Origin of the sequence: Curtobacterium sp. VKM Ac-1395, from assembly GCF_015350975.1 — a bacterium.
In the GTDB taxonomy this organism is placed as follows: domain Bacteria; phylum Actinomycetota; class Actinomycetes; order Actinomycetales; family Microbacteriaceae; genus Curtobacterium.
The window spans coordinates 877298-934096 of the sequence record NZ_JADKRX010000001.1; the positions used below are offsets into that span (position 1 = coordinate 877298).

At 72.2% G+C, this 56799-nt stretch carries 53 protein-coding genes (1 of these 53 running past the window's edge); 26 read left to right on the top strand and 27 right to left on the bottom strand.

Annotation, left to right across the window (positions count from 1 at the left end; translation table 11 throughout):
- The 4 genes in view from ITJ68_RS04380 to purS are tightly spaced (at most 35 nt apart) and all read right to left on the bottom strand, a layout consistent with a single transcriptional unit that may run on beyond the window.
- A protein-coding gene (locus tag ITJ68_RS04380) for a 2-hydroxyacid dehydrogenase (protein WP_194660073.1) crosses the window boundary here: on the bottom strand, positions 1–391 show its start. 530 nt of this gene lie to the left of the window's left edge; the window shows 391 of its 921 coding nt (coding positions 1–391); it begins with the start codon at positions 389–391; the stop codon falls past the left edge of the window.
- 13 nt (positions 392–404) lie between these two features.
- Entirely contained in the window at positions 405–2786 is a 2382-nt protein-coding gene (purL, locus tag ITJ68_RS04385; RefSeq protein WP_268096343.1) for a phosphoribosylformylglycinamidine synthase subunit PurL, read from the bottom strand.
- 35 nt (positions 2787–2821) lie between these two features.
- Positions 2822–3517, bottom strand: a complete 696-nt coding sequence (gene purQ, locus ITJ68_RS04390) for a phosphoribosylformylglycinamidine synthase subunit PurQ (protein WP_194660198.1) — start codon at positions 3515–3517, stop codon at positions 2822–2824.
- Positions 3518–3522: 5 nt separating this feature from the next.
- Complete coding sequence (gene purS / locus ITJ68_RS04395; RefSeq protein ID WP_194660074.1) at positions 3523–3792, bottom strand: phosphoribosylformylglycinamidine synthase subunit PurS; 270 nt, start codon at positions 3790–3792, stop codon at positions 3523–3525.
- 146 nt (positions 3793–3938) lie between these two features.
- Here purS and ITJ68_RS04400 point away from each other — a divergent pair, with 146 nt between their 5' ends.
- Together ITJ68_RS04400 and ITJ68_RS04405 are read left to right on the top strand one after the other, a co-directional pair.
- On the top strand, positions 3939–4559 hold the full coding sequence (locus tag ITJ68_RS04400) for a PadR family transcriptional regulator (RefSeq protein ID WP_194660075.1): 621 nt from the start codon (positions 3939–3941) through the stop codon (positions 4557–4559).
- Positions 4556–6151, top strand: coding sequence for a DHA2 family efflux MFS transporter permease subunit (locus tag ITJ68_RS04405; protein ID WP_194660076.1), 1596 nt, complete (start codon positions 4556–4558; stop codon positions 6149–6151). Before ITJ68_RS04400 ends, ITJ68_RS04405 begins: the two co-directional genes overlap by 4 nt.
- A 172-nt stretch (positions 6152–6323) precedes the next feature.
- Here the strand turns inward: ITJ68_RS04405 and ITJ68_RS04410 are convergent, their stop codons facing one another.
- Complete coding sequence (locus ITJ68_RS04410) at positions 6324–7217, bottom strand: cytochrome c oxidase assembly protein (protein ID WP_323743219.1); 894 nt, start codon at positions 7215–7217, stop codon at positions 6324–6326.
- Positions 7218–7428: 211 nt separating this feature from the next.
- On the opposite strand from ITJ68_RS04410, the gene ITJ68_RS04415 reads away from it, so the two are divergent.
- Positions 7429–7878 carry a Fur family transcriptional regulator gene (locus ITJ68_RS04415; protein ID WP_194660078.1) on the top strand — a complete coding sequence of 150 codons (450 nt, stop codon included), beginning with the start codon at positions 7429–7431 and terminating at the stop codon, positions 7876–7878.
- Between the two features lie 79 nt (positions 7879–7957).
- Positions 7958–9487: a catalase gene (locus ITJ68_RS04420; RefSeq protein ID WP_194660079.1), complete on the top strand. Its 1530-nt coding sequence runs from the start codon at positions 7958–7960 to the stop codon at positions 9485–9487.
- Between the two features lie 74 nt (positions 9488–9561).
- Here ITJ68_RS04420 and ITJ68_RS04425 read toward each other — a convergent pair whose 3' ends face one another.
- Positions 9562–10128, bottom strand: a complete 567-nt coding sequence (locus tag ITJ68_RS04425) for a GNAT family N-acetyltransferase (RefSeq protein ID WP_194660080.1) — start codon at positions 10126–10128, stop codon at positions 9562–9564.
- A gap of 106 nt (positions 10129–10234) precedes the next feature.
- On the opposite strand from ITJ68_RS04425, the gene ITJ68_RS04430 reads away from it, so the two are divergent.
- Genes ITJ68_RS04430 through ITJ68_RS04450 form a run of 5 tightly spaced genes read left to right on the top strand, consistent with a single transcriptional unit; the run spans position 10235 to position 13906 of the window.
- A complete protein-coding gene (locus tag ITJ68_RS04430) occupies positions 10235–10513 on the top strand; it encodes a hypothetical protein (RefSeq protein ID WP_194660081.1) in 279 nt (92 codons plus the stop codon).
- Complete coding sequence (locus tag ITJ68_RS04435) at positions 10514–11140, top strand: hypothetical protein (RefSeq protein ID WP_194660082.1); 627 nt, start codon at positions 10514–10516, stop codon at positions 11138–11140.
- Positions 11137–12210, top strand: coding sequence for a peptidoglycan-binding domain-containing protein (locus tag ITJ68_RS04440; protein ID WP_194660083.1), 1074 nt, complete (start codon positions 11137–11139; stop codon positions 12208–12210). The genes ITJ68_RS04435 and ITJ68_RS04440 overlap by 4 nt, the downstream gene beginning before the upstream one ends.
- Positions 12201–12803: an ABC transporter ATP-binding protein gene (locus tag ITJ68_RS04445; protein WP_194660084.1), complete on the top strand. Its 603-nt coding sequence runs from the start codon at positions 12201–12203 to the stop codon at positions 12801–12803. Before ITJ68_RS04440 ends, ITJ68_RS04445 begins: the two co-directional genes overlap by 10 nt.
- Before the next feature lie 29 nt (positions 12804–12832).
- The gene (locus ITJ68_RS04450) at positions 12833–13906 is read left to right on the top strand and encodes a hypothetical protein (protein WP_194660085.1); all 1074 of its coding nucleotides are present in this window, start codon (positions 12833–12835) and stop codon (positions 13904–13906) included.
- 175 nt (positions 13907–14081) lie between these two features.
- On the opposite strand, the gene ITJ68_RS04455 is transcribed toward ITJ68_RS04450, so the two are convergent.
- Positions 14082–14951, bottom strand: coding sequence for a VOC family protein (locus ITJ68_RS04455; RefSeq protein ID WP_194660086.1), 870 nt, complete (start codon positions 14949–14951; stop codon positions 14082–14084).
- A 219-nt stretch (positions 14952–15170) separates the two neighbouring features.
- On the opposite strand from ITJ68_RS04455, the gene ITJ68_RS04460 reads away from it, so the two are divergent.
- Positions 15171–16040 (top strand): helix-turn-helix transcriptional regulator, encoded by an 870-nt coding sequence (locus ITJ68_RS04460; protein WP_194660087.1) that lies wholly within the window; start codon positions 15171–15173, stop codon positions 16038–16040.
- A gap of 20 nt (positions 16041–16060) precedes the next feature.
- Here the strand turns inward: ITJ68_RS04460 and ITJ68_RS04465 are convergent, their stop codons facing one another.
- The gene (locus ITJ68_RS04465) at positions 16061–16381 is read right to left on the bottom strand and encodes a hypothetical protein (RefSeq protein WP_194660088.1); all 321 of its coding nucleotides are present in this window, start codon (positions 16379–16381) and stop codon (positions 16061–16063) included.
- A 107-nt stretch (positions 16382–16488) separates the two neighbouring features.
- On the opposite strand from ITJ68_RS04465, the gene ITJ68_RS04470 reads away from it, so the two are divergent.
- The gene (locus ITJ68_RS04470) at positions 16489–17691 is read left to right on the top strand and encodes a PP2C family protein-serine/threonine phosphatase (protein WP_194660089.1); all 1203 of its coding nucleotides are present in this window, start codon (positions 16489–16491) and stop codon (positions 17689–17691) included.
- 517 nt (positions 17692–18208) lie between these two features.
- Here the strand turns inward: ITJ68_RS04470 and ITJ68_RS04475 are convergent.
- Positions 18209–19087, bottom strand: a complete 879-nt coding sequence (locus ITJ68_RS04475) for a phosphoribosylaminoimidazolesuccinocarboxamide synthase (RefSeq protein WP_194660090.1) — start codon at positions 19085–19087, stop codon at positions 18209–18211.
- Positions 19084–20352: a phosphoribosylamine--glycine ligase gene (purD, locus tag ITJ68_RS04480; protein ID WP_194660091.1), complete on the bottom strand. Its 1269-nt coding sequence runs from the start codon at positions 20350–20352 to the stop codon at positions 19084–19086. Before purD ends, ITJ68_RS04475 begins: the two co-directional genes overlap by 4 nt.
- A 57-nt stretch (positions 20353–20409) precedes the next feature.
- Here purD and ITJ68_RS04485 point away from each other — a divergent pair, with 57 nt between their 5' ends.
- Entirely contained in the window at positions 20410–20787 is a 378-nt protein-coding gene (locus tag ITJ68_RS04485) for a sterol carrier family protein (RefSeq protein WP_194660092.1), read from the top strand.
- Positions 20788–21075: 288 nt separating this feature from the next.
- Here the strand turns inward: ITJ68_RS04485 and ITJ68_RS04490 are convergent, their stop codons facing one another.
- Positions 21076–23640: a helix-turn-helix transcriptional regulator gene (locus ITJ68_RS04490; RefSeq protein WP_194660093.1), complete on the bottom strand. Its 2565-nt coding sequence runs from the start codon at positions 23638–23640 to the stop codon at positions 21076–21078.
- Positions 23641–23761: 121 nt separating this feature from the next.
- On the opposite strand from ITJ68_RS04490, the gene ITJ68_RS04495 reads away from it, so the two are divergent.
- Positions 23762–24157: a hypothetical protein gene (locus ITJ68_RS04495; RefSeq protein WP_194660094.1), complete on the top strand. Its 396-nt coding sequence runs from the start codon at positions 23762–23764 to the stop codon at positions 24155–24157.
- 103 nt (positions 24158–24260) lie between these two features.
- Here ITJ68_RS04495 and purF read toward each other — a convergent pair whose 3' ends face one another.
- The gene (gene purF / locus ITJ68_RS04500; RefSeq protein WP_194660095.1) at positions 24261–25718 is read right to left on the bottom strand and encodes an amidophosphoribosyltransferase; all 1458 of its coding nucleotides are present in this window, start codon (positions 25716–25718) and stop codon (positions 24261–24263) included.
- A 71-nt stretch (positions 25719–25789) separates the two neighbouring features.
- Between purF and purM the strand changes: the two genes are divergently transcribed.
- A complete protein-coding gene (purM, locus tag ITJ68_RS04505) occupies positions 25790–26884 on the top strand; it encodes a phosphoribosylformylglycinamidine cyclo-ligase (protein WP_194660096.1) in 1095 nt (364 codons plus the stop codon).
- 185 nt (positions 26885–27069) lie between these two features.
- Here purM and ITJ68_RS04510 read toward each other — a convergent pair whose 3' ends face one another.
- The gene (locus ITJ68_RS04510; RefSeq protein ID WP_194660097.1) at positions 27070–27288 is read right to left on the bottom strand and encodes a DUF3073 domain-containing protein; all 219 of its coding nucleotides are present in this window, start codon (positions 27286–27288) and stop codon (positions 27070–27072) included.
- Between the two features lie 162 nt (positions 27289–27450).
- Between ITJ68_RS04510 and ITJ68_RS04515 the strand changes: the two genes are divergently transcribed.
- The gene (locus ITJ68_RS04515) at positions 27451–28563 is read left to right on the top strand and encodes an NAD(P)-binding domain-containing protein (RefSeq protein WP_194660098.1); all 1113 of its coding nucleotides are present in this window, start codon (positions 27451–27453) and stop codon (positions 28561–28563) included.
- Between the two features lie 111 nt (positions 28564–28674).
- Here the strand turns inward: ITJ68_RS04515 and ITJ68_RS04520 are convergent, their stop codons facing one another.
- From ITJ68_RS04520 to ITJ68_RS04550, 7 genes are all read right to left on the bottom strand, one after another.
- Positions 28675–29115 (bottom strand): DoxX family protein, encoded by a 441-nt coding sequence (locus tag ITJ68_RS04520; RefSeq protein ID WP_194660099.1) that lies wholly within the window; start codon positions 29113–29115, stop codon positions 28675–28677.
- 165 nt (positions 29116–29280) lie between these two features.
- The gene (locus ITJ68_RS04525) at positions 29281–29592 is read right to left on the bottom strand and encodes a DUF3072 domain-containing protein (RefSeq protein ID WP_194660100.1); all 312 of its coding nucleotides are present in this window, start codon (positions 29590–29592) and stop codon (positions 29281–29283) included.
- Between the two features lie 56 nt (positions 29593–29648).
- Positions 29649–30425 carry a hypothetical protein gene (locus tag ITJ68_RS04530; protein ID WP_194660101.1) on the bottom strand — a complete coding sequence of 259 codons (777 nt, stop codon included), beginning with the start codon at positions 30423–30425 and terminating at the stop codon, positions 29649–29651.
- A 30-nt stretch (positions 30426–30455) separates the two neighbouring features.
- Positions 30456–32669 carry an APC family permease gene (locus tag ITJ68_RS04535; RefSeq protein ID WP_194660102.1) on the bottom strand — a complete coding sequence of 738 codons (2214 nt, stop codon included), beginning with the start codon at positions 32667–32669 and terminating at the stop codon, positions 30456–30458.
- 139 nt (positions 32670–32808) lie between these two features.
- Complete coding sequence (locus ITJ68_RS04540) at positions 32809–33381, bottom strand: PadR family transcriptional regulator (protein ID WP_194627648.1); 573 nt, start codon at positions 33379–33381, stop codon at positions 32809–32811.
- On the bottom strand, positions 33378–34358 hold the full coding sequence (locus ITJ68_RS04545) for a DUF4097 family beta strand repeat-containing protein (RefSeq protein ID WP_194660103.1): 981 nt from the start codon (positions 34356–34358) through the stop codon (positions 33378–33380). Before ITJ68_RS04545 ends, ITJ68_RS04540 begins: the two co-directional genes overlap by 4 nt.
- 115 nt (positions 34359–34473) lie before the next feature.
- Positions 34474–35148, bottom strand: a complete 675-nt coding sequence (locus ITJ68_RS04550) for a YczE/YyaS/YitT family protein (RefSeq protein WP_228504464.1) — start codon at positions 35146–35148, stop codon at positions 34474–34476.
- A gap of 61 nt (positions 35149–35209) precedes the next feature.
- Between ITJ68_RS04550 and ITJ68_RS04555 the strand changes: the two genes are divergently transcribed.
- The 3 genes from ITJ68_RS04555 (at position 35210) to ITJ68_RS04565 (ending at position 40607) form a co-directional block, all read left to right on the top strand.
- Complete coding sequence (locus tag ITJ68_RS04555; protein WP_194660104.1) at positions 35210–36652, top strand: PLP-dependent aminotransferase family protein; 1443 nt, start codon at positions 35210–35212, stop codon at positions 36650–36652.
- 83 nt (positions 36653–36735) lie between these two features.
- Entirely contained in the window at positions 36736–37383 is a 648-nt protein-coding gene (locus ITJ68_RS04560; RefSeq protein ID WP_194660105.1) for a DUF6518 family protein, read from the top strand.
- 86 nt (positions 37384–37469) lie between these two features.
- A complete protein-coding gene (locus ITJ68_RS04565; protein ID WP_194660106.1) occupies positions 37470–40607 on the top strand; it encodes an efflux RND transporter permease subunit in 3138 nt (1045 codons plus the stop codon).
- Here the strand turns inward: ITJ68_RS04565 and ITJ68_RS04570 are convergent.
- A complete protein-coding gene (locus tag ITJ68_RS04570) occupies positions 40604–40855 on the bottom strand; it encodes a hypothetical protein (protein ID WP_194660107.1) in 252 nt (83 codons plus the stop codon). The genes ITJ68_RS04565 and ITJ68_RS04570 overlap by 4 nt on opposite strands.
- Positions 40856–40959: 104 nt before the next feature.
- A complete protein-coding gene (locus tag ITJ68_RS04575) occupies positions 40960–42057 on the bottom strand; it encodes an alpha/beta hydrolase (protein WP_194660108.1) in 1098 nt (365 codons plus the stop codon).
- Between the two features lie 100 nt (positions 42058–42157).
- On the opposite strand from ITJ68_RS04575, the gene ITJ68_RS04580 reads away from it, so the two are divergent.
- Together ITJ68_RS04580 and ITJ68_RS04585 are read left to right on the top strand one after the other, a co-directional pair.
- Positions 42158–43012, top strand: coding sequence for a polyphosphate kinase 2 family protein (locus ITJ68_RS04580; protein ID WP_194660109.1), 855 nt, complete (start codon positions 42158–42160; stop codon positions 43010–43012).
- A gap of 262 nt (positions 43013–43274) precedes the next feature.
- Positions 43275–45476 (top strand): DEAD/DEAH box helicase, encoded by a 2202-nt coding sequence (locus ITJ68_RS04585; RefSeq protein WP_194660110.1) that lies wholly within the window; start codon positions 43275–43277, stop codon positions 45474–45476.
- Between the two features lie 62 nt (positions 45477–45538).
- Here ITJ68_RS04585 and ITJ68_RS04590 read toward each other — a convergent pair whose 3' ends face one another.
- Together ITJ68_RS04590 and ITJ68_RS04595 are read right to left on the bottom strand one after the other, a co-directional pair.
- Positions 45539–46048 (bottom strand): mycothiol transferase, encoded by a 510-nt coding sequence (locus tag ITJ68_RS04590; protein WP_194660111.1) that lies wholly within the window; start codon positions 46046–46048, stop codon positions 45539–45541.
- A 41-nt stretch (positions 46049–46089) separates the two neighbouring features.
- Positions 46090–46578 carry a MarR family winged helix-turn-helix transcriptional regulator gene (locus ITJ68_RS04595; RefSeq protein ID WP_194660112.1) on the bottom strand — a complete coding sequence of 163 codons (489 nt, stop codon included), beginning with the start codon at positions 46576–46578 and terminating at the stop codon, positions 46090–46092.
- A 204-nt stretch (positions 46579–46782) separates the two neighbouring features.
- On the opposite strand from ITJ68_RS04595, the gene ITJ68_RS04600 reads away from it, so the two are divergent.
- From ITJ68_RS04600 to ITJ68_RS04615, 4 genes are all read left to right on the top strand, one after another.
- Complete coding sequence (locus ITJ68_RS04600) at positions 46783–47382, top strand: hypothetical protein (RefSeq protein WP_194660113.1); 600 nt, start codon at positions 46783–46785, stop codon at positions 47380–47382.
- Positions 47383–47507: 125 nt separating this feature from the next.
- Positions 47508–48737, top strand: coding sequence for a S26 family signal peptidase (locus tag ITJ68_RS04605; RefSeq protein WP_194660114.1), 1230 nt, complete (start codon positions 47508–47510; stop codon positions 48735–48737).
- A gap of 66 nt (positions 48738–48803) precedes the next feature.
- Complete coding sequence (locus tag ITJ68_RS04610; RefSeq protein ID WP_194660115.1) at positions 48804–49973, top strand: exonuclease SbcCD subunit D; 1170 nt, start codon at positions 48804–48806, stop codon at positions 49971–49973.
- Positions 49973–52951: an AAA family ATPase gene (locus ITJ68_RS04615; protein ID WP_194660116.1), complete on the top strand. Its 2979-nt coding sequence runs from the start codon at positions 49973–49975 to the stop codon at positions 52949–52951. Before ITJ68_RS04610 ends, ITJ68_RS04615 begins: the two co-directional genes overlap by 1 nt.
- A 26-nt stretch (positions 52952–52977) precedes the next feature.
- Here the strand turns inward: ITJ68_RS04615 and ITJ68_RS04620 are convergent, their stop codons facing one another.
- Positions 52978–53160 (bottom strand): hypothetical protein, encoded by a 183-nt coding sequence (locus tag ITJ68_RS04620; RefSeq protein ID WP_228504792.1) that lies wholly within the window; start codon positions 53158–53160, stop codon positions 52978–52980.
- Positions 53157–53966, bottom strand: a complete 810-nt coding sequence (locus ITJ68_RS04625; RefSeq protein WP_268096384.1) for a class E sortase — start codon at positions 53964–53966, stop codon at positions 53157–53159. The genes ITJ68_RS04620 and ITJ68_RS04625 overlap by 4 nt, the downstream gene beginning before the upstream one ends.
- A 109-nt stretch (positions 53967–54075) precedes the next feature.
- Here ITJ68_RS04625 and ITJ68_RS04630 point away from each other — a divergent pair, with 109 nt between their 5' ends.
- Positions 54076–54579: a GNAT family N-acetyltransferase gene (locus ITJ68_RS04630; protein WP_194660117.1), complete on the top strand. Its 504-nt coding sequence runs from the start codon at positions 54076–54078 to the stop codon at positions 54577–54579.
- 20 nt (positions 54580–54599) lie between these two features.
- Here ITJ68_RS04630 and ITJ68_RS04635 read toward each other — a convergent pair whose 3' ends face one another.
- Positions 54600–55514, bottom strand: a complete 915-nt coding sequence (locus tag ITJ68_RS04635) for an EamA family transporter (RefSeq protein WP_194660118.1) — start codon at positions 55512–55514, stop codon at positions 54600–54602.
- Between the two features lie 35 nt (positions 55515–55549).
- Between ITJ68_RS04635 and ITJ68_RS19490 the strand changes: the two genes are divergently transcribed.
- Entirely contained in the window at positions 55550–56698 is a 1149-nt protein-coding gene (locus tag ITJ68_RS19490) for a CPBP family intramembrane glutamic endopeptidase (RefSeq protein ID WP_194660119.1), read from the top strand.
- Positions 56699–56799 lie beyond the last annotated feature (101 nt).

Consider the following 56799-nt stretch of genomic DNA (forward strand, 5'->3'; position numbering starts at 1 on the left):
AGCGGGTCTCGCGGGCGTCCCAGATGCCGGCCGCGCGGTCGAACTGGAAGGCGCCGATCTCGCGGAGCACCGTCAGCGTCAGGCCGAGGGCGAGCTCGGCGGTCTCGTCGTCGTGGATGCCACGGCCGTTCGCCAGGGCCGCGTGCTCCGGGACGTGCGGCAGCGCGTGCTCGTAGCCGGCGCTCGGCAGCTGCAGCAGCTGGAGGTTCGGCAGGTCGTGCACGTACTGCCAGCGGTGCTGCCCACCGAAGTAGAACGGCAGGAACGCGATGGCGACGTCGTCCGGGCGCCCGTAGGGGGCCTCGACGTCCCACACGTCGAGCTCGATCCCGTCCGGCACGGGGCCGAACCGGTCGACGAGCTCGGCGAAGGGCAGGGTGACGATCGACATCGCGTTCCGCCGCTCAGCTGTCGGTGCGGGGGGAGAAGGTGCCGTCCGAGGCGAGCGGGCCGCGGCCCAGGACGCCCTCGGTCACGGTCTCCTGGATGACGTCGCCGAAGCGGGTCGGCATCGTCGAGCCGTGCGTGGTGCGCAGCTCGTCGATGCTGGCGGTGAACGCCCCCTGGACCTCGAGCGCCTGCGAGTGGCCGTCCGTCACGCCGATGCGCAGGACCGGGAAGGCCCGGCCGTTGCACAGGCCCTGGAAGCGGACGTCGTCCTCACGGCGGACGGACACGACGACGCGGCCGGTCGACTCGGAGAACAGCGCGGTCGCGAGGTCGACCCCGTCCCGCTCCTGCAGCTCGTCGAGCACGACGCGTGCGCCGACGCCGAAGCGCAGGACGCCCTCGGCGAGCGTCTGGCCGAGGCCACCGTCCGCCAGGTCGTGGGCGCTCGTGAGCAGCTGCTCGTCGGTCGCTGCACGGAGCAGTTCGCCGAGGGCCTTCTCGCGGGCGAGGTCGACCGCCGGCGGACGCCCGCCGAGGTGCCCGTGCACGGTGCCCGCCCACGCGGAGCCATCGAGCTCGAGGCTCGTCGTGCCGAGCAGGTAGAGGTTGTGGCCGTCGTCCTGCCAGCCCGATGGGATGCGCTTGGCGACGTCGTCGATCACGCCGAGGACACCGACGACCGGCGTCGGGTGGATCGGCGTCGAACCGGTCTGGTTGTAGAACGACACGTTGCCGCCGGTGACCGGGATCCCGAGTTCCATGCAGCCGTCCGCCAGGCCCTCGACGGCCTGCGAGAACTGCCACATCACCTCGGGGTTCTCCGGCGACCCGAAGTTCAGGCAGTCGGTGACGGCCGCGGGGACCGCGCCGGTGACGGCGACGTTCCGGTAGGCCTCGGCGAGGGCCAGACGGGCACCCTGCTTCGGGTCGAGCTGGCAGTAGCGGCCGTTGGCGTCGGTCGCGATCGCGATGCCGAGCCCGGTCTCCTCGTCGACGCGGATCATGCCGCCGTCGTCGGGGAAGGACAGCGCGGTGTTGCCGAGCACGTAGGTGTCGTACTGGTTGGTGATCCAGCGCTTGTCCGACAGGTTCGGCGACCCGAGGAGCTGCAGGAACTGGGCCTTCAGCGCCGGGCCCGTCTCCGGGCGGTCGAGCGACTCGGCGCCGTCGGCCTGGAGCGCGTCGATCCAGGTCGGGTAGGCGACGGGGCGGTCGTACACGGGGCCGTCGACGGCGACCGTGCGCGGGTCGACGTTGACGATCTCCTGGCCCTGCCAGTCGATGACGAGCCGGCCGGTGCCGGTGACCTCGCCGAGCACGCTGGTCTCGACCTCCCACTTGCCGACGACCTCGAGGAAGGCGTCGAGCTTGTCGGGACGGACGACCGCCATCATCCGCTCCTGGCTCTCCGACATGAGGATCTCCTCGGCGGTGAGCGTGGGGTCGCGGAGCAGGACGTCGTCGAGCGAGATGTGCATGCCGCCGTCGCCGTTGCTGGCGAGCTCGGACGTGGCGCACGAGATGCCCGCGGCGCCGAGGTCCTGGATGCCCTCGACGAGGTCGTCTCGGAACAGCTCGAGGCAGCACTCGATGAGGACCTTCTCGGCGAAGGGGTCACCGACCTGGACTGCCGGACGCTTGGTCGGGCCGCCCTCGGTGAAGGTGTCGGACGCCAGGATCGACGCGCCGCCGATGCCGTCGCCACCGGTCCGGGCGCCGAAGAGCACGATCTTGTTGCCGGTGCCGGAGGCGTTCGCCAGGTGGAGGTCCTCGTGGCGGAGGACGCCGACGGCGAGGGCGTTCACGAGCGGGTTGCCCTGGTACACCGGGTCGAAGTAGGTCTCGCCGCCGATGTTCGGCAGGCCGAGGCAGTTGCCGTAGAACGAGATGCCGCCGACGACCCCGTGCACGACGCGCGCGGTGTCCTCGTGGTCGATCGCGCCGAAGCGGAGCTGGTCCATCACGGCGACCGGGCGGGCGCCCATCGAGATGATGTCGCGGACGATGCCGCCGACGCCGGTGGCAGCGCCCTGGTACGGCTCGATGTAGGACGGGTGGTTGTGCGACTCGACCTTGAAGGTCACCGCCCAGCCGTTGCCCACGTCGACGACACCGGCGTTCTCGCCCATGCCGACCATCAGGTCCTTCTGCATCTCCGGCGTGACCTTCTGGCCGAACTGCCGGAGGTAGTTCTTGCTCGACTTGTACGAGCAGTGCTCCGACCACATCACGGAGTACATCGCGAGCTCACCCGAGGTGGGGCGGCGGCCCAGGATCTCGCGGATCTTCGCGTACTCGTCCGCCTTGAGCCCGAGCGCCTCGTAGGGCTGCTCCTTGTCGGGCGTCTCGGCGGCGTCCTGCACGGTGTCGGGCTTCGGGCGCACGTGGGTCGTCACGGTGGTGTTGTTCCCTGTCACTGGCGTCGGCGTCGTCACTTGACGAGCGTCGACTCGATCACGGAGGTGAAGAAGGTGAGGCCGTCCGTACCGGAGGCCATCGCCGCGGGGGTGTCCGGGCCGAAGCCGGGCTCGGTCGCGTGCTCGGGGTGCGGCATCAGGCCGACGACGTTGCCGCGCTCGTTGGAGACGCCAGCGATGTCGTCGATGGACCCGTTCGGGTTCACGCCGACGTAGCGGAAGACGACCTGGCCGTTGTCCTCGATGCGCTTGATCTCGTCGGCGTCCGCCACGAAGCGGCCGTCGGCGTTCTTCAGCGGGATGGTGATCTCCTGCTGGGCGTCGAACCCGTTCGTCCAGGCGGTGCCGGCGTTCTCGACGCGGAGCTTCTGGTCGCGGCGGATGAACTGCTGGTGGGCGTTCCGCGTGTGCGCTCCGGGGACCAGGCGGGCCTCGGCGAGCATCTGGAAGCCGTTGCAGATGCCGAGCACGGGCATGCCCTTGCCCGCTGCGTCGATGACCTCGGCCATGATCGGGGCCTTCGCGGCGATGGCCCCGGCGCGGAGGTAGTCACCGTAGGAGAACCCGCCGGGCAGCACGATCGCGTCGACGCCCTGCAGGTCGTGGTCGCCGTGCCACAGGGCGACCGGGTCGGCACCAGCGAGACGGACAGCGCGCTGGGCGTCGCGGTCGTCGAGCGAACCGGGGAACGTGATCACACCGATGCGCATGGCGGTCACTTGGCGACGCCGTCCTCGGTGTCGGCGACGCTGACCGAGACGACGTCCTCGATCACGGCGTTGGAGAAGACGTCCACCGCGATCTCGCGGACCTCGGCGAGCTTGGCGTCGTCGACGGGGCCGTCGACGTGCACCTCGAATCGCTTGCCGATGCGGACGTTGGTCAGGTCGTTCTTGCCGAGGCGGGCGAGGGCGTTGCCCACCGCCTTGCCCTGGGGGTCGAGGATCTCGGCCTTCGGCATGACCTCGACGACGATCGTTGGCACGTGTTCACTCCAGCACGGGGGAATCGGGTGGGGACCGCTTCAGTCTAGGTGGCGCACGCGTCGCGGCGGGTGCGGTTGTGGAGAACTGTTCGATCACGTATATTCCAAGTCGAACATTTGGGATCGATGACGGACAGGAGGCTCGGATGGCGACGCTCACGCCGCTCGCGTACGCCGCGCTCGGACTCCTCAACGAGGGGCCGTCGCACCCGTACGAGATGTTCCAGACCATGACCCACCGCCGCGACGCACGGAACGTGAAGGTGCGGCCCGGCACGCTCTACCACCAGGTCGGCCGCCTGGTGGAGCACGGGCACGCGGCCGTCGTCGGCACCGACCGGGCGGGGAACCGTCCCGAGCGCACGACCTACGCGATCACGGACGCCGGCCGGGAAGCCCTGCACGACGGGCTGCTCGAGCTCATCTCCGCCCCGGCCGACGAGTACCCGGTCTTCCACCTGGCGCTCGCGGAGATCGAGAACCTCCCGCAGGACGAGGCCGTCTCCTCCCTCGTCGACCGGATCGCCGCCCTCGGGGCCCAGCGGACCGAACTCGACGAGATCCGTGCCGTCGTCTCGGCCAAGGCGTTGCCCGAGCGCTGGTGGCTGGACGTGTCGTACGTCCATGCGATGCTCACCGCTCAGATCGAGTGGCTCCGCGCCACGGTCGCCCGCATCGAGAGCGGCGACGTCCCCTGGACGGAACCCGGCACCGGCCCGGCCGTCCCTCCCCACACCTCCACGAACAGCAAGGAACCCACTCGATGACCACCGTCACGCCTCCGCGGACGACCGAGAAGAAGCCGTGGCCAGCCCTCTGGGCCCTGGTCGTCGGCTTCTTCATGATCCTCGTCGACTCGACCATCGTGTCCGTCGCCACCCCGACCATCGCCAAGGCCCTCGACGCGGACATCAACGCCGTGATCTGGGTGACCAGCGCCTACCTGCTCGCGTACGCGGTGCCCCTGCTCATCACCGGGCGTCTCGGTGACCGCTTCGGCCCGAAGGTGCTCTACCAGGTCGGCCTCGTCGTCTTCACCCTGGCCAGCCTCTGGTGCGGCCTGGCCGGTTCGATCGAGGTCCTCATCATCGCCCGCGTGGTCCAGGGCCTCGGCGCCGCGATGATGACCCCGCAGACGATGGCCGTCATCACGCGCATCTTCCCGCCGCAGAACCGTGGCGCCGCCATGGGTCTCTGGGGCGCGGTCGCCGGTGTCGCCTCGCTCGTCGGCCCGATCCTCGGCGGCCTGCTCGTCGACGGCTTCGGCTGGGAGTGGATCTTCTTCGTCAACGTCCCCGTCGGCGTGGTCGCCTTCGTGCTCGCGCAGCGCTTCGTCCCGACGTTCGACCGTCACCGACACCGCTTCGACTACCTCGGCATCGTGCTCTCGGCGGTCGGCCTCTTCCTGCTCGTCTTCGGCATCCAGGAGGGCGAGACCTACGACTGGGGCACCATCACCGGCCCGATCTCGGTCTGGTCGCTGATCATCGGCGGCATCGTCGTGCTCATCGCCTTCGTGGTGTGGCAGGGCGTGCAGAAGGGCGAGCCGCTGCTGCCGCTCGGCCTGTTCAAGGACCGCAACTTCACCCTCGCGAACATCGCGATCACGGCCGTCGGCGTCGCCATCTCGTCGTTCGCACTGCCGATCATGCTGTGGGCGCAGGACGTCCTCCGGTTCTCGCCGACCCAGGCGGCGCTGCTGCTCGTGCCGCAGGCCGTGATCTCGGCCGGGCTCGCACCGTTCGTCGGCAAGAAGCTCACCGTGTGGAACCCGCGCTGGGTCGCCGCGTTCGGCCTCGCCTGCTTCTCGGGCGGCCTGTTCTGGTTCGCCGCCCTGCTGAGCGCCAACGCCGACTGGGGATGGGTGCTCCTGCCGAGCGCGCTCCTGGGCCTCGCGAACGCCTGCATGTGGGGTCCGCTGTCGGTCTCGGCGACCCGCAACCTGTCCCCGCGCCTGGCCGGTGCCGGGTCGGGCGTCTACAACACCACGCGGCAGATCGGTGCCGTCCTCGGTTCGGCCGGCATCGCCGCACTGATCGAGGCCCGCATCACGGCCAACTTCCCGTCGGGTGCGGGTGGCTCGTCCGCGGGCGGTGCCGAGCAGCAGATCGGTTCGCTGCCGGGCTTCCTGCTCGACCCGTTCTCGAAGGCGATGGGGCAGTCCCTCATCCTGCCGGCGGTCGTGCTCGTCGCGGCCATCGTCGCCGCGCTGTTCCTCGCGAAGCCGAAGCAGACCGTGGCCTGGGCCCAGACGGGTGCGGTCACGACCCAGCCCGACGCCGAGGCCCCCGCCGCCTCGACTGCGCCCGAACAGGAGCTCGCGGCGACCGACCACCACGGCAAGCACGCCAGCGCCTAGCCGTCCCCGCACGCCCGGAGAGCCCCCGACCACGACCAGTGGCCGGGGGCTCTCCACGTCCGCCGGACAGTCCCGCGCCCCCGAGTCCCGACGCACGCGCGACGACCTCGACGTCCTACGACAGCGACGTCGCCGGCGAGAGCGGTCTGGGACGCGGGCCGGAGGCGCCGCCTCAGTCCCGCCGCGACAGGTGCGCCCGGGTCAGCGCGTCCATCTCCTCGTCGGTGAGGGCGTCGACGTCGCGGGCCTCGCGGCGGTCGGTCCGCTGCCACCGCACGAACAGGGAGATGAGCACGGGGACGTCCGCGACCTCGGCGATGAACCAGAGCAGGTCCCCGGCCAGGTGCTGGTCCCGCAGCGGCGACGGGAACCACGCCGGCCCCGACGCCATCACGGTCGCCCCGTCGAGCACGTGGTTCGTGATCCGCAGCACGATGCCCGGGATCGCGTCGAGCATCAGCTCCACGAAGGCGAGCAGGAACTCGGCGGTCACGAACGTCGACGAGCGCAGCACACCGGGCTCGGACAGGGGCGCGAGCAGAGCGAACCCGAGCATCGGTACGAGGACCGTGATCGCGACCGCGCCGACCGAGGACGTGCGGATCAGGGCCGACAGCGGTGTCAGCAGCAGGCAGAACAGCGCGAGGGCGACGAGCGGGGACACGATCGCCGTCCCGAGCACGCGCACCGGGCGTGACTCCATGACCGCGGAGGTGGCGCGGGCGAGACGAGCCGGGCCTCCCGTCCGGAGCAACGTGACGGGCGCGGCGAACGCGGCGAACGTGGGGACCGCGAAGAAGAGCAGTGCCAGGCGCAGGACGAACGCCCACCGCAGCGTCTGGTCGTACACGCCGACGATGCCGAACTGCAGCACCGCGAACAGGGCCAGCGCCCCGGCGAACGACAGCGACCGCCACCAGGGCCAGGGGCTCCCGGAGCGGTGCGCGCCGACCACGAGCCAGCCGTAGGTCCCCGCCGCGAGGACGAGGAGTGCGACCGCCAGCGGGTCGACGTGCCAGATGCTCCAGAACTCGGACGGTGACGGCGTGGGGTGCCTCCTGCGGATCGCGCTGCAGGATCATCCTGCGACCGCGGAGCCGCGGTGGTCGGTCGAATCCGGTGAGAAGCGGCTCAGGCGCAGGGCGTCCGTGCGACACCGGCGTTCCACGTCGCCGCCTGCGCCCGCCGCCGACACACCTGCTCGATCGGTCAGCCGAACGTCACCGGATGGCGCTACAGTGGTCGTTGTCTTGACCAGCGCAAAAGAAGGGGTCCTCATGGATGACGACGCAGATCTGCTCCGCACCGCCGGACTCCGCGTCACGACCCCGCGTCTCGCCGTCCTCCGGGCGACCGAGACCATGCCGCACGCGACGGCTGACGACCTGGTCACGGCGCTCGCCGCCGAACTGCCGACCACGAGCCACCAGGCGGTCTACGGCGTCCTCGCGGCACTGACCGGCGCCGGACTGGTCCGACGCATCGAGCCAGCCGGCAGCCCCGCGCGGTACGAACGGCGCACCGGCGACAACCACCACCACATCGTGTGCACGATGTGCGGCGCGATCGCGGACGTCGACTGCGCGGTGGGCCATGCGCCCTGCCTGACGCCGTCCGACACCCACGGCTTCGCGGTCACCACAGCCGAGGTCACCTACTGGGGCATCTGCGACGCGTGCGCTGCAGCGGAACGCGTCGACGCTGACGTCGAGCCGGTCCCCGCCTGACCCACCGTCGGCCGCCACGGCCGACCCCATGAGCCACCCGAGCATCCCCGTCCGAACCAGCCCCACCCCAGGAGGAACCGTGTCCGACCAGAACACGCCGACCGGCACCCCGTCCACCACTCCCACCACGACGACCAACAGCGGCGCCCCCGTCTCGAGCGACGAGCACTCGATGGGTGTCGGCGCTGACGGGCCCATCGCCCTGCACGACCACTACCTCGTCGAGAAGCTCGCGCAGTTCAACCGCGAGCGCGTCCCGGAGCGCGTCGTCCACGCGAAGGGCGGCGGCGCGTTCGGCACGTTCACCGTCACGCAGGACGTCAGCCGCTTCACCCGCGCCGCGTTCCTGCAGCCGGGTCAGCAGACCGAGATGCTCGCGCGCTTCTCCAGCGTCGCCGGCGAGCAGGGCTCCCCGGACACCTGGCGCGACCCCCGCGGCTTCGCGCTGAAGTTCTACACGACCGAGGGCAACTACGACCTCGTCGGCAACAACACCCCGGTGTTCTTCATCCGCGACGGCATCAAGTTCCCCGACTTCATCCGCTCGCAGAAGCGCCTGCCGGGTTCGCACCTCCGCGACCACGACATGCAGTGGGACTTCTGGACCCTGTCGCCCGAGTCGGCGCACCAGGTCACGTGGCTGATGGGCGACCGCGGCCTGCCGTCGAGCTGGCGCCACATGGACGGCTTCGGGTCGCACACGTACCAGTGGATCAACGCCGACGGCGAGCGCTTCTGGGTGAAGTACCACTTCAGCACCGAGCAGGGCCACGCGACGCTGACGCAGGAGGACGCCGACCGCATCGCCGGTGAGGACGCCGACTTCCACATCCGCGACCTCCACGAGGCGATCGAGCGTGGCGACAACCCGCGCTGGACCCTCGCGGTGCAGGTCATGCCGTACGAGGACGCTGCCAGCTACCGCTTCAACCCGTTCGACCTGACGAAGGTGTGGCCGCACGCGGACTACCCCCTCATCGAGGTCGGCACGATGGAGCTCAACCGCAACCCGGAGAACTACTTCGCGCAGATCGAGCAGGCGACCTTCGCCCCCTCGAACTTCGTGCCCGGCATCGCGGCCAGCCCCGACAAGATGCTCCTCGCGCGCATCTTCAGCTACGCGGACGCCCACCGCTACCGCGTCGGCACGAACCACGCGCAGCTGCCGGTGAACGCCCCGAAGAACGAGGTGCACTCGTACTCGAAGGACGGCGCCATGCGCTTCGACTTCCAGAAGTCCGAGGTCCCCGTCTACGCGCCGAACTCCCTCGGTGGCGCGCACGCCGACCCGAACGCCACCGACGACGCCCCCGGGTGGGAGTCCGACGGCGCGCTGCAGCGCTCCGCCGCGACGCTCCACCCCGAGGACGACGACTTCGGCCAGGCCGGCACGCTCTACCGTGAGGTCCTCGACGACGCCGCCCGCGAGCGCCTGGTCGGCAACATCGCCGGGCACGTCTCGAAGGTGACGCGCGACGACCTGCGCGAGCGCGTGTTCGCGTTCTGGACCAACGTCGACCCCGACCTGGGTGCGCGCGTGCGCGCCGCGGTCGCGCCGAGCGCGCCGGGATCGAACGAGGACCCGGAGAAGGTCGCGGTCCAGGCGTAAGCCCCAGCCGTTCCACACAGACGGGAGGCACGGTGCCAGCTGGCACCGTGCCTCCCGTCTGTCGTCTGGCTGGATCAGACCTGTTGTCCGTTGAGCCAGATGGGGCCGGTCGGCCAGTCCCCGAGTGCTGCCGTCACCGGGCGCACCATCCAGCCGCCCTGCTCGGTGTTGGTGATGCCGGCGCCCTCGGCGGTGAAGGCGTTGAACGTGCCGACGGCCTCGGGGAACTCGTGCCAGCCGAGGTGGCTGTAGAACGGGATGCGGTCCTCACCCGCGCCGAGGAAGCCGAACGGCACGCGCAGCCCGTCGAGCACGGCGTGCGTGCGCGTCATGAGCTCGCGACCGACACCCGTTCCCTGTAGTCGTGGGGCGACCGCCACGAGGCCCGTGTCGCCGACCAGGACGTCCTCGCCGCCCACCGTGACGAACATCCGCCGGATGCCCACGTGCGCCAGGACCACACCGTCCTCGTCGTGCGCGAGCACGCGACGCTCGGGCTGCATCCCGGACCAGCTGCGGCCGCCCACGTACCAGTGCGACCAGTCCGGGAACGCCTGCCCCAGCATCGCCGCGATCGCCTCGTGGTCGGGGAGTGACAGCGTGCTCTCCTCGACCACCTCCCACCGGATGTCGTCGCTCATCGGTCCATCCTGCACGGTGCTGCTGCGAGGGGTTGCACTGTCATGCTGACCGGTAATACGTTACAGGTCACCACGAGGGGTTCGCGGGACACGGGGAGGAAGAACCATGATCACGAAGTTCGTGCTCGGAGCAGCCATCATCGGCACGGTCGTCAGCGGCGGCATCGCGTTGGACGTCGTGCGGGCGCCGGAGGCGAAGGCGGCGGCGTGCTACGGGTCGGTCAGCATCTGGAAGGGGAAGAACAACACCTGCTCGTCCGCGCGCCACTGGGACGCCATCAAGAACTCCAACGCCAAGTACGGCGCCTGGGTCGGCAAGGGGAAGTGGTCGCAGCAGAATGCCTGCTGGGCGAACGTCGTCTCCTACGGGATGACGGCCAGGTAGATGCGGTTTCGAGAGCACGGCCGCGCCGCGGCGGTCGTCCCGGGCGCGGTCGTGGTCTCGTTGTTGCTGACGGGTTGCTCCGCTGACGAGGCTCCGGGTGCGATCGGGGGCACCGACCACGCCTCGTTGGAGCGTGCGGGGCCTTGGGCCGAGGACTTCCGGGACGCGCTCGCCCACGGTGTCTCTGACTACGAGGCGGGCATCCTCTCCGATGGGCAGGTGACGATTGCCGAGGTCGAGGATGCACACGACCGGATCGGTCGGTGTCTTGAGGACTCCGGCTACACGATCATGTACAGCGCCGATGGCGGTTTCGAGATCGGGAGTCTGCGCGGCGGATCGCCGAGCAACGACATGACCCGGACGAACGCGGTGCTCGAAGCATGCGAGAAGCGGTACGACGAGTACGTGACCATGCTCTTCCAGGAGACACGGCGCAACCCGGAGAAGCAGGACGAGGCGAAGATCACCGTCGCCTGTCTCCGCCGAGCTGGGATCGTCGGCAAGGCCTACACAGAACGGAAGTGGCAGTCCGAGTACGACAGCGGGGTCTTCTCGTTCAACGACTCCGACCCCCGCGCGCAGCAGTGCGACCTCGATCCGCTCGGACTCTGGCGGGACGGATGAGCCGGGGAGAGGGGGCCGTGTCCGGGCCGCTCATCGCTCTCGGCAGCGTGATCGTCGCGGCTGCGACAGCTGTCGGCGTCGTCGTCGCGCTCCCGGTCGGACCACCGGCGGCCCTCGCGACCGCGACACCCGCCGACACCGTCGCGGTGACGGAACGCTCGGACGCCGACGAGCGGCAGGTGCAGCTGGCGCTCGACACCGGTGCGCCCCGGGCGGTCGTCACGACACGCGCGGGGACGGTCACGGCGTCGTCGTGCACGACCGGCGGAGTCCTGCGGAGCGGGCTCGAGATCGCTCGGATCGACGACGTCCCGGTGATCGCGATGGCGACGGGGACACCGCTGTACCGCGACCTCGCCGTGGGCGACCGCGGGGACGACGTCCGCGGGCTCCAGCAGGAGCTCGCTCGACTCGGGGTCCCGGTCACGGTCGACGGGATCGTCGGACAGGCAACGCTCCGGGCCGCCCAGCGCTTCCTCCTGATGCACGGCTCCACGCGCGACGACCTGACGGACGACACGATCGAGCGGTCGGCGTTCGCGTGGATCCCGTCGGCTGAGACCACCGTCCGGACGTGCGCTGCGGTCGTCGGGGCTCCGGTCGGTGCTGACGGCGTGCTGGTGGAACTGCCCGCCGAACTCCGAGGCGCGCGGGTCGAGCAGCTCCCGAGCGACGCCGTGGCAGGCGCTCGCCGAGTCGTCCTCGGACAGGTGCATGCCGATGTCGACGAGCGCGGGGTCGTCGTCGACCCGTCGTCCCTCGCGGCGATCGGCGCACTGCCGGAGTACGCCGCGACGGTGGCGTCGGCCGACGGCGTGCCGAGCCTGTCTGCGTCGTGGTCGTTGCGGGATCCACTCGAGGTCCGGGTCGTCCCACCGACGGCGCTGTGGGACGTGCACGAGGACCACGCCTGCGTCCAACCGGCCGAGGGACAGCCGCTCCTCGTCGAGGTCGTCGGGTCGGAGCTCGGGCAGTCGTTCGTGCGCCTCGACTCGGGCACCGCGCTCGACCCGGGCACTGCACTCGACCGGGTCCGCGCGACGCCGGACCGAGGGCGATCGTGTCGGTGAACCTCCACGCGGTCGGTCACCGCTGGCCCGGCGGCACGGAGCTGTTCCGCGGCGTCGACTGGGCCTTCGAAGACGGGTCGGTGACGGCACTGGTGGGGCCGAGCGGGTCGGGCAAGTCGACGCTGCTCGCGGTCCTCGCCCGGATGCTGGTGCCGACGGCCGGGGCGGTGGAGCTGCCGACCGGTGCCGAGGTGCTGTGGGTCTTCCAGAACCCGCACGGCGTCGCGCGTCGGTCGGCTCTGGACCACGTGTCGCTGCCGTTGCTCGCGCGGGGGCTGACCCGTCGTGCGGCGGATGACCGAGCCATGGAGATCCTCGAGCGCTTCGGTCTCGCGCGACGGGCATCGGCACGGTTCCGGGAGCTCTCCGGTGGCGAGGCGCAGCGACTCATGCTCGCTCGAGGTGTGGCGTCCGCGCCGACGCTGATGCTGGTCGACGAACCGACGGCACAGCTCGACCGTGCGACTGCTGCGGAGGTGAACGACGCCATCGGTGAACTCGGAGCGACGGGGACCACGGTCGTCGTCGCGACCCACGACGACGCCACCCGCGATGCGTGCGGGGACGTGCTCGACCTGGGGCGGTTCCGGTGACCGGTCGGCGGGGTCCAGGTCGCGGACGCTTGCGCACGGCGGAGGTGCTCCGCGAAGCATGGCGGGACCTCGCGACGGGAGCCGGAGGTGCGGTGACGTGCGCGGTCGTCCTCGCGGTGCTCCTCGCCGGGGTGGTCGGACTGCGCACGGCGGCGGCCACGGAGGACGTCCGCGCCGCCGCCCGCTTCATCACGTCCGGTGCGGCGACGCAGGTCTTCACCGCCGAGGGGCGCATCGACGGCGCCGCGTGCGCAGCGCTCGCGGACGACGCGGACGTCCTCGCGTCCGGGGCGGTGCGCCGAGTCGAGGACGGACTGGTCGTCGCTGCGCTGCCGGGCACGTCCGTCCCGACCTACGAGGTCTCCGGTGGGTTCCCGGCCGTGGTCGGCGTCGACGGCGTCGTCGGTGGCGCTGGCGTCGTGGCCTCGGCTGAGGTCGCGGACACGCTCGGTGTCGAGCCCGGCGGGCGCATCGAGCCCGCCCAGGGCGCGGTCCCGGTCGCGGGTGTCTACGCCTGGCCGGACGACGGCCGTGACCCCGACCTGGGGTACGCGGTCCTCGCGCCCGCGATCGACGACGGCACCCCGTTCGATGCCTGCTGGGCGACGATCTGGCCCGCGGACGACACCGCGCTCACCGGCCTCCGTCGGACACTGCTGCCGTCGACCGGCGCCGAGGACGACGCCCGGTCGACTTCGGGTCAGCTCAACCCGCGGTCCGGGACGACCTTCACCCCGGCAGCGACACCGCCGAGCGGGGTCGTCGAGACCGTGGTGCTCGGCATCGGTGTGGCGGTGGGCCTGGGCGCGGTGGTCCGGCGACGACTCTCGATCGCGTCCGACCGGCACGTCGGGGTGACCGTCGGCGCACAGGCGTTGGGCGTCGCGATCCAGCACGGTGCGTGGTCGTTCGTCGGTGCCGCACTGGCCGTGGCCGCGTCAGTCGTCCTGGTGCGCGGGCTCCCGGTCGCCGATGCGGGGCCCATCGTGGTCCGCGCGGTCGTCCTGTGCGCGCTGGGGCTCCTGGGAGCCGTGGCGGGCGGGGTCGCCGGCGTGGCCCTCGTGCGGGAACGGTCGCTGCATCGCTACTTCCGGACCCGGTGAGGTGAGCGTCGTGCCGGGCACGGGCCGAGCCTCCCGTGCGAGGTCGACCACTCCGTGCGCCGCATCAGCGTCGCACCAGGTTGCGGACCTCGCACCAGCCGAGCGGCCGCGCACGGTGCGGGCAGCGAGCAGCGAGCAGCGAGCCGCGCACGGTGCGGGCAGCGCCGCCGCCTCCTCACCCGCGCCCGGGCGCCGTGACCTCGATGCGGTTCGCCCACGGGTCCTCGAACGCGACGGTGCGGCCGTCGTCGGCCGTCTGCACGCCGTGGTCCCGCATCCGGGCGGTCAGTGCGCCGAGGTCGTCGACGCCCGGCACCTCGATGCGCACGAGCCCCAGCCCGAGCGCGAGCTGCCGACGTCCGGCACCGCGGGAGTTCCACGTGTTCATCGCCATGTGGTGGTGGTACCCGCCGGCGCTGACGAACAGGGCCTCGCCCCAGCCCGCGGTCGTCGCGAAGCCGAGCTGGTCGACGTAGAACGCGCGGGCGCTGGCGACGTCCCCGACGGACAGGTGCACGTGCCCCACCCGGGCTGGACGCGCCCCGGCGTCGGATAGCCCGGTCGACGTCAGGTGCTCCTGCAGGAACGCGTTCGGGTCGACGTACTTCGTGTCCATGTCGACCATGCCGTGCGTCCACGACCACTCGGTCCGGTCGCGGTCCCAGTACAGCTCGACGCCGTTGCCCTCGGGGTCGGTGAAGTAGAAGGCGTTGCTGACGAGGTGGTCCGCGCTGCCGGTGAAGGTCTGCGGGTACTTCGTCGCGACGGAGTACAGCGCGGCGGCCAGGTCGGCGCGGGTGTCGAACAGGACCGCGGTGTGGAAGAGGCCGGCCTCGTGCGCTCCGGCATGCGCGAGGACCGGCGCGTGCTCGAGCACCACGACCGGCGTCGTGCCGCGTCCGAGCACGGCGACTCCGCCCGCGTTGGACAGCAGCGTGAGCAGGACGCCGTCGCGGTAGTAGGCGATCATCCGGTCGAGGTCGGCCACGCGGAGGGTGACGGCGCCCATGCCGGTGTCGGCGGCGAGGAGGTCCTGGGTCTGCATGGCTCCAGTCTCCGCCGATTTGGTTGACGCGTCAACTAAATCGTCCCGCGACCAACCGGACTCGTCCTGGGAAGCGGCCCCGAGCCTCCCGGCAGCTGCGACGAACGGACGTCGCGACGTCGCGACGACGAGCCGACGCGACGTCGCGACGACCTGCAGCCGCGACGCGCGGGCGCGAGCCACCAGGGACAGACCCTCACGTCGCGGTACCGTTCTCGCGTGGCGGAGACCGAGGGAGCGGCGGCGGCGCCGTTCGAGTACCGCACGGGCGGGGACGACGACGTCTCCCTGCACCGGATCGGGACGAACGGACCGCAGACCGGCACGATCGGACCCCGTCCCGCCCACGTGCTGTTCTGGCTGTCGGACGGGCACGCCGTCGTGACCGCCGACACCGGTGACCGGTGGGAGGTCGGACCCGGCCGGCCGGTGATGCTCTCGGCCCCGGTCGCGTACGCGTTCGACACCGATGCCACCCGGATGACCCTGCTGCACCTCACGCCGTCGTTCCTCGACGCCGTGGCCGCACGGACCTCCGACGACGGCGCCGCCGGCGATCCGTGGGAGTTCGTCCAGCCCGAGGCCTCGGACATCCGACTCGAGCCGCTGCGAGCGCTGCTGCGCGAGGTGACCGCGCAGATCCTCGACCCCGACCTGCCCGAGTCGGACCGCCAGAGCGTGAACCGCCGGGTGGCCAAGGTCGTGCTCTCGACGTTCACGCGCTCCCGGGCGGACGTGGAGAACCGGCTGCGGCGAGCCGTCCGGTTCGTGCACGACCAGGCGGCGGACGACATCACCGTCGGGGACATCGCCGACGCCGCCGGGCTCAGCGAGCGCGGGGTGCAGGACCTGTTCCGCCGGACACTCGACGTGACGCCGATGCGGTACCTGCGCGAGGTCCGTCTGGACCGCGTGCACCTGGAGCTCCAGGCGCGACCGGCCCGCGTGGTGGTCACCGTGCAGGACGTCGCCAGGCGGTGGCAGTTCATGCACCTCGGCCGGTTCGCGGCGAGCTACCGCGAGCGGTTCGGGGAGAGCCCGCACGAGACGGTCGAGCGAGCCGGCCCAGGCCGAAGTCACCGGGACTGAGGCGAGCAGTTTCTCCGGACTCAGCAGCCGATCGAGGTCAGCGTGACGTCGGTCACCTTGCCGCTCTCGATCATCGCCGTCTGCGTGCAGAGGTCGTTCGCACGGACCGTCACCTTGCCCACGGCGATGCCCGCGAAGCGCAAGGTGTCCCCGGGGAACGCGCGCTGCTGCGCCGCGGTGCGCCCGTTCGGGATGAGGACCTCGACGCGGTACTGGTGCTCGGCCTCGTTCTGCGACACCGTGACGGTGATGCGGCCGGTGGAGTCCTGGGCGCCACAGCCGGACAGCGTCAGCGCCGCCACGAGGGCGACGACGAGCACGGTGGCAGAGCGACGGATCACGTGACAAGCCTACGACGGCGACCCGGCCCGGTTGACCCGCCTACTGGGGCCAGGAGTCCTCTGATGGGGGGACAGGCGATGTCCGGTTGGCGCGCTAGCGTGGAGGCATGACAGTCGGGACCGGAACGAGCGTGCAACCGACGTCTCGTCCGGACGCGGTGAAGCGGGCTGCGCTCCTCGCCGCCCTCGACGTCGCGCAGGGTGGGACCGAGGAACGCTTCGAGCGGATCACCCGCATCGCACGCGAGGCCTTCGGCGTCTCCGGCTCCTTCCTCAACCTCGCGAACGAGGACCACCTCCTCATCAAGTCGCAGCAGAGCGACGAGGTCTTCAGCGGCCCCATCCCGCTGCAGGACACCTTCTGCGGCCGGACCATGGCCGAACCGGGCGCCGTGCTCGTCCCCGACGCCCTCGTCGACGCGCGGTTCCGCGACCTGCCGATGGTGACCGGCGACCCGAACGTGCGCTTCTACGCCGGCGTCCCGCTGCGGCTCGGCTCCGACGCCGTCAAGGTCGGCACCCTGTGCCTCATCGACCAGCAGCCGCGCACGCTCAGCCCCGACGACGTCGCCCTGCTCCACGAACTCGGCACGTGGGCAGAGCGCGAGCTCGCCGCCGGCGCCGACGAGGACCGCCTGCGCTCGGTGCTCACCGGACTCGAGCCGGGCCCCGTCGACGTGCCCGGGTACCTCGTCGACGGCATGTCCGTCCCGCACGGCGTCGTCTCCGGCGACTTCCACGACTGGCACCGGTCCGGCGACGCCCTCGTCGTGACCGTGTCCGACGTGATGGGCAAGGGCATGTCGGCCGGACTCCTGGGCGCCGGCATCCGCGGTGCCGTCCTCGCCCGCGGCGACGAGCAGCCCGCCGCCGCCGTCGCAGCACTCGAACGCCAGGTCGCGCCCGAGCTCAGCCGGGCCGAGTCCTTCGCCACGTTCTTCCACGGGCGCCTCGACCCGGCGACCGGGCACCTCGACTACGTCGACGCCGGACACGGTCTCGTGCTGCAGCTGCACGCCGACGGCACCGAGACCATCCACCGGTCACTGGACCTGCCGCTCGGCCTGCACCCCGTCGGGCTGCCTCGGACCACCGGCTCCCTGGTGCTCGAGCCGGGCGACACCCTCATCGTGGTCAGCGACGGTGCGCTCGAACTGTGGGACTCCACGCTCGCGTCGCTCTCGCGGCTGGGTGGCCTGTACCGCAAGGCCACGGACACCGCGTCCTTCCTGGAGCGCATCCGCGCCCGGGCCCGCACGCACGACCCGGGTGACGACCTGACGGTCGTGGTCATCGCGCGCGAGGGCTGACGCGGCAGGGGCTGCGGTGCTCTGGTGCCGCGTCGGTCGCTCGGTGCGCCGTCAGTGCGGCGCACCGGGTGCGGAACCCCGCACCGGCGGAGACCGCGCGCACGGTGCGACCGTCCTGTGGCTGGCCACCGTCGGACTGGAGGCTGTGCTCACGACGTGCGCCGTGCCTCCAGTCCGGCGCGGTGCCGGCTCAGGGCCGCACTGTCACCCGCCGAGGGGTGGGGTTCCGTCGCTGCGCGACGGCGAGTGGCCGGGTTCCGTCGCTGCGCGACGGCGCCCGGGGTGCCGAGTGGTCGGGTTCCGTCGCTGCGCGACGGCGCCGGGTCGCCGAGCGGTCACGTCCTGTCGCTGCGCGACGGCGAGTGGTCGCCGTCTGTCGCGTGCGGGAGCGTGAACCGACAGGACGTGACCAGTCGGCGGACGTGAGCGGGGCGTCGTGACCACTCGACGCGACCGCGACCGCGACCGCGACCGCGGCGGCGACGGCGACGCCGCCGGTCGCCGCACGGCTCCGGCGTCAGGCGCCGAGGCGCTCGATGAGCTCGCGGTACCGGGCAGCCGTCCGCTCGACGATCTCGTCGGGCAGCACCGGCGGCGTGCCCTGACGGTCCCAGTGCGCGCTGAGCCAGTTCCGCACGATCTGCTTGTCGAACGAGTCCGTGCGGTTGCCGGCCTCGTAGGAGGACGCGTCCCAGTACCGGCTGGAGTCGCTCGTCAGGACCTCGTCCCCGATGCGGATCTGCCCGTGGGTGTCGTGCCCGAACTCGAACTTCGTGTCCGCGATGATGACCCCGCGCTGCAGGGCGATCGCCGCCGCTTCCGAGTACACGTGCAGCGAGAGGTCGCGGAGCGTCGCAGCGACGTCCGCCCCGACGAGTTCCTCGGTGCGCTCGAACGAGATGTTCTCGTCGTGCTCGCCCTGCGGCGCCTTGTACGCGGGCGTGTAGATCGGCTCGGGGAGTCGGTCGCCGTCGGAGAGCCCGGCGGGGAGCGGCACGCCACAGACGCTGCCGGACTCCTGGTACTCGGCCCACCCGCTGCCCGAGAGGTACCCGCGCACGACGCATTCGACCGGGAACATCCGCAGCGGCATCACGTGCATGGACCGGGTGGCGACCTCGTCCGGCACCGGGGTCGTGGTGGCGGAGGGGCGGAGCAGGTGGTTCGGGACGTCACCGAGCTGGGTGAACCAGAAGCGGGACAGGCGCGTCAGGAGCTCGCCCTTGCCCGGGATCGGCGGCTCGAGCGCGAAGTCGTAGGCACTGACGCGGTCCGACGCCACGAGGAGCAGCTCGGTGGCACCGGCGACGTTCGCCGTGGTGGCCGGGACGTAGAGCTCGCGGACCTTGCCGGACGAGACGTGCTTCCAGCCGTCAATCCGGGGTGCGGCGTTCATCGGACGACCTTCGTGGCGATGTCGGTGCGGAACTGGGCACCCGGCAGGGTGATGTCGTGCAGGCCGGCGTAGGCGCGGTCCCTGGCTTCGGTGAAGTCGGACCCGGTCGCGACGACGCTGAGCACGCGGCCGCCCGTCGCGACGAGCTCGCCGTCGAGCAGGCCGGTGGCCGCGTGCAGGACCGACACGCCCTCGCGCGCGTTCGCGGTGTCGACGCCGCTGATCGGGCGACCGGTCTTCGGGTTCTCCGGGTAGCCCTCGCTCGCCAGGACGACGGTCACCGCGACCTGGTCGTGGAACGCCGGCGCGGGGGTGCCGCCGAGCTGCCCGCCGGCTGCCGCGAGCAGGAGTGCGCTGAGCGGGGTGGCCAGGCGGGGGAGCACGACCTGGGTCTCCGGGTCGCCGAAGCGGGCGTTGAACTCGATGACCCGCACGCCCTGCTCGGTCACGATCAGCCCGCAGTAGAGGAGCCCGACGAAGGGGGTGCCCTCGTGCTCCAGGCGGCGGACGGTGGGCAGCGCCACCAGGTCGGTGACCTCGTCGACGAAGGCCTGCTCGGAGCCCCAGCGGTCGGCGAGCCAGGGCAGGGGGGAGTAGGCCCCCATCCCGCCGGTGTTCGGGCCGAGGTCGCCGTCGCCGAGGCGCTTGTAGTCCTGTGCGGGGCTGAGCGCGCGGACGTCGTGGCCATCGCTGAGGAAGAACAGCGAGACCTCTTCGCCGTCGAGGAACTCCTCCACCACGACGGGGCCGTGCTGCAGCCAGTAGGTGGCGTGGTCCACGGCGGCCTGGCGGTCGTCGGTCACGAGGACGCCCTTGCCCGCCGCGAGCCCGTCGGCCTTCACGACGTACGGTGCGCCGAGTTCGTCGATGGCGGCGACCGCTTCGTCCAGCGTGCCGGCGGAGAGGGGACGGCCGGTGGGGACCGAGGCCTCGGCCATGATGCGCTTGGCGAAGGCCTTCGAGCCCTCGAGCGCGGCGGCGGCCTTGCTCGGCCCGAACACCGGGATGCCGCGGGTCCGGAGGGGGTCGGCGACGCCGGCGATCAGCGGCGCTTCGGGCCCGACGACGACGAGTTCGACGCCGTTCTCGAGCGCGTACTCGGCGACGAGCGGACCGTTCGTGGGGTCGAGTGACACGGTCTCGACGTCGGCGGCGATGCCGGCGTTGCCGGGCGCGGCCGTGATGACGTGACCGGCCTGCTCCGCCAGGAGCGCCGTGATGATCGCGTGCTCGCGGGCACCGGAACCGAGGACGAGGATTCGCACCCGATCACCCTACCGAGCCACGGCGTTCCGCTGGGGTGCACCGGCTAGCCTGTGGAGATGCCGGGGAGGACGATCGACGATGCCGAGGGCGCAGCCGCACTGCGCGCCGTCGTCGAGGGTGCGACGGAACGGCCGCTCGTCGCCATGGCCGTGCGGTGGACGCTCCAGCGTCTCGCCGAGGACGTGCCGGGCAACAGCGTCGAGGTCCGCGTGCCGCCGTTCGCCGCCGTGCAGGCCGTGCCCGGACCCCGCCACACCCGTGGGACCCCGCCGAACGTCATCGAGACGGACGCGGCGACGTGGATCGCGCTCGCGACGGGGACGCTCCGCTGGGACGACCCGACCGCCGCCGTGCGCGTCAGCGCCTCTGGTTCCCGAGCGGACCTGGCGTCGTTCCTGCCCGTGCGGACGCACGGCCTCGGCCCCGTCGACTGACGACCGCGCTCCCGGTACCCGGGGGGATCGAATTAGGTAGTGCCTACCGATGTGGCAGGTGCTACCGCAGTCGTACCGTAGAAGTCGCCGGGATTCGGACCCGACCCGAACGGGTCCGAACCCGGCGACATCGCCCACGGTACGCGACAACCGTCGCTCCGTGTCAACCATCCGGCGTGGCGTGCTGCATTCCGCAACCCGATTGCGGATTCTGTCGCGCCCGGTTGTCGATGGAGCGCTCCCGTCCCCGCCCGCGGACCACCAGCCGCCGGTGGGGCGGAGCGGGCCTCAGACCAGGTCGGCGAGCTCCGACCGTGCGTGCAGGTCCCACTTCGCGAAGATCCGGGACATGTGCGCGTCGATCGTCCGGACGGACAGGCCGAGCTGCTCTGCGATGGACCGGTTCGAGAGGCCCTCGGCGGCGAGCTCCGCGACCTCGTACTCGCGACGGCTCAGCGGTGGGCGCGAGCGCTGCGCGGTGACGTACAGGCCCCGCGCGGCGAGTGCCCCCTGTGCGGCGATGGTCCTCGTGCCGTCCCCGGCGAGCACCGCGTCGGCGTACTCCCGCACGGCCGCCGCCATCGGCCCGTCGACACGGTCGACAGCAGCGCGAAGCCGTCCGATCGACGCGGCCGGGTCCCGCCCGTTCATGAGGTCGTTCGCGTACAGCAGGACCTCGCCGAACATCACGCTCGTCCAGGCACCCCCGGCGGTGGCCCGCTCGATGACCTGCTGCGCGTGCTGCACGCCGGCGGGGTTGCCGAGCGCGGTCTCGGCCCAGGCGATCGAGATGGCGATCTGCTCGCCGGTGATCCGCATGGCCCGCGGGGGGACGCTCCGCGCGCGCTCGAGCGCGACGCCGGCCTCCTCGGCACGACCGGCGGACGCCAGCGCCATCGCCAGCCGTGCCCAGGGGTACGCACCGAACCCGCCGTGGTCGGCCACCGCGTAGCGCTCGCACGCCGCCGAGAACGCGGTGACGGCGTCGTCCCACCGTCGCTGCCCGATCGCCAGGTTGCCGACGCCGATGAGTTCGAGGGTGAAGTCGTACTTCAGGAACGGGCTGGACCGCTTGACCGAGATCTGCGTGATGAGGTCGGCGTAGTCGCCCCGCCAGACCTGGACCTGGTGCATGACGGACAGGAGCTCGCCGACGCTCCACGGGGCTTCCTCGACGTGCACGGTCGCGGTCGCGAGGGCCGCCCGCCCGAGGGTCATGGCGTCCTCGAGTCGTCCGCCCGTCGCCAGGGCCATCACGGCGCACGGTGCGACGCAGAGGAACGACATCGGCACGGTGGGGGCGTCGACGATGCCCGAGCGCTCGACCTCGGCGCGGACACCGGTGAAGTCGCCGCCCCAGCCGAGGTGTGCCAGGCGCAGCAGGCGCAGGCGCTCGACGCCCTCCGGCCCGACGAACGCGGTGGCGGTGTCGGTGAGGGCGACGGCGGCCTGCACGTCGTCGTCGTGGAACTGCCGGATGTTGGCCAGGGTCTCGCAGGCCTCGATGACCGCGGCGTCGGGGACCTCGTCGTGGCGGGTCCTGGCGATCTCCCACGCGGCCTCGGCGTCGGCGCGGCCGGCTTCCCGCCCGGCGCTGTACCCGCGGGCCAGGGAGCGCAGGCAGTGCGCGCCGACCCGCTGGGCGGCGCTGAGGTCCGCTCGGAGCGCGGCCGAGCTCAGGGCGACGGCGCTCTCGTGCTCCTGCAGTCGACCGGCCACCTGCGCGGCGTCGAGCAGCTGCGGCACCGGCGGCAGCACTCCGCACTCGATCGCCCAGAGCGCGGCTCGGAGCCGCGCGGCCGGGACGGCACCGGCGGGGTGGTCGGTGCGGAAGGCGTTGGCGCGGGCGAACAGCGTCGTCCGCCGGGCCACGGGCACGAGTGACCGGACGACCTCGCCGACCAGGGGGTGCGACGGCCGCACGATCGGGGCGCCGTCGGCGAGCGAGTCGATCCGCACGAGGCCGAGCGCGACGACCCGGTCGACGTCCCCGCCGCCGACGAGCCCGAGCAGTCGGGACAGCGGGATCGGGTCGGCGAGTGCCACGATGTCGACGACGTCGCGCAGGTCCTCCGGCAGCGCGCCGAGTTCCGTCCGGTACATGTCGGCGAGGCTGTTCGACGCGGTGATGCGTCCGCGCCAGTACCAGCCGGACGCCGTGTGGTCGAGGTCACCGGAGGCCAGCGCGGCCCGCACGACCTCGCGCAGGTAGAGCGGGTTGCCCTCGGTCGCCCGGTGCACGCGTTCCACGGACGCCGACTCGAGCGGTGCCCCGAGGGCGTTGCCGATGAGCGTCGCGGTGTCGTTGAGGTCGAGCGGTCCGAGGTCGATCCGCTCGAGCAGGTCGTCCTGCCATAGCGAGCGCAGCGGCTCGGCGAGGGCTGTGAAGTCCCGGCACGTCAGCACGAGCCGTGCGCCCTGGTTCCGGACGAGCCAGGCGACGTACCTGGCGGAGATCGCGTCGAGGTGGTCGGCGTCGTCGACCCGGAGCAGCAGGTCGCGGTCGACGACGTCCGCGGCCTCGCGGAGTCGCTGCTCGGCACCGGCCTGGTCGGCGAGCAGCTCCGCGGGCAGGTCGCCGAGCTGTTCGGAGACGGCGCTGAACGGCATCGTGGCGCCGCCGGCCACGGCGGTGATCGGCACGACGAGTGTCCGGTCGGCGCTGTCCCGGCGGGCGACGCGGTCGGTCACGCGGGCCGCGGAGGTGCTCTTCCCGAGTCCGGGCGCCCCCACCAGGGCGACGCTCGTGCCGTGCTCGGCGACGACGGCGACGGCCCGGTCCTCTTCACGGCGCTGCATGACGGGCCAGGCGATCCGCGCGGGCACGGCGCTGCGCCGGTGTTCCGGCAGCATCGGTCCGGTCATCCTGCGTCACCCCCACGTTCCGGATACCAAGCGGTACGGAACCATCATCCCCCGGATCCGCCTCCGTCGTGAGGCCCCGACACGTCCCAAGGTGGGGGACAATGGGACCGTGAGCACCACCGACCACCCTGACGACGCTGCCGCGCCCGCACCCGACACCGCTTCGACCTCGGACGAGGTCACCATCCGGCGCGCGCCCAAGTTCGGTGTCTTCATCGTCGGCGGTGCCCTGCTCGGCTTCCTCGTCACGATCATCGTCATCGCGGCGACGATGGACATCGACCGCGGTGACAAGACCGAGACCGTCGGCTTCAGCGGTCTGGTCGGCTACTTCGGCCTCTGGGGCGTCACCATCGGCATGGCGGTCGGCGCCGTCGTCGCCGTGGTCCTGGACCTCGTGCTCGCCCGCCGTGCCGCCCGCCTCACGGCGGAGCGCATCGCCGTCGACCTGCCCCCCGAGACGGTCGAGGGCGAGATCGACGACCGCGGCGACCAGCCGCGCTGACCGCTCCCGGTCACGTCGTGGCCGGCCCTGCACGGACGGGAGGCACGGTGCCAGCTGGCACCGTGCCTCCCGTCCGTCGTCCTGGTCGCGACCAGGACCGCGCTCAGCTGAGCTGGTTGGCCTCGACCCAGGACAGGTACTCGGGGCTGACCGTGCCGGTGACGTACTCGCCGGTGAAGCAGCTCATCTCGAGGTCGGTGACGTCGGAGCCCTCGATGATGGCGTCCCGCATGTCGCCGATCTCCTGGTAGATCAGGTGGTCGCTGCCGAGCACCCGGTTGATCTCCGGGATCTTGCGGTCGTGCGCGATGAGCTCCTGCCGCGTCGGCATGTTGATGCCGTAGACGTGCGGGAACCGGACCGGGGGAGCGGCGGAGGTGAAGGTGACCTCGTTCGCACCGGCGGCCCTGGCCATCTCCACGATCTCCTTGCTCGTCGTGCCGCGCACGATCGAGTCGTCGACGATGAGGATGTTCTTCCCCTTGAACTCCGACGACATCGCGTTGAGCTTCTGGCGCACCGAGCGTTTGCGCTCCGCCTGCCCGGGCATGATGAACGTCCGGCCGACGTAGCGGTTCTTGTAGAAGCCCTCGCGGTACTCGATGCCGAGCTTCTGCGCGACCTGCATCGCTGCGGGGCGTGAGGAGTCCGGGATCGGCATGACGACGTCGATGTCGCCGGTGGGGGCGTACTGCTCGATCGTGTCCGCCAGGCGGTTGCCGAGCCGCAGGCGGGCGTCGTACACGGAGATGCCGTTCATGACGGAGTCCGGACGGGCCAGGTAGACGTACTCGAACGAGCACGGCACCAGGCGCGGGTTCTTGGCGCACTGACGGGCGTGCATCGTGCCGTCCATCTCGATGAAGACGGCCTCGCCCGGGGCGACGTCGCGGACGATGTCGTACCCGCCCGACTCGAGCACGAGCGACTCGGACGCCACGACCCACTCGGAGCCGCCGGCGTCGCTGAAGCGGTGTCCGAGGATGAGCGGGCGGATGCCGAACGGGTCGCGGAAGGCCAGCAGCCCGTGGCCCGCGATCGTGGCGATGGCGGCGTAGGAGCCCTCGACGCGCTCGTGCACGCGCTCGACGGCGTCGAACACCTGCCCGGCGTCGAGCTCGCGGCCGCGCACCTGGCCCTGCAGCTCGTGCGCCAGGACGTTGACGAGCAGCTCGGTGTCCGAGCTGGTGTTGAGGTGCCGACGGTCGATGTCGAACAGCTCGCGCGTCAGTTCCCGCGTGTTCGTCAGGTTGCCGTTGTGCACGAGGACGATGCCGTACGGCGCGTTCACGTAGAACGGCTGGGCTTCTTCCTCGTTGCTCGCGGTGCCCTTGGTGGCGTACCGCACGTGGCCGAGGCCCATCGTGCCGAGCAGGGCCCGCATGTCACGGGTGCGGAAGGCCTCGCGCACGTGACCACGGGTCTTGTGCATGTGGTGGATGTGCCCCTCGACCGTGGCGATGCCCGTCGAGTCCTGTCCCCGGTGTTGCAGGAGGAGCAGTGCGTCGTAGATGGATTGGTTTGCTGGCCCCTGATTGACGAGGCCGACGATGCCGCACATGCGCGGAGTGCTCCAGACCGTAGGATCGGGTGGTACCGAACAAGTCTGCCATGCCCCGCGGAGGACGACGTATGCCCAACCCCTACGCCGAGGCCGGCGTCGACACCGCTGCCGGTGACCTGGCCGTCGAGCTCATGAAGTCCGCCGTCTCGGCGACGCACAACGCGTCCGTGCTCGGCGGTGTCGGCGGGTTCGCCGGGCTCTACGACGTGTCGTTCCTGAAGGACTTCTCACGACCGCTGCTCGCCACGTCCACGGACGGCGTCGGCACGAAGGTCGCGATCGCGCAGGCGATCGACAAGCACGACACCATCGGCCAGGACCTCGTCGGCATGGTCGTCGACGACATCGTCGTGGTCGGTGCGAAGCCGATGTTCATGACGGACTACATCGCCTGCGGCCGCGTCGTGCCCGCACGGATCGCGGACATCGTCGCCGGGATCGCCCGTGGCTGTGCCGACACGGGCACGGCCCTGGTCGGCGGCGAGACGGCCGAGCACCCCGGGCTCCTCGGGCCCGACGACTACGACGTCGCCGGTGCTGCGGTGGGTGCGGTCGAGGCCTCGTCGCAGCTCGGCGCACACCTGGTCAAGGACGGCGACGTCGTCGTGGCGATCGCGTCCTCCGGCCTGCACTCGAACGGGTTCTCGCTCGTGCGCCACATCCTGGGGCAGCGCGGCGTCGGGTACACGGACTCGCTGCCCGAGTTCGGCGGCCTGGTGGGAGAAGCCCTGCTCGAGCCGACGCGCCTCTACACGACGCCGCTCCTGTCGCTGCTCGACGCCTTCCCCGGCGCCGTGCACTCGCTCTCGCACGTGACCGGTGGTGGCATCGCGGCGAACCTGGCGCGCGTGCTGCCCGTCGGCTCCTGGGTCGAGGTCGACCGCGCCACGTGGGAGCCCCTGCCCGTCTTCCGGGTGCTCGCCGAGATGGCCGGCACCCCGATCGAGGACACCGAGGGCACCTGGAACCTCGGCATCGGCATGTTCGCCGTCGTGGCGGCGTCCCGGGCGGACGAGGTCATCGCGTCGCTCGGCGCTGCCGGGATGGCGTCGTGGTCGGTCGGTGCGGTGTCGACGTCCTCGAGGGCGCTCGACGGCTTCGAGCAGGGCGCCAAGGGCGTCGACGGCGGGGCCGTGCGGCTGACCGGGGCGTACGCGGGCTGACGCCCCGGCGCTGCGCGCGGCGCTGCATGGCCGTTGCCGACTCGGAACGACATCGTCGAGGTCGTACGACACCGACGATGTCGTCGTGAGTCGGGGATCGGCGGGTCCGAGCGCGGCGCGGTCGTCCGCGCACACGGAAACGCCGCGCTGCCCAGGGGCTGCGCGGCGTCGTCGTCGAGTCGAACTCAGGCGGACTTGTTCTGGTCCTGCTGGGTCTCGAGCTCGTCGTCGTCGTCCAACGGCTCTGGACCGTACTGGTCCGCCCAGCGGTCCTCGTAGTCCTCGCCGTCGTTCTGCCCAGTGGACAGCTCGCGTTCGAGTGCACCGTAGTTCGTCTCAGGGCTGAAGTACTTCAGCTCCCGAGCGACCTTGGTGTGCTTTGCCTTCTGACGGCCGCGCCCCATGCGTGACCCCCTCGTGTGTCGGCTCGTGTCCGGTCTGTCGGGAGCGGAGTGTCACCCGGTGAATCCGAACGGTTCGTGGTTGGAAATCTGCCGATCACTCTACCATGTAGCCCTATCTGGACCTGCCCCACGGGCGTTGCGCATCCAGCAGAATCGGAAGTGATGACAGACCAGACACCGACCCTCGACGACCAGCACGCCCGGGTGGTGGTGATCGGTGCGGGACAGGCCGGTCTGTCGGTCGCCTGGCACCTGCAGCGACTCGGGCTGACGGCCGGGACGGACTTGGTCGTCCTCGACCGGGCACCGAGCACCGGCGGCGCGTGGCAGTTCCGCTGGGAGGCCCTCCGCCTCGGCGCGGCACACCGCGTGCACGACCTTCCCGGCATGCACGAGATGGGCCTGCGGTTCGACGACGCCGACCGTGCCCGACCCGCGCGTGACGTCGTCGGTGAGTACTACCGCCGCTTCGAGCAGCACCACGACCTGCGGGTGCGGCGTCCGGTGCAGGTGACGAGCGTTGAGCGCGCGGGATCCGGACTGTGCGTGTCGACACGGGGTGCGGACGGACGGGTCGCGCGGATCCTGGCCGACGTCGTGGTCAACGCGTCGGGCACCTGGGGCGCACCCTTCGTCCCCTGGTACCCGGGGCGCGACGTGTTCGGCGGGCGGCAGGTCGACACCACCGAGTACCGGTCGGCGGCCGAGTTCGCCGGGCAGGACGTCGTGGTCGTCGGGGGCGGCACCAGCGCGATCGGGTTCCTGCTCGAGCTCGACGGGGTCGCCCGGTCCACGCGGTGGTTCACCCGGCGCCCGGTCGTCTGGTCCGACGGATCCGCGCTCGACGTCGAGTCCGCGGTGGCGGCGGTCGAGGAACAGGACCGGGCAGCGCGTGCCGGCGAGGTCCTGCCGAGCATCGTCAGCGGCACCGGTGTCCCGGTGTCGCGGCGCATCCGGGCTGGCCTGGACCGTGGGGTGCTCCGGGACGAGCCGGTGTTCGTGCGGTTCGACGAGCACGGCGTGGTGACCGCTGACGGCGAGCACGTGCACGCCGACGCGGTCATCTGGGCCACGGGCTTCCGCGCCGACCTGCGGCACCTGGCACCCCTGCACCTGCGGACGGCGAAGGGCGGCGTGGTCGTGGCCGACGGGCGCTCGGAGGACGAACCCCGGCTCTTCCTCGCCGGGTACGGTCCGCAGGCGTCGACGATCGGGGCGAACCGGGCCGGTCGGCGGATCGCCCGCCAGGTGGTGGCAGCGCTCGACGCGTCCTGACCCCGCACCGTGCGAGGTCCTCCGGCCCGTGCGAGGTCGCACACCCGGTGCGCGCCGACAGCCCCGCACGAGGTGCATGACCTCGCACCGAGCCGCCCCACTTGCGCGGCCCTACGCGGCCAGGGGCTCCTCGACGCCACCGCGGCGGCGACGCGCACGCAGCACGACCGCGTCGAGGGAGAACCGCCCGGGCCCGGTCAACGCGACCGCGAGCGCGCCGGCGGCCAGCACGAGCACGAACTCGAAGCCGCCCTGCTGCGCGAAGAACCCGGCGTCACCGTGTGCCAGCACCCCCGCGACCACCATGTCGACCGCGAGCAGCGCCGCGACGACCCGCGTCGCGACCCCGAGCACCAGGAGCGCACCGCCGACGAGCTCGAGCCCGGCGACCAGCGGCGCTGCGACCTCGGCGAACGGGACGCCCATGCCGGAGAAGCCCGAGGCCACGGCGGGGATGCCCTGCCCGACCTTCTGGGCTCCGTGGGCGATGAAGACCACCCCGAGGACGACGCGGAGGACGATCAGGCCGATGGATGTCGATGTCGTTCGCATGGCCACGACCGTACGAGGTGACGTGTCACGCATCCGAGCTGTCGGGGGTTCTCGCCCGACATGTCCAGGGCATGCCCAGGCGGAACGGGAACGGCCACCCCGAGCGAGCACAGCGGCTCGTACGGGGTGGCCGACGTCGCACGGGGCGACGGGGTCAGCGTCGGGTCAGGACGTGGCGCCGATCGTGCCGGAGTCCGAGGCCTCGCCGTCGGGGGTGCCGCGGCCGGTCTGGTGCTGCAGGCGGTCGATGTGCTCGGACGCCTCGGCCTTGGTCAGGTCGGCGGAGAGCTCCTCGCCGGCCTCACGAGCCAGGGTGTCGAGGTAGCTGCGCTGCGGGCCGGTCATGGGCTCGTCGCCGGTGACCCACTGCTCCGGGTCCTTGCTCGCGGTGGTGGAGGGGTCGGGACGGGCCCCGCCGAGGGTCTCGCCGTCGGTGGAGGACTCGGAAGGGGACGGGGAGGAGGATGCGTCGGTCATGGCACGGACGCTACGCCGCACCCACTGACACCCGACGGTCCGCGGGCCGGAAGGCGCTACGCGGCGCCCGACTCGTCCACCGGCACGCTCGTGTACCGCACCAGGTCCGGGCCGACCTCGTTCGCCGCGAGCGGCACCGACCGCCCGTCCCGCGTGACCCAGAGCGTGTTGCCCGGCTCGTCGAGGCGTTCGACCGGGTGCAGGGAGCCGTCGAGGAGCACCGTCGCACGGACTTCCACCCGACCGGAGGGTGTGCGCGGCGGCAGCCCGGGCACGTCGTCCGCGAATGCCGGGTAGGTGCCGGGCGCCAGCAGCGGGCTGATCGGCGTCGTGACGATCTCGAGGCCGGCGGCCCCGGTCGACGTCGAGGCGTCGGCGGTGACCGTGACCAGCCGGACCACCTGGTCCTTCGGCAGCGGTGCGTCCACGACGCCGGACGCGGCCAGTGCGCGGAAGGCGGGCCGACCGTCGGAGCCGAGGTGGGCCTCCTGGCTGTCGATCCGGACGCGACCGCGTCCGCGGGTGTCGGCGTAGACACCGGGCTCCAGGCCGGAGCGGCGGGCTTCGACGAGGGGCACGACGACCCGGTCGGGCCGGTACCAGTCGCGGAGGGTGGCCGGGTCGACCCAGCCGATGCTCGCGACGCCGCGCGCCAGTTCGGCGTCGTCGTCGACGGCGCGTTCGTCGAGCGCACCGAGCGGGTGCTCGCCGCGGACGGCGACGAGGCCCTCGTACCGGTCGTCGGCGTGGTCGAGGACCTCGACGCGCTTCGACACCTTGCCGCCGTGGCCGTCGAACGTCGCCCAGGTGCGCAGTTCGGGAGCGTTGGTCATGGGGTCACATCGTATTCCGGGAGGCTCGGCTCACTCCGAGGACGTCGGCCTGCGCGCGGCGGACGCCGCCACCAGGGCACGGATCTCGCCGGTGCAGAGGGCCGGGTCGACACCCTCGGCGGGGCCGGCCGGTCGGGTCGCACGGCGCGACTGCAGGCTGTTCCGCTGGGCCGATCGGAGGATGCGGTCCTCCTCTTCACTGCGGAAGACACCGTTCGGCGACCGGCGGAGCGGGGGTCGCACGGGCTCACCGCGGCGGTCCTGCCCGGGGAACGGGCGCGAGCGACGGCCGTAGAGCAGCTCCGAGGAGTCCAGGAGCCACGGCACCAGGGCGACGGTCACCCCGTGCACGAGCAGCAGCTTCCGCCGGATCCGACGGCCGCGGTGGTTGTGCAGCAGGCCCTCCCACCAGTGTCCGACGACGAAGATCGGCGTGTAGACCGTGACGACCTCGGACCCGTGCGCTGCCCGGTGCGCCTTGATGTAGGAGATGAGCGGCATCGAGATGTCGCGGTACGGGCTCGGGACGATCGTCAGCGGGACCTCGATGCCGTGCTCGGCCCACTGCTGGCGGAGGTGTGCGGCGTCGGCGTCGTCGATGGCCACGTGCACGGCCTCGAGCCCGGCGTGCTTCGCCGCGATGGCGTAGTCGAGCGCCTTGAGCACCGGCTTCTGCAGCTTGTTCACCAGGACGATCGCGTGGTCGCCGGTCGCGCCGAACTGGGTCTCGACGTCGGCCTCGACCTCGTGCTTGACGTCACGGTAGTAGCGGTTCACGCCGAGCATCAGCACGTAGAGCACCGGCATGATGAGGAACACCAGCCAGGCGCCGTGCGTGAACTTCGTGATCGTGACGATGACCAGGACGACCAGGGTGAACGTCGCCCCGATCGCGTTGATCGTCCGCGACCGCACGACCTGGCCGCGGTGCACGGGCTCGGACGCGGTGCCGTCCCGGTCGGCGCGGAGCAGCCTGGTCCAGTGCACGACCATGCCCGTCTGGCCGAGCGTGAACGACACGAAGACGCCGATGATGTAGAGCTGGATGAGGCTCGTCACGTTCGCCCGGTAGACCACCAGCAGCGCGGCCGCGACGAGCGCCAGCACGATGACGCCGTTCGAGTAGATGAGCCGGTCGCCGCGCGTCGACAGGGCCTTCGGGGCGTAGGAGTCCCGCGCCAGGATCGAGCCGAGCAGCGGGAACCCGTTGAACGCGGTGTTCGCCGCCAGGAGCAGCACCGCGGCCGTCGTCGCCTGGATCACGAAGAACAGCACGGAGTTGTCCCCGAACGTGGCCGCCGCGATCTGCGCGATCAGGGAGCGCTGTGGCGTCGTCGCGCAGTTCGCGAAGCCCACCAGGTCGCAGGCCCGTTCGGCGTAGTGCACCCGGGACACGAGCGCGAGCGTGATGAGCCCGATGAACAGGACGATCGCGATGCCGCCCATGGCCACCAGGGTCGCCTGGGCGTTCCGCACCTTGGGTCGGCGGAAGGCCTGCACGCCGTTCGCGATCGCCTCGACACCGGTCAGCGCCGAGCAGCCGGACGCGAACGCGCGGAGGAGCAGCAGGATGAACGCCGCCTGCGTGGTGTGCTCGACGTTCTGCACCGTGTACCCGGCCGACTCCGCGACGGGAGGGTGGCCCGCGGCGACCCGGACCAGGCCGGTGACGACCATCACGAAGACGCTGGCCACGAACAGGTAGGTCGGGACGGCGAAGGCCTTGCTCGACTCCCGGACGCCCCGCAGGTTCGCCGCCGCGAGCAGCACGACGAAGACGAGCGCGAGCTCGACGCGGAAGGGGTTCAGCATCGGCAGCGCGGAGATGATGTTGTCCACGCCCGATGCCACCGACACCGCCACGGTCATGACGTAGTCGACGAGCAGGGCGCTGGCCACGACGAGCCCGGCCTTCTCGCCGAGGTTCCGGTGCGCGACCTCGTAGTCACCGCCGCCGGACGGGTACGCCTTGATGAGCTGGCGGTAGGACGCGACCACGACGACGAGCAAGAGCACGACGAGCGCAGCGACCCACGGCGCGAAGGTGAGGAACGCCATCCCGCCGAGCAGCAGGATCATCAGCAGCTCCTGCGGGGCGTACGCCACCGAGGAGAGGGGGTCGCTCGCGAAGATGGGGAGCGCGAGGTGCTTCGGGAGGAGCTGTCCCTCGAGCTTCTCGGAGGGGAGCGGATCCCCGATCAGCCGCGACTTCAGCGACCGGATCTCGTTCGTCACGAGCGGCAAACCTACTCACATCCGCGCGCGAGTCAACACTGTGCGGACGGACAGGGAAGCGATGGTCCGGTCCACGCGCTGATGTGGCGGGCCGGCCGTGCCGGCGGACGGGAGGCCGTGGTCGCTCCCGTCCCGCCGGCGCGAGCGGTCAGAGCGACCGGCGCAGGGCCTCCAGGCCGTCGCGCAGGCGCGTCACGGTGTCGGCGCCGAGCGTGCCGCGGGTGGCGCGACGACGCAGGTCGGCGCGGACCTGCTGCCGGAACGACGACAGGGCCATCTCGAGCTCGCGGAGGACCCGCGCGCTCTCCGAGGGGACGGACGTCGGTTCCTCGGTGCTGGCGCCCTGTGCGGACGCGGCGAGGTCGGCGCGGAGCGAGCGCATCGCGTCACCGACCGAGGCGCGGACGCCGTCGGCCAACGACCGCACGGAGTCGTTCACACCGGACTCGACGTCGGCGATCTCGTCGGCGCGGGCGGTGAGCTCGGCGCGGCCGGCCTCGGTGATCGCGTAGACGGTCTTGCGGCCGTCGACGGTCTTCGAGACCAGGCCCTCGTCCTCGAGCTTGGCCAGGCGCGGGTAGACGGTGCCGGCGCTCGGGACGTACGTGCCGCCGAAGCGCTCGCCGAGGGCCTGGATGACCTCGTACCCGTGCATCGGGTGGTCGGCGAGCAGGACGAGGAGGTACAGGCGCAGCTGGCCGTGGGCGAAGACGGGGCTCATGCGGGTGCCTCGGTCTCGTCGGTCGTGGTCGGGTCGACGGGGGCAGTACCGGTCCCGTGGGCGGGTGCCTCGGTCTCGTCGGTGGTGCCGTGCGTGCCGGTGGTGCCGTGTGCGTCCGTCGCGGAGTCGGGCGCGGTGTACGCCGTCGTCGGGGGCGTCGTCGTCTGTGTCGTCGGGGCAGCCGGCGGCGCGTGCAGCACCGCGATGTCGCCGGAGACCGAGTTCACCTTGAGGTCGAGCCACTGCCCGGAGAGCTCGCCGCCCTGCTTGACGTACGAGCCGCGCACGCCGTTGATCTCGGCGTCGTCGAACTGCAGCTTGCCGGTCGCCGTGCTGACGGTGCAGCGGAAGGGCACACCGTCCTCGAGCCGGACGCTCACCGAGCCGGACACCGTGTTCACCTTGGCGGCGTCAGGGGTGCCGCGCAGGTCGAGCACGACGTCTGCCGAGACGCCGTCCGCCGAGAAGCGCGGGATCTCGCCGGTCGCGACGACGTCGCCCGACACCGTGTGCACCGTGAGGGCGCCGTCGAGGTCGTGGATCGTGGTGGAGCCGTTCACCGCGTTCACGGTGACGTCACCGGCCACGCCGTCGACGACCAGGTCACCGGAGACGGTGTTCAGCGTCGCGCCGCGGTTCGTGCCCGAGAGCAGTGCACCCGCGGAGACGACCCCGAGGGTGACACCGGCGTCGCGGGGCACCAGGATGCTGACGTCCGCGCGGGCCGAGCCACGGAAGGACCGCAGGAAGCCGATCGGGTCGTCCCAGCGGATCTGCGGGTGGTCGACGGTGAGCGTGTCGCCGTCGAGCTCGATCTTGAGCGGCTTGCCCGACACGCTGTGCACCTCGACGCGTGCGGTCGGCTCGTCGTGTGCGACGACGTCGACCTGTCCGCCCACGAGTCCGACGCGCACGGACCGGACGATGCCGGTGTCGATGACCTTGGGCTCCTCGACGAGCCACTTCTCCTGTGCCATGTTGCCTCCTCGAACTCGCGATGTATCGCGTTGTGGGAGTCACGATACATCGCGAGTCTGGACTCCCGCCACCCCTCCTCCCTCCCTCGACGCTGGCATGGGGGCGGGCGCCCCGTCACGGGGCGGGCGTGGGCTCCGGGGCGGGGGTGGGGCGGGCCTCCTGGCCGGGTGGGACGTGACCCGACCGCTCGGGACTCCACGGGAAGCGGCGGAAGACCGGCATCATCGGCTGGACCATCGGGCCGATGGCGAACGCGGCGACCACCGTGCCGGCACCGACGTCCCCGCCCAGGAACCAGCCGACGATCACCACGGCGACCTCGATCAGGGTGCGGGCGAGCCAGATCGGCCAGCCGAGCCGCTGGTGCAGGCCGACCATCAGCCCGTCGCGCGCTCCCGTGCCGAAGCCGGCGCCGATGTAGAACGCGGTCGCCACGGCCAGCAGGACCAGGCCGGCGACGAAGAGCCCGATCCGCGCGACCAGGCCGTCGGGCGACGGCACGAGCCACAGGACCAGGTCGGCGGCGGGGCCGATCAGCAGGGCGTTGAGCAGCGTCCCGACCCCGGGCTTCTGGCGGAGCGGGATCCAGAACAGCAGGATGACGCCGCTCGACACGACGGTGATGAGGCCGAACGACCACGGCACCACGTGCTCCAGCCCCTCGGTCAGGACGGTCCACGACGAGACGCCGACGACCGCACGGACCTGCAGGGCGGTCGAGGCGCCGTAGAGGAACAGGCCGACGAGCAGCTGCAGGGTCCGGAGCGTGAGGGAGGTCGGGCGCGACATGATCTGATGCTCCCTTCGATTGGACTGCCCGTCGAGAGCCAATCTCGCTAGCGTGGTCCCCATGACCCCGGTCCTCCTCAGCGCCCGCTCCGCCGCCCTGCTGCTCAGCGAGTGGCGCACCGACTCCGACGCCACGGCGTACGAGGCGCTCGCTGACGCCGTCCGGGTCCTCGTCATCGACGGCCGGGTGCCGCTCGGGGCGCGACTGCCCGCGGAACGCGGACTGGCGGAGGCGCTCGGGGTCTCACGGACGACCGTCGCGAACGCGTACGCCCGGCTGCGCGAGGACGGCTTCCTCGTCTCCCTCCGTGGGTCCGGCAGCGTCGTGCGGCTGCCGGCGGACCTGGCGGGGCGGCCGGACCCGGAACGACTCGGCGGTGTCGTCGCGGGGGACGTGCTCGACCTGCGGAAGGCCGCCATGCACGCGGCTCCCGGGGTCGGGGACGCCGTCGAACGGGCGATGCGGCACGTCCCGGCGGCGCTCGCCGGGATCGGGTACGACACCGTCGGCGACCCGGGCCTCCGTGCGGCCATCGCATCGCGCTACACGGATCGAGGCCTGCCGACATCCTCCGACCAGGTGATCGTGACCATCGGAGCGCAGCACGCGATCGCACTCCTGGCGCGGGTCCTCGTCCGACGGGGGGACGGCGTGCTCGTGGAGTCGCCGACGTACCCGCACGCGCACGAGGCCTTCCGCGAGGCCGGCGGCCGACTCGTCGGCGTGCCCGTCGACGCCCGCGGCGGATGGGACACCGGGGTGCTCGAGACGGCGCTGCGGCGCTCGGCCCCGGCGGTCGCGTACGTGATGCCGGAGCTGCACAACCCGACCGGCGCGACCATGTCGGCCGAGGTCCGCGCGCTCCTGGTCGACGTCGCCGCCTCCGTGGGGACGACGGTGATCGCCGACGAGACGATGGGGGAGCTGCGGATCGACGGACCTGCCGCCGTGCCCCTGGCCACGCTGAGCGAGGACGTCGTGATGATCGGGTCCGCTGCCAAGCTGTTCTGGGGCGGGCTGCGGATCGGCTGGATCCGCGCGGCACCGGCGCTGCTGCAGCGCCTGCTGCTCGCCCGCCCGACGGGCGACCTGGGCACGCCGGTGCTCGACCAGCTGGTCGCGCGCGAGCTGGTCCCGCGGACCGAGGCCGTCCTGGAGGCTCGGCGCACCGCCCTCAGGCAGGGTCGCGACGAGGTCGTGGGGGCGTTGCGCACGCGACTGCCGGAGTGGGACGTGCCGTCGCCGGCGGGCGGGTTGACGACGTGGGTCGGGCTCGGTCGGCCGGTGTCCAGCGCGCTGGTGCTCGCCGCGCGGGCCGAGGGCGTGGTGCTGGCGTCCGGCGGGGTGTTCGGGCCGGACGGTGGGTTCGAGCGGTTCCTCCGGGTGCCGTTCACGATGCCGCCCGCGGACCGGGTGCGGATGGTCGACGTGCTCGAGCGGGCGTGGGGTCGGGTCGGCGGGGCGTCTGCCGGGGCGCGGGGGTCGTTGGCCGCGGTGGTGTGAGGCGGGCGGGGTCATCCTGTCGGTGGACCCGGCTGGCTCCCTGGTGGGACGACGGCGCTCCACCGGCCCGCGATGCTGGGCGCATGACACCGATCAGCGCGAGCAGCTCCGTCCCCGCGATCCCGGCCGTGCCCGTGGCCGCCCGGGTCTCGATGGCGTTCGGCGGGGCGCTGCTCGCGGGGGTGCTCACGTCCTACGGCCAGGGCGTCACCGGGCTGTCGAGCGTCGCCAACTCGGCCGGACCCTGGTTCATCGTCGCCGTCGCGCTGCTGCTCGTCATGCGGGTGCGTAATGGACGGGTCGGGCTGCCCGTGGCGATGGTGACCGGCATCGTCCTGCTCGAGCTCCTGCACGTCGGGTACTGGGCGGCCTCCAACCTGCGCGGGTTCCCGGACGTGCTGTCCATCACGAGCTTCTGGGTGCTGATGGGCTTCCCCGCCGGGGCGCTCGCCGGAGCCGTGGCCGTCGCCGTCCGCTCCCGGGACGGCCGCTGGCGTGGAGCCGCCTTCGGGGTGACCGCCGCCGTGCTCGTCGGTGAGGGCATCCGCTGCCTGCTCCAGGTCGCCGAGACCACGGGTGTGGCGACGTGGGTCGTCGAGATCGTCGTCGGGGCGGCCGTGCTGCTCGTCGGGGTCGTGGTCGCGCGGACACCGGTGGGACGGGTCGTGGCGCTCGGGTGCGGCGTGCTCGGGACCGTCGGGGTGCTCGGTGCGTACGTCCTGGTGAGCTGACGCGGCTGCTGCTGGTTCGCCGCCGCTGCTGATCCGGCAACGGTGCTGATCCGTCCGCTGTCAGCCCTGCCTGCGAGGATCGGAGGGTGCACCTCCTCTCGGTCTTCAGCCTGCGGAACCGCGCGCTCATCGCGCTCGTGACCGTCGTCGTCGCGGTGTTCGGCGGGATCGCGCTCACCAGCCTCAAGCAGGAGCTCATCCCGAGCGTCCAGTTCCCACAGATCGCGATCGTCAGCGCCTACCCGGGCGCGACGCCACAGGTCGTGTCGAACGACGTCTCCACGAAGATCGAGCAGGGCATCCAGGCGGTGCCCGACCTCAAGTCCACGTCCGCGACGTCGTCGACCGGGCAGAGCGTCGTCTCCGCCGAGTTCGACTACGGGTCCAACCTCGCCAGCGCCGAGGACAAGATCCAGACCGTCGTCAACGCCCTCTCGCTGCCGGACTCCGTGCAGACGCAGATCGTCACCGGGTCCTTCGACGACCTGCCAGTGCTCCAGCTGGCCGTGTCCGCCGAGGGCGACCAGGAGCAGCTCGTCGACCGCCTGAACGCGACGGCGATCCCGGACATCGAGAAGCTCGACGGCGTGCGCGAGGCCGACGTCTTCGGCAACCCGGGCCGTCGCGTGGTGATCACCCCCGACCGCGACGAGCTCACTGCCAGGGGCCTGTCCGAGACCGCCATCTCCGACGCCCTCGACGACAACGGCACGCTCATCCCCGGCGGCAGCCTGACGCAGGACGGCTCGACGCTCTCGGTGCAGACCGGTGAGCGCATCGCGTCGACCGCCGACATCGCAGCCCTGCCCCTGACCGGCGGCAAGGACGTGACCGGTGCCCCCGAGGCGACCACGCTCGGGGACGTCGCGACGGTCGCGATCAAGGAGTCCCCGCGCACGTCGATCAGCCGCGTGGACGGTGAACAGGCACTGACCATCGCGATCACCAAGACCCAGCAGGCCAACACGGTGGACGTCTCCACGACGGTCCGTGACGCCCTGCCCGGCATCGAGTCGAAGATCACCGGGGACCCGAAGATCACGGTCGTGTTCGACCAGGCGCCCTACATCCAGCAGTCGATCGACTCCCTGGCGGAAGAGGGCCTGCTCGGGCTCGGGTTCGCCGTGGTCGTGATCCTGGTGTTCCTGCTGTCGTGGCGGTCCACCCTCGTGACCGCGATCTCGATCCCGGTCTCGGTGCTGCTCGCGGCGATCGGCATGCGGGCCGCCGGGTACACGCTCAACATCATCACGCTCGCCGCGCTGACGATCGCGATCGGCCGCGTGGTGGACGACTCCATCGTCGTGATCGAGAACATCAAGCGGCACCTGCAACCCGGGGTCGACCGGCGCCAGGCCGTGCTCGACGGCGTGCGCGAGGTCGCCGGCGCCGTGACGGCGTCCACCGTGACGACCGTCGTGGTGTTCCTGCCGGTGGCGTTCGTCGCCGAGCTCGTGGGTGAGCTCTTCCGGCCGTTCGCGCTCACCGTGTCGATGGCCCTGGTGGCGTCACTGCTCGTCTCGCTGACGATCGTGCCGGTGCTGGCGTACTGGTTCCTCCGTGCGCCGAAGAGCCACAAGCACGCGGGGGCGGCTGCGCCCACGTCGACGTCTGCCAGGAGCACCACACTCAGCAGCGCGGACGACCTGCACGACGCCGGTGCTCCTGACCGGCTCCGGCGCGGGTACCAGCCGGTGCTGCACTGGGTGCTGCGGTTCCCGTGGGTCGTCGTCCTCCTCGCCGTGCTGGTCCTCGGCGGGACGGCCGCCGCGCTGCCGTTCGTGAAGACGAACTACCTCGGCGACTCCGGCCAGAACACGTTCACGGTCACGCAGGACCTCGAGCCGGGCACCTCGCTCGACGTCCAGTCGGACGCAGCCCGGAAGGTCGAGCGCGAACTGCGCGCGGTCGACGGCGTCGAGACCGTCCAGACCACGATCGGGTCGAGCGGGCAGTCGATCCAGGCCGCGTTCGGCGGCGGCGGGTCGGCATCGATCCAGTACGCGGTCACCACGACCTCCGGCGCCGACCAGACCCGGATCCAGTCCGACACCCGCAAGCGCCTCGACGGGCTCAAGGGCGCCGGCGACGTCGCACTCTCCTCGGCCGGCGGCGCGTTCGGTGGCAGCAGCGACATCGAGGTCGACGTCACGGCGCCGACCCAGGCGCAGCTCAAGACGGCGGCAGGCCAGGTGCTGTCGACCATGCGGGGCCTGGACGACACCACCGGCGCGTCGAGCAACCTGTCCGCGGCCGAGCCCTACCTGGCCGTGCGGGTCGACCGCGCGAAGGCCGCCGAGCTCGGGCTCACCGAGACCCAGGTCGGCGGACTCGTCGCCGCGTCGGTGTCGCCGCGCGACACCGGCTCCGTCGAGATCGAGGACGCCACCCTCGACGTCTACATCGCCGACCCGGAACCGCCCACGACGATCGAGGCGCTGCGGTCACTCTCCGTGCCGACGGCGACGGGTCCCGTCCCGTTGTCCGACGTCGCGACGGTCGAGCGCGCGGACGGACCGACGACGGTCACCACGACCGACGCGGTCCGCACTGCAACCATCACGGTGACCCCGGACTCGGCGAACCTCGGTGCGGCGGTGCAGTCCGTGACCGCGGCGGTGGACCAGCTGGACCTGCCGAAGGGCGCATCCGCGTCGATCGGCGGCGTCGCGTCGAGCCAGTCGTCGGCGTTCAGCCAGCTGCTGCTCGCGGCGCTGGTGGCGATCCTGATCGTCTACGTGGTCATGGTCGCGACGTTCCGCAACCTGTACCAGCCGGTGTTGCTGCTCGTGTCCGTGCCGTTCGCGGCGACGGGGGCGATCCTGCTGCAGCTCGTGTCGGGCATCCCGCTCGGGGTGGCGTCGCTCATCGGCGTGCTCATGCTCGTCGGCATCGTCGTGACGAACGCGATCGTGCTCATCGACCTCGTGAACCAGTACCGACGCCGAGGGCTCCGCGTGCGCGAGGCCCTGGTGGAGGGCGCCACACGACGACTCCGACCGATCCTGATGACCGCGCTCGCGACGATCTTCGCGCTGATGCCGATGGCGATCGGGGTCACCGGGAAGGGCGGCTTCATCTCGCAGCCGCTCGCGCTCGTGGTGATCGGCGGGCTGGTGTCCTCGACGCTGCTGACGCTCATCGTGCTGCCGGCGCTGTACTTCCTGGTGGAACGGATGCTCGAGCGGCGCAGTGACCGCCGAGCCGGCCGGACCGAGGGCTAGCGCGCCTCGGCGTCCTCGACCTCGAGCTGCGTGAACCAGTTCACCAGGACGACGGTCAACGTCACGAGGAACACGACGGCGCCGAGCTGTGCCACCGGCGAGGAGTGTCCGGTCGCCGCACCCCAGCCCGCGAAGGCCACGGTCACCATGAACGACAGCCCGAGCAGCAGCTCTGCCGCGGTGGTGGCGAGCGAGCGGTGCTGCCAGGAGACGGCAGGGCGGACGAGGAGGGTCGAGGTGTCGGTCACCCGGGAAGTCTCGTCCGGAGGGTCGTCCGACGGCAGTCCCGACTCCGGGTGGCACCCGCCCGGGGTACAGCTCCGGTCCGCGGTGTGACCGACCGGAAGCGCCCTCAGCGCAGCGTGCGCCGGAGGAACCGCACGACCCGCTCGCTCATCGCCTGGTCGAGCTGGGCGATCGAGTGCGCGGTGCCCTCGACCGCGACGAAGGTCACCGGGACGCCCTCGTCGCGCAGGGCGGAGGCGAAGTCCTGGGACTCCCAGATCGGGATGAACTCGCGCGTGGAGTGCCCGATGAAGAAGGGTGCGGTGTCCGCGGTCACGTTGTAGCGCGGGGACGCCCGCTCGGCCGCGGGGCAGGCGTCGTACCGCGTGCAGCCGAGGTAGAGCAGCTGCTTCCGCTGGAACGCCGCCGCGACCCCGTCGGACGCGGTCGAGCGGCTGGTGAGGTCCGACGGTCCGCTCAGGTCGACGACCGCGCGGATCCGGTCGCCGTCGGCGTACGCGGTGGAGCGGTGGTCCTCGACGGCGAGCATCGACACGAGGTTGCCGCCGGCACTCCCGCCGAACACCCCGACCCGGTCCGCGTCGACGTCGTAGGTCTCGAGCGTCGAGGGTCGGAACACCCAGTCGAGCGCCCGTCGGACGTCGTCGAGCCCGGCGGGGAAGGGGTCGGTCGGGGCCAGGCGGTAGTCGACGTTGAACGTGACGAAGCCCGCGGACGCCAGGTACTGACAGACGGACCGGTAGGCCGCGGTGGCCTTGTCCCCGTGCGACCAGCTGCCGCCGTGCACCATCATCACGGCCGGGCGGGTCCCGGTGGCGGCCTTCTCGAGCGCCGACGGGTCGGCCGTGGCAGGTGCGGTCGGTGAGGGGCTCGTGCCACCCGTCGCCTCCGGTGCGACGGGTTCCGGCGCAGTCGCGGCGTCGGCAGCGGCTGTCGCTGACGCCGCCCCCTCGGGCGTCGCGGTCGTGCCCGGTGCGCTGTCCGCCGGGAGACAGACGTCGAGCCGCTGCAGCCGGTCCGCGCCGTAGGGCACGTCCGAGACGACGTCGATGCCGTGGTACCGCAACGACAGCGGGTAGATGACGGCGCCAGCGGTGACGGTCTCGTTGCCGTCGCCGGCGGGGTCGGCACTGCACGACGCGACCGCGCCGAGCGCCACGATCGCGGCGACGAGCGCGAGCAGGGTGCGACGGCCGGACCTCATCGCCGACAACGGTATCCCCAGGTGTGGGCGATCGCAGCACGGAGGACACCCGGGGGTGCCAGGATGAGGGCGACCCGTCACCGTCGAAGCAGGAGGACCCGTGAGTCGACGCAAGGCCTGGAACGCCGATCCCGAACCGCTCCTCCGTGTCGACGAGGGCTTCCGGCTCGCCGACGTCGACCCCGACGGCACCCCGGGCTTCCCCGGTCGCAAGATCGACGGCCTCGAGTCCCTCGCCGCCGGTGCCGACCGACTCGCTGCCCTGCAGGAACGCCTGTGGGCCGCTGCGACCGCGGGTGACGAGCGCCGCGTGCTCCTGGTGCTGCAGGCGATGGACACCGCGGGCAAGGGCGGCATCGTGTCCCACGTCGTCGGCGCCGTCGACCCGAACGGCGTGCACTACGCCGGGTTCAAGGCACCGACGGCAGAAGAACGCGAGCACGACTTCCTCTGGCGTGTGGAACGGCAGCTCCCGGCCGCCGGGCAGCTCGGTGTCTTCGACCGCTCCCACTACGAGGACGTCCTCGTCCAGCGCGTCCACGGGTACGCCCCGCCGGAGGAGATCGAGCGTCGCTACGGCGCGATCGTCGACTTCGAGAGCCGACTCGCGGCGCAGGGCACCACCATCGTCAAGGTGATGCTGCACATCTCGAAGGACGAGCAGCGCGCCCGCCTGGGCGACCGCCTCGACCGCCCGGACAAGCACTGGAAGTTCAACCCGGGCGACATCGACGAGCGCCTGCGCTGGGACGACTACCAGCAGGCGTACCAGATCGCCTTCGACCGCACGTCGACCGCCGTCGCGCCCTGGTACGTCGTGCCGGCGAACCGCAAGTGGTACGCGCGCCTCGCCGTCCAGCAGCTCCTGCTCCGCGCGCTCGAGGACATGCACCTCTCGTGGCCCGCGGCGGACTTCGACGTGGCCGAGCAACGACAGCGGCTCGCCGAGTCCTGAGCCCCTCCCGCCAGGAGGCCCTCCTCGCGCGCCGACACCGGCCCCGCCGACCGACGGGGCTGGTGTCGATGCGCATGGTCGCGTAGACTCGATCGGTCGGCCTTCGACACCGCGGCTGCGAGCCGCGGACGTGTTTGGGTGTTGTGTAGTTCGAGGGCTGGAATCACGTCGATCGACGACGGGATGAACCCCCTCTCCACGAACCGCCCCCGCCGATGTCGCTGCCGGGCTGCGTGGTACGTCTGCACCCCGGAAAGCACTCATGGCCCCTTACGACAAGGGCGCGGACAACCGCGCCTCCGATCGAGCCCGTCACCCGAACGGCACCCCTGCCGCTCGCAGCAGCAAGCACCGCGGCTTCCGTGCCCCGGAGCCCACTGCCCCCCGTCAGAAGCAGCGTTGGGACGCTGACGACCGCCGCAACCGTTCGTCGCAGGGCGAGCGCCCGAGCCGCCCGAACTGGGACCCGCGCGACAGCCGCGGCAGCCGTCCGGCGTGGGAGCCCCGCGGTGCGGGCCGTCCCGCGCGCGGTTCGGACCGCGACGAGCGCGCTCCGCGCAGCTTCAACCGCGACGATCGTGCGCCCCGTCGCGACAACGACGACCGCGCCCCGCGTCGCTTCGACCGTGATGACCGTGCGCCGCGCACGTTCAACCGTGATGACCGCGCGCCTCGTCGTGACAACGACGACCGTGCCCCGCGTCGCTTCGACCGTGACGACCGTGCGCCGCGCACGTTCAACCGTGATGACCGCGCGCCTCGTCGTGACAACGACGACCGTGCCCCGCGTCGCTTCGACCGCGACGACCGCGCCCCGCGTCGTGACAACGACGAGCGCCCGCAGCGCCGGTTCGACCGCGACGACCGTGCCCCGCGCACGTTCAACCGTGACGACCGTGCGCCCCGTCGTGACAACGACGACCGCGCCCCGCGTCGCTTCGACCGTGATGACCGTGCGCCGCGCACGTTCAACCGTGACGACCGCGCGCCCCGTCGTGACAACGACGAGCGTCCCCAGCGCCGGTTCGACCGCGACGACCGTGCCCCGCGTCGAGACAACGACGACCGCGCCCCGCGCCGCTTCGACCGCGACGACCGTGCGCCGCGCACGTTCAACCGCGACGACCGTGCCCCCCGTCGTGACAACGACGAGCGTCCCCAGCGCCGCTTCGACCGCGACGACCGCGAGGCCCCCGCTGCACGCGGCGGCCACTTCGTCCCCGCGGACGACGTCAAGCTCGACAAGCTCAAGGCCGAGTCGACCATCGCCGCCGACGTCGAGGGCGTGACCTTCGCCGACCTCGGCATCGGTGGCAACATCTCGCGTGCCCTGGCCGAGCTCGGCGCCACCAGCCCGTTCCCGATCCAGGCCGCGACGATCCCCGACGTGCTCGCCGGCAAGGACGTCCTCGGGCGTGGCCGTACGGGCTCCGGCAAGACCATCGCGTTCGGTGCGCCGCTCGTCGAGAAGCTCATGGAGAACGGCGGCGGCACGAAGCGCAAGATGGGCCGCGCCCCGCGTGCGCTCATCCTCGCGCCGACCCGCGAACTCGCCCTGCAGATCGACCGCACGGTGCAGCCGATCGCCCGCTCGGTCGGTCTGTTCACGACGCAGATCTACGGCGGTGTGCCGTACGGCCGCCAGGAGGGCGCCCTCCAGCGCGGCGTCGACATCATCGTCGGCACCCCGGGGCGCGTGCAGGACCTCATGAAGAAGGGCACGCTCGACCTCAGCGAGGTCGTCGTCTCCGTCCTCGACGAGGCCGACCACATGTGCGACCTCGGGTTCCTCGAGCCCGTGCAGGAGATCCTCGAGGCCACGGCCCAGGTCACCCCGGCCGGCAAGCGCGCGCAGAAGCTCCTGTTCAGCGCCACGCTGGACACCCAGGTCGCGGCGCTCGTCGAGCAGTTCCTGCACGAGCCGTCCGTGCACGAGGTGGCGGGTGAGGACCAGGCGTCCTCGACCATCGACCACCGCGTGCTCGTGGTCGAGCAGCGCGAGAAGGACCGTCTCCTCGAGGAGCTCGTCGCCGGCGACGGCAAGACGATCGTCTTCGCTCGGACCCGGGCCTACGCCGAGCGCCTCGCCGAGCAGTTCGAGGACGCCGGCATCCGCGCGACCTCGCTCCACGGGGACCTGAACCAGTCGCGCCGCACACGCAACCTGCAGCTGCTCACGAGCGGTCGGGTGAACGTGCTCGTCGCGACCGACGTCGCCGCGCGCGGCATCCACGTCGACGACGTCTCGCTCGTCGTGCAGGCCGACGCCCCGGACGACTACAAGGCGTACATGCACCGCTCGGGCCGCACGGGTCGTGCCGGCAAGGAGGGCACCGTCGTCACGATCGTCCCCCGTGGCCGCATCCGGAAGATCGAGGGCATCCTCGAGCGCGCCGAGATCGAGGCCGAGCTCGTCCAGGCGGGCCCCGGCGACGGCATCGTCGCGGAGCTCGCCGCGCGCTAGACGCGAGCACAGGACGGACGGGAGGCCCGGTGCCAGCTGGCACCGGGCCTCCCGTCTGTCCGTCAGCGGTTGAAGAACAGCAGCCCGCGCGCGTAGCCGGCCTGCCCGGCGTGCTGCGTGCAGTCGTCGAGGATGCTGACGAGCCGGGCGCCCGCGGTGACGGGCGGGTCCCACGCATCGTCCACCACGGCGTCGAGGTCGTCCGGTCCGAGCGTGCCGAGGTAGGCGACGGTCCGCTCGTGCACGGCGCGGAGGTACCCGGTGAGCAGCTCGCCGGACGCCCGCACCCGGCCGACGTCGTCCTGGGACATGCCGTAGCCGAGCGCCTCCGCGGGGAAGGGCAGCCCGAAGCGGTCGTACCAGCCGTCCGCGGTCCACACCTGCTCGGCGCCCGCGAGGGCAGCGACCTGCACGTCCTGCCCGCGCGCGATGTGCCAGGCGAGCCACGCCACGGTGTTGGCGCCCGTGCCGGGTCGTGATGCGAGCTGGTCCTCGGAGAGCCCGTCGACGGCCCGCTCGACGGTCTCGGGCACGCGGGAGAACGCTTCGATGAGGAGTTCTGAGGGGGTCATGCCCCGAACCTACGCCCGGGTGCGCAGCACCAGTCCGGGTCTCAGACGGAGGCGCCCGAGCGACGGGCGAGCGCGCTGCCGAGCCGCGTGAACGCCTCGGCGAGGGCGCGGCGGTCCTCGGGGGCGATGGCCTCCCGGAACGACGCCGACCAGACGGCGCCGATCTGCTGCGCGATGGCTTCGCCGGACGGCGTCAGGTGGAGCAGGATGCTGCGGCGGTCGCCCGGGTTCGGGCGACGCGCGATGTGCCCCCGCTGTTCGAGCCGGTCGATGAGCGAGGTCATCGCCCCCGTCGACAGCTCGAGGTACTCGCCGGCCTGCTTCGGGGTGACGCCAGCGTCGTCGGCTGCGGCCAGGAAGAAGACGAAGCGGCTGTCGGTGGCGTTCAGCCCGCGGGTGCTGCTCTCGTGGTGGAGCACACGCGAGTGCTGCGTCTGCAGCAGGCGGAACGCGGTCACCAGGTCCACGAGGTCGTCGGCGTGGGGCGGTACGGGCGTCGAGGGGGAGGTGACCGGCACCGTACTGCTCATCGAGCAAGTATCTCATTGATTGAGGTAGTTCTCGTGACCCCAGCAGAGGGGGTGATCCTCGGTCTTGTGAGCCACTCTCGGACCAAGTAACTTGATCGTCGTACCAACCAGTACACGGCACCACCCCGGCATGCAGCGCGACTCAAACCATCGCGGTCCCGGCCGAACCAACCGATCAGACCTCTTCTCCTCTGGAGCACCGCCATGCCTCGTGTCACTCCTCGTGCTGCCCGCCTCGCCGCCTGGATCGCCATCCCCGCCGCCCTCGTCGCGTCGGGCGCCGTCGTCTCCACCGCCTCGTACGCCGCGTTCTCCGCCACCACGGTGAACCCGACGAGCAACTGGACCGCCGGCAACGTCGCCCTGGCCGACGACGACAACAACACCGCGCTGTTCACCGCGGCTGGCCTGAAGCCCGGCTCGACCGGCACGAACTGCATCACGGTGACCTCGACCGGCTCGCTCGCGTCGGCCGTGAAGCTCTACGCGACCACGCCGGCCACGACCAACGCGCTCGCGTCGAACATCACCGTCGCGATCGACCTCGGCACGGGTGGCGGCTTCGGCTCCTGCACCGGTTTCACCCCGGCCGCCACGAACAGCTCCGTCTACTCGGGCACGCTCGCCGCGTTCGGCACGTCGGCGACGAACTACGCCACGGGCGTCGGCACCTGGACCCCGACCGGCACCGGGTCCGAGTCGAAGGTCTACCGCGTGAGCTACACGGTCTCGCCGACGGCACCGAACTCGGTCATGAACGGCACCGCGTCGCTGGGGCTCACGTGGGAGGCCCAGAACAGCTGAGCCGCCGGAAGGGTGACGGACGTGTGACCAGCACGCCCGTCACACCTCCCGTCAGCGACGGCCGGGGGCGCGCACGCGCCGGCCCGGTCCGTCGACCCCAGCACGCCCCCGGTCGAAGGCACCCCATGGTCAGCATCGAAGTCAGCGGTGGAGGCACACCGCATGATGCGCTCCACGACGCCGTCGACTGGGGGCGTGTCGTCGTCGCGACGGTCGCCCGCGGGATCGTCGCCACACTCCTCGGCCTGGCGCTCTGGGCCGCGGCGCCCGCGGTCATCGGCTGGCTCCCCACCACCGTGATGACCGGCTCGATGGCACCGCGGATCGTCCCCGGTGACGTCGTCGTCTCCCGTCCGGTGGCACCCGCGGAGCTCCGGGTCGGGCAGGTCCTGCTCGCGGACGACCCGGACCAGGCCGGGCACCTCCGGATGCACCGCTTCGTCGACGCCGGGCCCGGCGGCTCCGTCGTCACCAAGGGCGACGCCAACCCCCAGCGCGACTCGACCGCGATCAGCCGCTCCGACGTGCACGGCGTCGCGTTCCTCCGCATCCCCGTCGTCGGCACACCGATCGTCTGGATGCGCGACGGGGCGTGGTCGAAGCTCGCGCTGCTGGCCCTCGCGGTCGCAGCGGTCCTGTGGCTCGCCACCGTCGACGGCTCGCTCCGACGGTTGGCGGCGGCCGTCCACGAGGACGACGCTGACGGCCCTGGTCCTGGTCCTGGTCCTGACGCCGGCTCCGGTCCTGACGCCGGCTCCGGTCCGGCGCCGCGGCACGGCCTGGAGGCTCGCTCCGGGGCCGCCCCGCTCCTCCAGCCCGTCGGTCGGTCCGGTCGGCACGCGCTGTCCCGGCGCGCGTCGTCCGGGCAGGTGCTGTCCCGTCGCGCGCACCGCCGCCAGGTCCGGCGGCAGCGCCGGCTCCGTGGCACCGGCGGGGTCGCCGCCGTGGTGCTGGTGGCCGGTGGCCTCGGTCTGCTGCTGCCGGCACAGGCCGTCGCAGCTCCCTTCACGAGCCGCACGTCGAACGCCGCGACCTCCCTGCAGGCGGCGACCGCGGTCGCGACGACGGCGCTGACGTGCAAGCCCAACGGTGACGGCAGCGTGGCCATCGGCTTCACGTACGGGGGAGCGCCCGGTGTGGTCTCGTCGTTCGACGTGCTGATGGGCTCCACCGTCGTGGGGACCGCTCCCGGCACGGCGTCGTCGGTCCGGGTGGTCGGCAGCGGCATCCTCAACCTCGGCACGACCGTCACGGTCACCGTCCGGACCAACCTCGGCGGGACGTGGACCGCCACGAGCACGTCGACGGCGAAGATCCAGACCGCTCTGATCGGCACCACGCTGAGCTGCGGCTGACCTGGTTCTCCACAGGCCCGGGCGGGGTGTCCCGGGATGTCCGTGGGCGGCGTTAGCGTGATCGGCATGCGCATCCTGCACACCGGCGACTGGCACCTGGGCCGCTCGTTGCTCGGTGCCGACCTGCTCGAACACCAGGCCGCGTTCCTCGACCACCTGGTCGGGGTCGTCGTGCAGCGCTCCGTCGACCTCGTCGTGGTCGCGGGCGACGTCTACGACCGCGCGATCCCGCCCGTCGACGCCGTGCGCATGCTCTCCTCGGTGCTCGAACGCCTGGCCACCGTCGCGACCGTCGTCGTGACGCCGGGCAACCACGACTCCGCCGTCCGGCTGGGGTTCGGGTCCGCGGTGATGAACGACCGCGTCCGCATCCTGTCCGAGCCGGCACGCCTGGCCGATCCCGTGCTCGTCGACGACCCGGACGGCCCCGTCGCCGTCTACGGCATCCCGTACCTGCAGCCCGACATGGTGCGGTACGCGCTCGCCGCCGTCCCCGACGAACCGCTCGCCCGCTCACACCAGGCCGTCGTCGGTGCCGCGATGGACCGCGTCCGTGCTCACCTCACCGCACGCCCCGGCACCCGCAGCGTCGTCGTCGCGCACGCCTTCGTGGGCGGTGCCGAGCCGAGTGACAGCGAGCAGGACATCCGCGTCGGCGGGGTGGACCGCGTCGCCGAGTCGACCTTCGACGGCATCGACTACGTCGCCCTCGGGCACCTCCACGGGCCCCAGCGCGTCGGCCGCACCGACCGCATCCGGTACGCAGGGTCGCCGCTCGCGTTCTCGTTCGGGGAGCGGAACCACACCAAGTCGGTGACCCTCGTCGACCTCGACGCCACGGGCGCGGTGTCCGTCGAGCTCCTCCCCACGCCCGTGCCGCGGCCGCTCGTGGACGTCCGGGGGCCGATCGACGCCATCGAGTCCGGCGCGTTCGCCGAGCACGCCGACGCCTGGGTGCGGGTCGCCGTGACGGACACCGTGCACCCCGAGCGGATGTACGCCAGGGTCAAGGACCACTTCCCCCACGCCCTCGCCGTCACCCACGAACCCACCGATGCCCCGGCACGCACCACCACCCGGGCGGTCACGGCGACGTCCGACCCGGTCGAGGTCTCGGCCGACTTCGTGACCTTCGCCACCGGCGGCGCCCCGTCCGACGACGAACTCGTGGTGCTGCGCGACGCGTACGAAGCCGCCGTCGCGACGATGTCCGACCAGGACCGGGCAGCGCGCTGATGTACCTGCACCGGCTCGAGCTCCGCGCCATCGGCCCGTACCCCGACCTCGTGTCGATCGACTTCGCCGCGCTCGCCGCGTCCGGGGTGTTCCTGCTCGAGGGCCCGACGGGCTCGGGCAAGTCCACGATCATCGACGCCGTCGTGTTCGCGCTCTACGGCGGGCTCGCGGGCACCGACGTCAGCACCGACCGCCTGCACTCCCAGCACGCCGACCCCGCGATGGAGCCCTTCGTCGAGCTCGTGTTCGAGACCGGCGCCGGGGTGTTCCGCGTCCGTCGCACACCCCAGCACGACCGCCCCAAGCAGCGCGGCACCGGCACCGTGAAGCAGCAGGCGTCCGCACAGCTCACCCGCCTGGCCAGCCCGACGGACCCCGCCGGCGAACCCGTCTCCGCCCGTGCGCAAGAGGTCGGCGCCGAGATCACGCGGATCATCGGCCTCGACCGCGCGCAGTTCCTGCAGACCGTGGTGCTGCCGCAGGGCGAGTTCGCGAAGTTCCTGAAGTCCCCGGGCGAAGACCGCCGCCGCCTCCTGCAGTCCCTGTTCGGCACCGAGGTCTACGACCGCACCGCCGACGAGCTCGCCACCCGTCGCCGTGCCGCCGCGGCCGAGGTCGACGCGGCAGACGCCCGCGTGCGGGACGCCCTCGCCCGGTTCACGGAGGCCTCCGGGCGCGCCGACGTGGACGAGCCGGCGGTCCCCGGTGTCGCCGCCGACCTCCGCGCCGCTGCCGACACCGCCGAGGCCCTCCGGGCACAGGCCGCCCTGACCGCGACGGCCGCCGCCGAGCACGAACAGGCCGTCGTGCTCCGAGCCGCCGCCCTCGAGCGTCGTGCGGAACTCCTCCGGCGTGCCGCGGCGCTCGACGCTCAGACCGCCGTCGTGGCCGACGTCCGCCGACGCCTGGCCGTCGCCGAGCGCGCTGCCCGGGTGAGCGCCGTGGCGGACGGCCTCGACAGCGCCGAGCAGCGTGCCTCCGCAGCCGGTGCGGCGCGGGACGCCGTCCGCTCCGAGCACGGGGTGTCCGACGACGACACCGCGGCCGAGCGCGACCGCCTGACGGACCTCGTCGGCGGGGTCCGGCACCTGGTGACCGTGGCGCGGGCGCTGCCCGGTCGTCGTGTCGCGCTCGACGCCGCCCGCGCCGACGCCGAGCGCCTGGGCGGCCGGCTGACCGAGCTCGTCGCCGCTCTCGACGCCCGGCCGGCCGCGCGCGCGCACATCGTCGACGCTGCCCGGACCGCAGCCGGCACGGCCGCCGGTGCCGATGCCGCCCAGCACCAGGTCGACGCCGTCGCCGAACTCCGTCGGGTGTCCGCGGAGCACGTCGCCATGCGGACCCGGGTCGTGGAGGGCGAAGCCGCCGTCGCTGCCGCTCGTGTCGCGGCGCACCGTGCCCTCGACGCCGAACAGCAGCTCCGCGAGCGCCGCATCGCCGGGCTCGCGGGGGAGCTGGGCGCAGCACTCCAGCCCGGCGACGCCTGCCCGGTGTGCGGTGCGGTGGAGCACCCCGCGGTCGCCGCACCCCAGGCCGACCACCCCACGCCCGCGCAGATCGCCGAGGCCGCCGCGGCAGCACGCCGAGCCGACGAGCTGCTCGCCGACGCCGCGACCACCCTCGCGCTCGACCGAGCGGAACGCGACCGTCTCGCCACCGTCCTCGGTACGACCACCCCGACCGACCTCGACGCCCGTGCCGCGCAGGCCGAGGCCCGACTCGCCGAGGCCAGAGCCGCAGCGGCGGACGTCGCCCGGCACGAACAGGCCCGCACCGCCCACGACGAAGCCACCCGCGCACTCGAACACGACCGCAACGACGTCGACGCGCGCCGCCAGGTCCTCCTCGCGACGGCCTCCGGCGATGCCGACCGCGTCGCGCAGGACACCGCCGCGGTGGCCCAGGCGTTGCGCACGCTGACCGCCGACCTCGCGCACCTCGACGAGCAGCCCACCGCACTGCCGGACGCCGTGGCCGCGATCGACCGCCGTGTCGAGGCCCTGCGGACGGTCGCGACCGCCGACGAGCACGCCCTCGTTGCCGTGCAGGCGGTCGCGGAACGCCGGACGGAGGTCGACCGGGTCCTCGCCGAGCAGGACTTCGCCGACGTGGGCGCCGCTCGGGCCGCCGTGCTCGCCCCCGACGACGCCGAGCGACTCCAGGAGCAGGTCCGGACCGCCGACCGTGAGCGTGCGGTCGTGGACGCCGGCCTCGCCGAACCGGCCGTCGTCGCCGCGGCGCAGGACGACCCCGCGACCCTCGACCTCGACGCCGCCCGGGCCGCCAGGGTCCAGGCCGCCGCCGCGCTCGAGTCCGCCGCGCGGGACGCCACCACCGCCGCCGACCGGGCCGCTGCCACTGACCGCTGCGCCACGGACGTCGAGCGCGCGCTGACGGCCAGGGCAGCGACGTCGGCCCGCAGCCGCGCGGTGGTGCGCCTCGCCGACATCGCGGCCGGCGCCCCCGGCGTGAACCCGACGGGCATCACCCTCGGCACCTACGTCCTGATGCGCCGCTTCGAGGACGTGGTCGCCGCGGCGAACGACCGGCTCCGGGCCATGCTCGGCGGGCGGTTCGCCCTCGAGACCTCCGACGAACGGGAGTCCGGCAGTCGTTCCCGTCGCACGGGCCTGGCGCTCGCGGTCCGTGACCACACCACGGACACCACGCGCGACCCCCGCAGTCTGTCCGGTGGTGAGACCTTCACGGTGTCGCTGTGCCTGGCGCTCGGGCTCGCGGACATCGTGCAGGCCGAGGCCGGCGGGGTCTCGCTCGGCACGCTCTTCGTCGACGAGGGATTCGGCACGCTCGACCCCGAGTCGCTCGACGGCGTCATCGGGCAGCTCACCCGCCTGACCGCCGGCGGCCGTCAGGTCGGCATCGTCAGCCACGTCGAGGAGCTCAAGCAGCGGATCCCCGAGCGGATCGCGGTCCGCCGGGCCCCGGGCGGCGGCTCACAGGTCACGACGACCGTCTGACGCCCGACCCGAGCACCGGCCTCGGGTCAGGGCGTCGGCGTCGCGGAGGTGTCGACCGTGCCGTCCGGCGGCGGCAGGATGTCGGCCGCGACGAACGGGAACACCCAGGTGAAGAGCGCGAAGACGACGACGGCGAGGAGCACGAGCAGCTCGATCACCTTGAGGGCGGTCGGGCCGGGCAGGACCCGCCAGACGAACGGGAAGATCACTTGGCGGTCTCCGAGAGTTCCTTGGGGGTGCCTTCCGACGCGGGCATCCAGTAGTCGAGCTTGGCGTGCGTGACGAAGCGCTCCTTGGCGGACCACATCGGGTGGCAGGCCGTCAGCGTGAGCCAGCGGTCGTCACCGGTCGGCTCGACGCCCGGCTTGTTCGGCACGGGGGCGATGGTCTCGACGTGGTCAGGCGTGACGATCTGGCTGTCGGTGACCTTGTAGACGTACCAGGTGTCGAAGTTCGTCGCCTTGTCGGTGACGCGCACCACGATGGGGTCGCCGGGCTTCAGGTCCGCGATCTGGTTCAACGGCTTGCCGTAGGTGACGCGGTGGCCGGCGACGGCGAAGTTGCCCTCGGCGCCGGGCATCGCCGTGCCCTGGTAGTGGCCGAGCCCGATCGTGTTGAGGACCTTCTCACGATCGGTGCCCTCGCCGATGGGCCGGTTGTAGTCCGCGCCGAAGCGGGGGATCTGCATCGTGCCGAACACGGACGACAGTCCGGGTGGCTCAGCGAGCACGGGTGCGACCCCGCGGCGCTCGGTGCCGACCTCCGACGGGGGCTTCACCTGCTGCAGGTCCTGCACGAGCGCCGTCTGGTCGTGCACGGCGACCACGTCGGTCCACCAGGCGGTCCAGAGCACGTAGAGCCCCGTGGCCGCACCGGCGATGATGAGCAGCTCTGCGAGGAGCGACAGCAGCGCGCCGCCGACCGTCTGGCGGGGCCGTCGACGTGGTGGACGGGAGCGACCAACCTGCTCGTCCTGCGCGCCCCCGTGCGCGGGAAGGGTGTCGTGTGTGGTCACGTGGCTCCTGGTCCGGGCGTTCTGTGTCGCGGTGACGACGGGACAGGTCTATCAGACCATGGTGACGCCCTGTCGAGGACGTTCTCCACACCGTCGGTACCGTGGAGTGATGGGACACGTCATCCGTCAGTTCACCCCTGCCGACACCGAGGCGGTCGTCGCCGTGTGGGAGTCCTGCGGCCTGGTCCGTCCGTGGAACGACCCGCGACGGGACATCGCCCGCAAGCTGACCGTGCAGCCCGAGCTCTTCCTGGTGGCGACCGAGGCCCCGAGCGCCGACGCCGAACCGGCCGACGCCGACCCGGCCGACGCCGACCCGGCCGACGCCGACCCGGCCGGCGACGGTCCGACCGTCGTCGCCGCGGGGATGGCCGGCTTCGACGGACACCGCGGCTGGGTCAACTACCTGGCGGTCCGGCCCGACCTGCAGGGCTCGGGCCTCGGCCGCGCGTTCATGGCGGAGTTCGAGCGGCTGCTCACCGACCTCGGCTGCCCGAAGCTCAACCTGCAGGTGCGCGCGGGCAACGAGCAGGTCATCGGCTTCTACGAGTCGCTCGGCTACACCGACGACCACACGGTGTCGATGGGCAAGCGCCTGATCCCAGATGCCTGATCCAGGCGATCGCGCCTGACTCAGGCGAGCGCGAGCGTGACCGACGCCGTCAGCGCCAGGCCGATGCCCACGGCCTGCAGCACGGCGAGCCGCTCCCGCAGCACGATCCCGGCGAGCACCACGGTGCCGATCGGGTAGAGCGCGTTGAGCACGCTGATCACGGGCAGCGTCGAGGGGTCCGTGCTCGAGTGCAGGCCGGTCTGGATGAACACGTTCGCCAGGGCGTCGAACACCCCGCACGCCACGACCACCAGCGCGAGCCGGCGGACCGTTCCGGCGACGGCCGGGGGACCGGCCACGTCGCCAGCGCCGGCCGAGGCGGCGACGCGGGAGGAGCCTCCTGTCCGGACGGCCGCAGCGACCGCCGCCGCCCCCAGCAGCACCGCCTGCAGCAGCCGCGCGACGACCAGCGGGGCCATGCCGGAGTCCGCCGGGGTCTCGTTGAAGGCCAGCACGATCCCGCCGAAGCCGCACCCGGCGACCGCTGCCGTGACCACGCCGCGCGCCGTCAGTCGAGCGCCACCGGGGTCCCGTACCGACGCCACGAGCACGACGGCCACGACCGCGACGACCAGCGCCCCGATCGCCACCGGGGACAGCACGGTCCCGCCCACGAGCGCGACCACGACCGGCACCACGGCGGCGAACACCGCGGTCAGTGGCGACAGGACGCTCATCGGCCCCATCGCCAGCGCGGCGTAGAGCAGGAGCACGCCGACCGCGCCGGAGACGCCGGCGACCGCGCCCCACAGGGTGGCCTGCCACGAGGCCCGTCCGCCGACGAGTGCCAGCGCGACCAGGAGCGGTGCGATGCCGACGACGGCCGCGAGTGCCGCGACGGTGACGGGTCGGAGCCGCCGCGACGCCAGACCGCCGAGGAAGTCGGCGAACCCGTACACGAGCGCGCCACAGAGGCCCAGCACGACGGTGATCACGGGTCCCATCCTGCCCTCACCGGTACTGTGCGATGGTGAGCGTTCCCTACCACCGTCTCTTCCGCGTCGACGGCCGCTGGCGCTGGTGGCGTCCGCTCGTCGCCATCGCGTTCCTCGCCGGGTGGTACCTGGTGTCGCAGATCCTGATCACGGTCGCCTACTTCGTGCCCATCGGGGCCACGCAGGGGCCGCAGGGACTGCTCGACCTCGAGCAGAGCCTGCAGAAGGGCGCGCTCGACCCGACGGACCCGATCGTGCTGTCGCTGTCCCTGGTGTCGCTCGTCGTGCTGCTCCCGGGGATCATGCTCGCGGTGAAGATCGCGCGCCTCGGCCCGGCGAACACCCTGTCGTCGGTGCGCTTCCGCGTGCGCTGGCGCTGGGCGGCGTGGTGCCTGCTGCCGACGCTGGTGATCGCGGTCATCATGTTCGTCGTCCAGACCGGGGTCTTCGACCCCACGAACGGTCAGGTGTTCGGTCCCGGCAGCATGTTCACGTTCGACGGCGGCTTCGGGTGGAACCACGACGCGATCGGACAGTCGACCGTCTCCGTCGAGACCCTCACCCTGACGATCGCGATGGTCGTCCTGCTCGTGCCGTTCCAGGGCGCAGCGGAGGAGTACGTCTTCCGCGGCTTCCTCATGCAGACCCTCGGCGCCTGGATCCCGTGGCGCAAGGTCGGCGCCGTCGTCGCCGTCCTCGTCTCCACCGTCGTGTTCGCCCTGCTGCACATCCCGAACGGCTACAACGTCTGGGGCATCCTCGACGTCGGCTCGTTCGGGCTCGTCGCGGCGGTCATCGTGCTCCGGACCGGCGGGCTCGAGGCCACCGTCCTGCAGCACGCCTTCAACAACATCATGATCTTCGTGCTCCAGGCGCCCGGCTGGTCGAAGGTCGACCTCGACTCCTCGAACGGCACCGTCGTCGGCTGGCTCGTCACCCTCGGCACGTCGCTGGCGTACTGGGGCATGGTCGAGTTCCTCGCCCACTGGCGCGGGCTCGACCGCCGTTTCCCGGGTGCCGAGACCCCGCGCTTCCGCGGCACGGTGCCCACCTGGGCAGGCGGCACGCGCTGGGTCCGGCCGGGAGGCACCGGCTGGTCGGGTGCACCGGCTCGCTCCGAGGGGGTGGCCGGGTCCACTGCCGCGGTCGCGCCCGCCGGGTCGGTCGCCGGGACCGGCAGCTGACCGCGCGCGGCGGGTCGGTCGCCGGCACCGATCGTCGACGGTGCCGCTGTGGACAGCTGACCGTGCGCCTGTGGACAGCGGGATCGGTGTCGCCGGTCGCC

Bases quoted from the DNA above. Each gene is read 5' to 3' on its own strand.
- ITJ68_RS04515 (WP_194660098.1), top strand. From the start codon at position 27,451: ATGACAGACCAGACACCGACCCTCGACGACCAGCACGCCCGGGTGGTG.
- ITJ68_RS04490 (WP_194660093.1), bottom strand. From the start codon at position 23,640: ATGCTGCCGGAACACCGGCGCAGCGCCGTGCCCGCGCGGATCGCCTGG.
- ITJ68_RS04545 (WP_194660103.1), bottom strand. From the start codon at position 34,358: ATGGCACAGGAGAAGTGGCTCGTCGAGGAGCCCAAGGTCATCGACACC.
- ITJ68_RS04600 (WP_194660113.1), top strand. From the start codon at position 46,783: ATGCCTCGTGTCACTCCTCGTGCTGCCCGCCTCGCCGCCTGGATCGCC.
- ITJ68_RS04560 (WP_194660105.1), top strand. From the start codon at position 36,736: ATGACACCGATCAGCGCGAGCAGCTCCGTCCCCGCGATCCCGGCCGTG.
- ITJ68_RS04430 (WP_194660081.1), top strand. From the start codon at position 10,235: ATGATCACGAAGTTCGTGCTCGGAGCAGCCATCATCGGCACGGTCGTC.
- ITJ68_RS04470 (WP_194660089.1), top strand. From the start codon at position 16,489: ATGACAGTCGGGACCGGAACGAGCGTGCAACCGACGTCTCGTCCGGAC.
- ITJ68_RS04630 (WP_194660117.1), top strand. From the start codon at position 54,076: ATGGGACACGTCATCCGTCAGTTCACCCCTGCCGACACCGAGGCGGTC.
- purF (WP_194660095.1), bottom strand. From the start codon at position 25,718: ATGTGCGGCATCGTCGGCCTCGTCAATCAGGGGCCAGCAAACCAATCC.
- ITJ68_RS04610 (WP_194660115.1), top strand. From the start codon at position 48,804: ATGCGCATCCTGCACACCGGCGACTGGCACCTGGGCCGCTCGTTGCTC.
- ITJ68_RS04525 (WP_194660100.1), bottom strand. From the start codon at position 29,592: ATGACCGACGCATCCTCCTCCCCGTCCCCTTCCGAGTCCTCCACCGAC.
- ITJ68_RS04595 (WP_194660112.1), bottom strand. From the start codon at position 46,578: ATGAGCAGTACGGTGCCGGTCACCTCCCCCTCGACGCCCGTACCGCCC.
- purQ (WP_194660198.1), bottom strand. From the start codon at position 3,517: ATGCGCATCGGTGTGATCACGTTCCCCGGTTCGCTCGACGACCGCGAC.
- ITJ68_RS04615 (WP_194660116.1), top strand. From the start codon at position 49,973: ATGTACCTGCACCGGCTCGAGCTCCGCGCCATCGGCCCGTACCCCGAC.
- ITJ68_RS04475 (WP_194660090.1), bottom strand. From the start codon at position 19,087: ATGAACGCCGCACCCCGGATTGACGGCTGGAAGCACGTCTCGTCCGGC.
- ITJ68_RS04530 (WP_194660101.1), bottom strand. From the start codon at position 30,425: ATGACCAACGCTCCCGAACTGCGCACCTGGGCGACGTTCGACGGCCAC.
- ITJ68_RS04400 (WP_194660075.1), top strand. From the start codon at position 3,939: ATGGCGACGCTCACGCCGCTCGCGTACGCCGCGCTCGGACTCCTCAAC.
- ITJ68_RS04590 (WP_194660111.1), bottom strand. From the start codon at position 46,048: ATGACCCCCTCAGAACTCCTCATCGAAGCGTTCTCCCGCGTGCCCGAG.
- ITJ68_RS04585 (WP_194660110.1), top strand. From the start codon at position 43,275: ATGGCCCCTTACGACAAGGGCGCGGACAACCGCGCCTCCGATCGAGCC.
- ITJ68_RS04415 (WP_194660078.1), top strand. From the start codon at position 7,429: ATGGATGACGACGCAGATCTGCTCCGCACCGCCGGACTCCGCGTCACG.
- ITJ68_RS04485 (WP_194660092.1), top strand. From the start codon at position 20,410: ATGCCGGGGAGGACGATCGACGATGCCGAGGGCGCAGCCGCACTGCGC.
- ITJ68_RS04520 (WP_194660099.1), bottom strand. From the start codon at position 29,115: ATGCGAACGACATCGACATCCATCGGCCTGATCGTCCTCCGCGTCGTC.
- ITJ68_RS04540 (WP_194627648.1), bottom strand. From the start codon at position 33,381: ATGAGCCCCGTCTTCGCCCACGGCCAGCTGCGCCTGTACCTCCTCGTC.
- ITJ68_RS04455 (WP_194660086.1), bottom strand. From the start codon at position 14,951: ATGCAGACCCAGGACCTCCTCGCCGCCGACACCGGCATGGGCGCCGTC.
- ITJ68_RS04440 (WP_194660083.1), top strand. From the start codon at position 11,137: ATGAGCCGGGGAGAGGGGGCCGTGTCCGGGCCGCTCATCGCTCTCGGC.
- ITJ68_RS04405 (WP_194660076.1), top strand. From the start codon at position 4,556: ATGACCACCGTCACGCCTCCGCGGACGACCGAGAAGAAGCCGTGGCCA.
- purM (WP_194660096.1), top strand. From the start codon at position 25,790: ATGCCCAACCCCTACGCCGAGGCCGGCGTCGACACCGCTGCCGGTGAC.
- ITJ68_RS04555 (WP_194660104.1), top strand. From the start codon at position 35,210: ATGACCCCGGTCCTCCTCAGCGCCCGCTCCGCCGCCCTGCTGCTCAGC.
- ITJ68_RS04605 (WP_194660114.1), top strand. From the start codon at position 47,508: ATGGTCAGCATCGAAGTCAGCGGTGGAGGCACACCGCATGATGCGCTC.
- ITJ68_RS04575 (WP_194660108.1), bottom strand. From the start codon at position 42,057: ATGAGGTCCGGCCGTCGCACCCTGCTCGCGCTCGTCGCCGCGATCGTG.
- ITJ68_RS04550 (WP_228504464.1), bottom strand. From the start codon at position 35,148: ATGTCGCGCCCGACCTCCCTCACGCTCCGGACCCTGCAGCTGCTCGTC.
- ITJ68_RS04435 (WP_194660082.1), top strand. From the start codon at position 10,514: ATGCGGTTTCGAGAGCACGGCCGCGCCGCGGCGGTCGTCCCGGGCGCG.
- ITJ68_RS04425 (WP_194660080.1), bottom strand. From the start codon at position 10,128: ATGAGCGACGACATCCGGTGGGAGGTGGTCGAGGAGAGCACGCTGTCA.
- ITJ68_RS04510 (WP_194660097.1), bottom strand. From the start codon at position 27,288: ATGGGGCGCGGCCGTCAGAAGGCAAAGCACACCAAGGTCGCTCGGGAG.